Annotated in this window: 51 protein-coding genes (2 of these 51 cut by a window edge); 12 read left to right on the top strand and 39 right to left on the bottom strand. The window is 40.3% G+C overall.

Annotated elements, in window-relative coordinates; genetic code table 11:
- The 6 genes from hfq to ACMZOO_RS12010 form a co-directional block, all read right to left on the bottom strand.
- Window positions 1–201 carry the 5' portion of an RNA chaperone Hfq gene (gene hfq / locus ACMZOO_RS12035; protein ID WP_016955279.1) on the bottom strand. It extends 54 nt beyond the left edge of the window, so 201 of the gene's 255 nt are visible here — the first part of the coding sequence; it begins with the start codon at window positions 199–201; its stop codon lies off the left edge, out of view.
- 70 nt (window positions 202–271) lie between these two features.
- Window positions 272–1,195: a tRNA (adenosine(37)-N6)-dimethylallyltransferase MiaA gene (gene miaA / locus ACMZOO_RS12030; protein WP_440903576.1), complete on the bottom strand. Its 924-nt coding sequence runs from the start codon at window positions 1,193–1,195 to the stop codon at window positions 272–274.
- Between the two features lie 8 nt (window positions 1,196–1,203).
- Entirely contained in the window at window positions 1,204–3,111 is a 1,908-nt protein-coding gene (gene mutL / locus ACMZOO_RS12025) for a DNA mismatch repair endonuclease MutL (protein ID WP_440903575.1), read from the bottom strand.
- Entirely contained in the window at window positions 3,111–4,442 is a 1,332-nt protein-coding gene (locus ACMZOO_RS12020) for an N-acetylmuramoyl-L-alanine amidase (protein WP_440903574.1), read from the bottom strand. The genes mutL and ACMZOO_RS12020 overlap by 1 nt, the downstream gene beginning before the upstream one ends.
- 17 nt (window positions 4,443–4,459) lie before the next feature.
- Window positions 4,460–4,918, bottom strand: a complete 459-nt coding sequence (gene tsaE, locus ACMZOO_RS12015) for a tRNA (adenosine(37)-N6)-threonylcarbamoyltransferase complex ATPase subunit type 1 TsaE (protein WP_440903573.1) — start codon at window positions 4,916–4,918, stop codon at window positions 4,460–4,462.
- A 23-nt stretch (window positions 4,919–4,941) separates the two neighbouring features.
- Complete coding sequence (locus ACMZOO_RS12010; protein ID WP_440903572.1) at window positions 4,942–6,462, bottom strand: NAD(P)H-hydrate dehydratase; 1,521 nt, start codon at window positions 6,460–6,462, stop codon at window positions 4,942–4,944.
- A gap of 103 nt (window positions 6,463–6,565) precedes the next feature.
- Between ACMZOO_RS12010 and queG the strand changes: the two genes are divergently transcribed.
- Entirely contained in the window at window positions 6,566–7,717 is a 1,152-nt protein-coding gene (gene queG / locus ACMZOO_RS12005; RefSeq protein ID WP_440903571.1) for a tRNA epoxyqueuosine(34) reductase QueG, read from the top strand.
- Between the two features lie 60 nt (window positions 7,718–7,777).
- Here the strand turns inward: queG and ACMZOO_RS12000 are convergent, their stop codons facing one another.
- The 4 genes from ACMZOO_RS12000 to ACMZOO_RS11985 all read right to left on the bottom strand — a co-directional run bounded on the left by ACMZOO_RS12000 (window position 7,778) and on the right by ACMZOO_RS11985 (window position 13,433).
- Window positions 7,778–10,528: a CHASE domain-containing protein gene (locus ACMZOO_RS12000; RefSeq protein ID WP_440903570.1), complete on the bottom strand. Its 2,751-nt coding sequence runs from the start codon at window positions 10,526–10,528 to the stop codon at window positions 7,778–7,780.
- Window positions 10,529–10,934: 406 nt separating this feature from the next.
- Window positions 10,935–11,432, bottom strand: coding sequence for an acetolactate synthase small subunit (ilvN, locus tag ACMZOO_RS11995; protein WP_016955287.1), 498 nt, complete (start codon window positions 11,430–11,432; stop codon window positions 10,935–10,937).
- A complete protein-coding gene (locus ACMZOO_RS11990) occupies window positions 11,432–13,150 on the bottom strand; it encodes an acetolactate synthase 3 large subunit (protein ID WP_440903569.1) in 1,719 nt (572 codons plus the stop codon). The genes ilvN and ACMZOO_RS11990 overlap by 1 nt, the downstream gene beginning before the upstream one ends.
- Before the next feature lie 76 nt (window positions 13,151–13,226).
- Window positions 13,227–13,433: a DUF1289 domain-containing protein gene (locus ACMZOO_RS11985; protein ID WP_440903568.1), complete on the bottom strand. Its 207-nt coding sequence runs from the start codon at window positions 13,431–13,433 to the stop codon at window positions 13,227–13,229.
- A gap of 122 nt (window positions 13,434–13,555) precedes the next feature.
- Between ACMZOO_RS11985 and ACMZOO_RS11980 the strand changes: the two genes are divergently transcribed.
- Window positions 13,556–14,380: an EAL domain-containing protein gene (locus tag ACMZOO_RS11980; RefSeq protein ID WP_440903567.1), complete on the top strand. Its 825-nt coding sequence runs from the start codon at window positions 13,556–13,558 to the stop codon at window positions 14,378–14,380.
- Here the strand turns inward: ACMZOO_RS11980 and hrpB are convergent.
- The 14 genes from hrpB to gspC all read right to left on the bottom strand — a co-directional run bounded on the left by hrpB (window position 14,377) and on the right by gspC (window position 30,535).
- Window positions 14,377–16,893: an ATP-dependent helicase HrpB gene (gene hrpB, locus ACMZOO_RS11975; protein WP_440903566.1), complete on the bottom strand. Its 2,517-nt coding sequence runs from the start codon at window positions 16,891–16,893 to the stop codon at window positions 14,377–14,379. The genes ACMZOO_RS11980 and hrpB overlap by 4 nt on opposite strands.
- A gap of 1,738 nt (window positions 16,894–18,631) precedes the next feature.
- A complete protein-coding gene (locus ACMZOO_RS11970) occupies window positions 18,632–18,862 on the bottom strand; it encodes a hypothetical protein (RefSeq protein WP_440903565.1) in 231 nt (76 codons plus the stop codon).
- 92 nt (window positions 18,863–18,954) lie between these two features.
- Window positions 18,955–19,710 (bottom strand): type II secretion system protein N, encoded by a 756-nt coding sequence (locus tag ACMZOO_RS11965; protein ID WP_016957158.1) that lies wholly within the window; start codon window positions 19,708–19,710, stop codon window positions 18,955–18,957.
- Window positions 19,710–20,174, bottom strand: coding sequence for a type II secretion system protein GspM (gene gspM / locus ACMZOO_RS11960; RefSeq protein ID WP_440903564.1), 465 nt, complete (start codon window positions 20,172–20,174; stop codon window positions 19,710–19,712). The genes ACMZOO_RS11965 and gspM overlap by 1 nt, the downstream gene beginning before the upstream one ends.
- The gene (gene gspL / locus ACMZOO_RS11955) at window positions 20,171–21,421 is read right to left on the bottom strand and encodes a type II secretion system protein GspL (protein ID WP_440903563.1); all 1,251 of its coding nucleotides are present in this window, start codon (window positions 21,419–21,421) and stop codon (window positions 20,171–20,173) included. The genes gspM and gspL overlap by 4 nt, the downstream gene beginning before the upstream one ends.
- 2 nt (window positions 21,422–21,423) lie before the next feature.
- Entirely contained in the window at window positions 21,424–22,539 is a 1,116-nt protein-coding gene (gene gspK / locus ACMZOO_RS11950; RefSeq protein ID WP_440903562.1) for a type II secretion system minor pseudopilin GspK, read from the bottom strand.
- Window positions 22,539–23,153: a type II secretion system minor pseudopilin GspJ gene (gspJ, locus tag ACMZOO_RS11945; RefSeq protein ID WP_440903561.1), complete on the bottom strand. Its 615-nt coding sequence runs from the start codon at window positions 23,151–23,153 to the stop codon at window positions 22,539–22,541. The genes gspK and gspJ overlap by 1 nt, the downstream gene beginning before the upstream one ends.
- Window positions 23,153–23,524 carry a type II secretion system minor pseudopilin GspI gene (gene gspI, locus ACMZOO_RS11940; protein ID WP_440903560.1) on the bottom strand — a complete coding sequence of 124 codons (372 nt, stop codon included), beginning with the start codon at window positions 23,522–23,524 and terminating at the stop codon, window positions 23,153–23,155. The genes gspJ and gspI overlap by 1 nt, the downstream gene beginning before the upstream one ends.
- Window positions 23,524–24,132 (bottom strand): type II secretion system minor pseudopilin GspH, encoded by a 609-nt coding sequence (gene gspH, locus ACMZOO_RS11935; RefSeq protein WP_016957152.1) that lies wholly within the window; start codon window positions 24,130–24,132, stop codon window positions 23,524–23,526. Before gspH ends, gspI begins: the two co-directional genes overlap by 1 nt.
- Window positions 24,133–24,167: 35 nt before the next feature.
- Entirely contained in the window at window positions 24,168–24,602 is a 435-nt protein-coding gene (gspG, locus tag ACMZOO_RS11930; RefSeq protein ID WP_440903559.1) for a type II secretion system major pseudopilin GspG, read from the bottom strand.
- A 2-nt stretch (window positions 24,603–24,604) separates the two neighbouring features.
- Window positions 24,605–25,831, bottom strand: a complete 1,227-nt coding sequence (gene gspF, locus ACMZOO_RS11925) for a type II secretion system inner membrane protein GspF (RefSeq protein ID WP_440903558.1) — start codon at window positions 25,829–25,831, stop codon at window positions 24,605–24,607.
- A 5-nt stretch (window positions 25,832–25,836) separates the two neighbouring features.
- Window positions 25,837–27,336, bottom strand: coding sequence for a type II secretion system ATPase GspE (gene gspE / locus ACMZOO_RS11920; protein ID WP_440906302.1), 1,500 nt, complete (start codon window positions 27,334–27,336; stop codon window positions 25,837–25,839).
- Window positions 27,337–27,434: 98 nt separating this feature from the next.
- Window positions 27,435–29,564, bottom strand: coding sequence for a type II secretion system secretin GspD (gene gspD / locus ACMZOO_RS11915; RefSeq protein WP_440903557.1), 2,130 nt, complete (start codon window positions 29,562–29,564; stop codon window positions 27,435–27,437).
- A gap of 35 nt (window positions 29,565–29,599) precedes the next feature.
- Window positions 29,600–30,535 (bottom strand): type II secretion system protein GspC, encoded by a 936-nt coding sequence (gspC, locus tag ACMZOO_RS11910; protein WP_440903556.1) that lies wholly within the window; start codon window positions 30,533–30,535, stop codon window positions 29,600–29,602.
- A 220-nt stretch (window positions 30,536–30,755) separates the two neighbouring features.
- On the opposite strand from gspC, the gene ACMZOO_RS11905 reads away from it, so the two are divergent.
- Window positions 30,756–31,178: an RNA-binding S4 domain-containing protein gene (locus ACMZOO_RS11905; protein WP_440903555.1), complete on the top strand. Its 423-nt coding sequence runs from the start codon at window positions 30,756–30,758 to the stop codon at window positions 31,176–31,178.
- Between the two features lie 2 nt (window positions 31,179–31,180).
- Window positions 31,181–32,041 carry an Hsp33 family molecular chaperone HslO gene (gene hslO / locus ACMZOO_RS11900; RefSeq protein ID WP_440903554.1) on the top strand — a complete coding sequence of 287 codons (861 nt, stop codon included), beginning with the start codon at window positions 31,181–31,183 and terminating at the stop codon, window positions 32,039–32,041.
- Window positions 32,042–32,191: 150 nt separating this feature from the next.
- On the opposite strand, the gene ACMZOO_RS11895 is transcribed toward hslO, so the two are convergent.
- The 8 genes from ACMZOO_RS11895 to ectA all read right to left on the bottom strand — a co-directional run bounded on the left by ACMZOO_RS11895 (window position 32,192) and on the right by ectA (window position 39,166).
- Window positions 32,192–32,386, bottom strand: coding sequence for a hypothetical protein (locus tag ACMZOO_RS11895; RefSeq protein WP_016957144.1), 195 nt, complete (start codon window positions 32,384–32,386; stop codon window positions 32,192–32,194).
- A 104-nt stretch (window positions 32,387–32,490) separates the two neighbouring features.
- The gene (locus ACMZOO_RS11890) at window positions 32,491–33,369 is read right to left on the bottom strand and encodes a TPR end-of-group domain-containing protein (protein WP_440903553.1); all 879 of its coding nucleotides are present in this window, start codon (window positions 33,367–33,369) and stop codon (window positions 32,491–32,493) included.
- On the bottom strand, window positions 33,356–34,777 hold the full coding sequence (locus ACMZOO_RS11885) for a sodium/proline symporter (RefSeq protein WP_440903552.1): 1,422 nt from the start codon (window positions 34,775–34,777) through the stop codon (window positions 33,356–33,358). The genes ACMZOO_RS11890 and ACMZOO_RS11885 overlap by 14 nt, the downstream gene beginning before the upstream one ends.
- The gene (locus ACMZOO_RS11880; RefSeq protein WP_440903551.1) at window positions 34,771–35,448 is read right to left on the bottom strand and encodes a class I SAM-dependent methyltransferase; all 678 of its coding nucleotides are present in this window, start codon (window positions 35,446–35,448) and stop codon (window positions 34,771–34,773) included. The genes ACMZOO_RS11885 and ACMZOO_RS11880 overlap by 7 nt, the downstream gene beginning before the upstream one ends.
- Window positions 35,426–36,853 carry an aspartate kinase gene (locus tag ACMZOO_RS11875; RefSeq protein WP_440903550.1) on the bottom strand — a complete coding sequence of 476 codons (1,428 nt, stop codon included), beginning with the start codon at window positions 36,851–36,853 and terminating at the stop codon, window positions 35,426–35,428. Before ACMZOO_RS11875 ends, ACMZOO_RS11880 begins: the two co-directional genes overlap by 23 nt.
- Before the next feature lie 77 nt (window positions 36,854–36,930).
- The gene (locus ACMZOO_RS11870) at window positions 36,931–37,329 is read right to left on the bottom strand and encodes an ectoine synthase (protein ID WP_016957139.1); all 399 of its coding nucleotides are present in this window, start codon (window positions 37,327–37,329) and stop codon (window positions 36,931–36,933) included.
- Window positions 37,330–37,349: 20 nt separating this feature from the next.
- Complete coding sequence (gene ectB / locus ACMZOO_RS11865; protein ID WP_440903549.1) at window positions 37,350–38,621, bottom strand: diaminobutyrate--2-oxoglutarate transaminase; 1,272 nt, start codon at window positions 38,619–38,621, stop codon at window positions 37,350–37,352.
- Complete coding sequence (gene ectA, locus ACMZOO_RS11860) at window positions 38,618–39,166, bottom strand: diaminobutyrate acetyltransferase (RefSeq protein WP_440903548.1); 549 nt, start codon at window positions 39,164–39,166, stop codon at window positions 38,618–38,620. Before ectA ends, ectB begins: the two co-directional genes overlap by 4 nt.
- Window positions 39,167–39,283: 117 nt before the next feature.
- On the opposite strand from ectA, the gene ACMZOO_RS11855 reads away from it, so the two are divergent.
- The 4 genes from ACMZOO_RS11855 (at window position 39,284) to ACMZOO_RS11840 (ending at window position 43,836) form a co-directional block, all read left to right on the top strand.
- The gene (locus ACMZOO_RS11855; protein WP_440903547.1) at window positions 39,284–39,718 is read left to right on the top strand and encodes a chemotaxis protein CheW; all 435 of its coding nucleotides are present in this window, start codon (window positions 39,284–39,286) and stop codon (window positions 39,716–39,718) included.
- 10 nt (window positions 39,719–39,728) lie between these two features.
- Window positions 39,729–40,274 carry a MarR family winged helix-turn-helix transcriptional regulator gene (locus ACMZOO_RS11850; protein ID WP_440903546.1) on the top strand — a complete coding sequence of 182 codons (546 nt, stop codon included), beginning with the start codon at window positions 39,729–39,731 and terminating at the stop codon, window positions 40,272–40,274.
- A gap of 137 nt (window positions 40,275–40,411) precedes the next feature.
- Window positions 40,412–41,350 carry a malate dehydrogenase gene (mdh, locus tag ACMZOO_RS11845; protein ID WP_016957134.1) on the top strand — a complete coding sequence of 313 codons (939 nt, stop codon included), beginning with the start codon at window positions 40,412–40,414 and terminating at the stop codon, window positions 41,348–41,350.
- A gap of 236 nt (window positions 41,351–41,586) precedes the next feature.
- The gene (locus ACMZOO_RS11840; RefSeq protein ID WP_440903545.1) at window positions 41,587–43,836 is read left to right on the top strand and encodes an EAL domain-containing protein; all 2,250 of its coding nucleotides are present in this window, start codon (window positions 41,587–41,589) and stop codon (window positions 43,834–43,836) included.
- Here ACMZOO_RS11840 and ACMZOO_RS11835 read toward each other — a convergent pair.
- Window positions 43,780–44,682, bottom strand: coding sequence for a LysR family transcriptional regulator (locus ACMZOO_RS11835; protein ID WP_440903544.1), 903 nt, complete (start codon window positions 44,680–44,682; stop codon window positions 43,780–43,782). The two genes, ACMZOO_RS11840 and ACMZOO_RS11835, sit on opposite strands and share 57 nt — an antisense overlap.
- Window positions 44,683–44,784: 102 nt before the next feature.
- On the opposite strand from ACMZOO_RS11835, the gene ACMZOO_RS11830 reads away from it, so the two are divergent.
- The 3 genes from ACMZOO_RS11830 to ACMZOO_RS11820 all read left to right on the top strand — a co-directional run bounded on the left by ACMZOO_RS11830 (window position 44,785) and on the right by ACMZOO_RS11820 (window position 47,320).
- Window positions 44,785–45,798, top strand: coding sequence for an aldo/keto reductase (locus tag ACMZOO_RS11830; RefSeq protein ID WP_440903543.1), 1,014 nt, complete (start codon window positions 44,785–44,787; stop codon window positions 45,796–45,798).
- Window positions 45,799–45,886: 88 nt separating this feature from the next.
- Window positions 45,887–46,510, top strand: coding sequence for a 2OG-Fe(II) oxygenase (locus ACMZOO_RS11825; RefSeq protein WP_440903542.1), 624 nt, complete (start codon window positions 45,887–45,889; stop codon window positions 46,508–46,510).
- 78 nt (window positions 46,511–46,588) lie between these two features.
- A complete protein-coding gene (locus ACMZOO_RS11820; RefSeq protein WP_440903541.1) occupies window positions 46,589–47,320 on the top strand; it encodes a 16S rRNA (uracil(1498)-N(3))-methyltransferase in 732 nt (243 codons plus the stop codon).
- On the opposite strand, the gene ACMZOO_RS11815 is transcribed toward ACMZOO_RS11820, so the two are convergent.
- Complete coding sequence (locus ACMZOO_RS11815; RefSeq protein WP_440903540.1) at window positions 47,317–48,237, bottom strand: hypothetical protein; 921 nt, start codon at window positions 48,235–48,237, stop codon at window positions 47,317–47,319. The genes ACMZOO_RS11820 and ACMZOO_RS11815 overlap by 4 nt on opposite strands.
- 254 nt (window positions 48,238–48,491) lie before the next feature.
- Between ACMZOO_RS11815 and ACMZOO_RS11810 the strand changes: the two genes are divergently transcribed.
- Window positions 48,492–50,918: a glycoside hydrolase family 31 protein gene (locus ACMZOO_RS11810; protein WP_440903539.1), complete on the top strand. Its 2,427-nt coding sequence runs from the start codon at window positions 48,492–48,494 to the stop codon at window positions 50,916–50,918.
- A gap of 946 nt (window positions 50,919–51,864) precedes the next feature.
- Here ACMZOO_RS11810 and ACMZOO_RS11805 read toward each other — a convergent pair.
- The 5 genes from ACMZOO_RS11805 to secA all read right to left on the bottom strand — a co-directional run.
- Window positions 51,865–53,628: a TIGR03545 family protein gene (locus ACMZOO_RS11805; protein ID WP_440903538.1), complete on the bottom strand. Its 1,764-nt coding sequence runs from the start codon at window positions 53,626–53,628 to the stop codon at window positions 51,865–51,867.
- Window positions 53,625–54,140: a TIGR03546 family protein gene (locus ACMZOO_RS11800; RefSeq protein WP_440903537.1), complete on the bottom strand. Its 516-nt coding sequence runs from the start codon at window positions 54,138–54,140 to the stop codon at window positions 53,625–53,627. Before ACMZOO_RS11800 ends, ACMZOO_RS11805 begins: the two co-directional genes overlap by 4 nt.
- 59 nt (window positions 54,141–54,199) lie before the next feature.
- Window positions 54,200–55,297, bottom strand: coding sequence for a diguanylate cyclase (locus ACMZOO_RS11795; RefSeq protein ID WP_440903536.1), 1,098 nt, complete (start codon window positions 55,295–55,297; stop codon window positions 54,200–54,202).
- 154 nt (window positions 55,298–55,451) lie between these two features.
- Window positions 55,452–55,859, bottom strand: a complete 408-nt coding sequence (gene mutT / locus ACMZOO_RS11790; RefSeq protein ID WP_440903535.1) for an 8-oxo-dGTP diphosphatase MutT — start codon at window positions 55,857–55,859, stop codon at window positions 55,452–55,454.
- Window positions 55,859–57,671: the 3' portion of a preprotein translocase subunit SecA gene (secA, locus tag ACMZOO_RS11785; RefSeq protein WP_440903534.1), read on the bottom strand. Its footprint extends 887 nt past the window's final position; 1,813 of the gene's 2,700 nt are visible here — the last part of the coding sequence; its start codon lies off the right edge, out of view; the stop codon is at window positions 55,859–55,861. Before secA ends, mutT begins: the two co-directional genes overlap by 1 nt.

The raw sequence follows: 57,671 nt of genomic DNA, 5'->3' as shown, positions 1-57,671 counted from the left end.
TGGACGCGCAGGCACCACAGTCGAGATCGCATGTTTATAAACCATCTGGCTAACTGTATTTTTTAGCAAGATAACAAACTGATCAAATGATTCGACTTGCCCCTGTAATTTGATCCCATTTACCAAATAAATTGATACAGGAATTCTTTCTCTTCTTAACGCATTTAAAAACGGGTCTTGTAATGATTGTCCTTTGGCCATGTTCGGCTCCTTATTATTTTATTATTAATAAGTATTTTAGTGTTTAACTTAGTACTAAACTAGCGCTATTTCAATTAATTAACGAAATAGTTTTTTCTATCAACCCTGATTGTTCACTGTCTAACCAGTTTATTTGTGGCCAATTACGCAACCACGTCATCTGCCGTTTTGCTAATTGACGTGTAGCAACTGTGCCACGGAACACCATTTCATCATATTCTATTTTTTTTGCAAGGTAATCCCACATTTGTCTGTAGCCCACACAGCGTATAGAAGGCAAATCTTCGTGCAAATCACCTCTTTCAAACATTTTTATAACTTCTTGTTCAAAACCTTGTTGTAACATTAACTTAAATCTATGTTCAATTCGTTGGTGCAAAACCTCTCGACTATTAGGGGCAATTGCGAACTGAGTCACTTTATACGGGAATGCTTGGCCTTTGTCTTCAGTTAATTCTGTCATGGTTTTACCACTAATGCGATAAACCTCTAAAGCGCGATTAATCCTTTGTGGATCGTTCGGATGAATTCGCTCAGCCGCCACAGGATCTATTTCAGCAAGTTGCTGATGCATCACTTGCCAACCGACCTTGTCAGCTTCGGCGGCCAGCTCAGCTCGAACTTTCTCATCCGCCGCTGGTAACTCAGATAAACCTTCCAATAAAGCTTTAAAATACAGCATAGTACCGCCAACTAAAACTGGCAATTTATTACGACCGTGAATTTGCTCAATTAGTTTCAATGCATCTTTGCGAAAATCAGCAGCTGAGTAACTTTCTGCAGGATCTAAAAAATCAATTAAATGATGCGGTGCAACCGCTTGTTCTTCTGCAGTAGGTTTGGCACTACCAATATCCATACCTTTGTACACCAAAGCTGAATCGACACTGATAATCTCAATTGGAAAATGTTTGGCAAGTTCGAGTGCCAAGGCTGTTTTGCCAGAAGCCGTTGGCCCCATTATAAAAATAGCTTGTGTTTCAAGCTGCTGCATTTGTACTCTCAAAATAATTTATTTAAATCTATTTGTTGGCAATGATTAGCCATCCAACTATTAAACTCGACTGGCGCTTGATTTTGCCAACTGCTAAGCCAAGTTTTATTTAAATCAGCTTTATGCTGAATTTGTTTAACCACAGCTCGAATAAAACTTTGCTGAATGGCTACATCTTCAATATTCGATGCTTTACCGACTATTTCAACCCAAGTTGCAAATAAATTGGCTAAATCTATGTTGCTCAGTATAGAAGGGATTTGGGTGATCACCAATGTGCTCTCTTTTAACCAGCGCCAAGCAAAACCTAAATGCTTTAGCCAATCAGCTTGGCTATCAAATAGATTTTTGTCGCTATTGGTTAACTTAAGCGACACTGGCACAAGTAAAGGTTTAGTCACAGCACTTTGCCCTTGTGGGAACAATTTATAACAAACAGCTTGCTGTAAAACGGCTTGATAATTCGCTGCATATAAAGATTGCTGATTGGTAAATACCAACCAATTCTGCTGAATACAGTCGACCAACTTCCACTCAGTTGTCGTCTGAGTTGTTGCTTCATTTGTATCTGTGAATGTTTGATTCTCTGTCACACTCACTGGCGCAACTAACTGCGCGTAATTTTCCATCATGCGCTCTTGTACTTTGGCAGCTGGCACAGAATAACTATTATTGTGTTTTTGCTGAAACGAAGTTGGCCGCTGTTGGCCTGGAAATAGCTGAGTTGCTAGACCGGATAATTCAACGCCAGTACTTGTTTGACTGTTTGGGTAATTGCTGTGCTTGTCTGCTAGAGGTTCTGTGATTGGCGACTGTGCGCGTTCAAAATCAGTGCTTGATGCAAAAACATCATCACTGTTGTTTTGTTCTGCCGTTGGCACGCTAGCCAATGGCTGCGCTTGTTCTTGCCAAATTTGCTGCTGACTCTCATGCAAAGCTTTATGCAAAGTTTGATAAACAAAATCATGCACAAGGCGCGCTTGGTGAAAACGCACTTCGTGTTTAGCCGGATGCACATTTACATCAACCTGTTTTGGATCTATCGTCAAATACAAGACATAAGCTGGGTACATATCACTTGGCAGCGAGTCTTCATAGGCTTGGCGAATTGCGTGATTAATCAGCTTGTCACGCATCATGCGACCATTGATATAACAATACTGCATATCGTTTTGGTTACGTGCAGCTTGCGGCAAACCTAACCAGCCTGACACTTTTATGTCTTGGTAATCACTCTGAATATACACAGAGCCTTCAGTAAAGTTTCGCCCACAAATAGCTTGAATACGTGCATCGGCATTATTTTGATTAGCCACTCTATAACTGCGCTGCAAAGCACCGTTGTGAGTTAATTTAATTTGCACATCAAATCGACTCAATGCAATCCGTCTCACCACTTCGTCTATATGCTGGTATTCGGTTTTATCTGAGCGTAAAAAGCGTCGTCTTGCGGGTGTATTAAAAAATAAATCAGCCACTTCAACACAAGTGCCGTCGGGATGCGCAGCGGGTTGCAAACTCACTTGCATGTCGCGCCCTTCCGCAATGGCCGCCCAAGCTTCAGCTTGGTCGGCAGGTTTAGAAGTTAAAGTTAACCTTGATACTGAGCTAATACTCGCGAGCGCTTCACCACGAAAACCTAAACTTAAAATTTGCTCTAAATCTTCTAAACTCGTCACTTTTGATGTTGCATGGCGACTGAGCGCTAACATCAGCTCTTCTTTAGCTATGCCTTTGCCATTGTCACGAATGCGCATTAATTGGCTGCCACCACGTTCGATATCTATGTCTATTTTTGTTGCGCCCGCATCTAAGCTATTTTCAACTAGCTCTTTAATTACCGATGCAGGCCGCTCGACTACTTCACCGGCAGCAATTTGGTTAGCCAACTGGGGCGATAAAATTTGAATGGGCATTATGATTGTGGAATTTTTAGCGTTTGACCGATACGTAACATATCAGATTTAAGTTGATTCACTTGTCTAAGCGCTGACACTGAAGTTGAATATCTTTTGGCGATTACAGATAAAGATTCACCTTTCGCCACTATATGATCTGTGCTGCGATACATAGACGCATATAAAGTGCCTTCTGGTGGATACTTTCTAAAATGGTTCTTAATTGCTTTAGCAATAGCTGCAGACAACTTCTGTTGATGATCTCTTTGATTAAGTTTGCGCTCTTCAGTTGGATTAGAAATAAAACCTGTTTCTATCAATAAAGATGGGATATCTGGTGACTTCAACACACCCAAACTGGCTGTTTGTGGCGTTTTTTTATGCATATAAGTGACTTTACTTAGCTGATTGACCATTTCTTGGCTGAGTGCGTAGCTTGTTGTGATTGAATGATCCATCGACATATCTAATAAAGCTTTGGCTAAATATTTCTCGTTTTGTGTATCAACAATTATTTCGCCAGCGCCACCTAACAATTCACCATGTTGTTCTGTTTGTTCTATCCAGCGACCAATTTCAGTATTTGCACGGCGTAATGACAACATCCATACAGAGGCCCCTTTAGGCTGCGGGCTAGTAAATGCATCGGCGTGAATAGAAATTAATAAATCGGCTTTATGTTTACGCGCTATCACTGAACGTTTATTTACATCAACATAATAATCGCCGGTACGCACCATGTAAGCGGCTAATCCCTTTTCGGCATTAATTAAGTTGGTGACTTTTTGTGAAATTTGATAAGTAACTTTCTTTTCGTACAAACCTGAAGGGCCAATAGACCCCGGATCTTCACCACCGTGCCCTGCATCGACCGCAATTATTATATCTCTATCACCAATAGACAAAGCCTCTTTTTTAGCCGTTTGTTCGGTTTTTTGGCTATTGTCGGTTAAATCAACCACTAAACGATTGCCATAATTACCGATTGGCTTGAGTGAAAAAATGCCAGCTTGCAAAGCTTTGGTTAAATCTAATACGACACGTTGTGAGTTGGCATATTCGGGTTTGCTATAACGCACACGTTTGATTAAATCACCTTTGATAAAGGTTTTGCCTAAATCAAACTTCTTATTAGTATCGCGTAAATCAATAACTAATCTATGCGGGTTTTGCAGGAAAAAATAACTGTACTGAGGTTTGTCGGCTAAGTCGAATACCACACGAGTACTATCGGGGGAAGGCCAAATACGCACACTTTCAATTTGGTTGGCGGCAAAACTCTTAGGCGTAAATATAAACACCAAGAGTAACACCAGCAAACTAGATATTTTTTTATTGAATGTATGCATACTTGTATCTAATTAGATTAAGCTAATTGCTCAACAATTTTTTGCCCAATTGCGGTTAAACCAACAATCTCTGCCGAACGCTGTTCATTTTTATGTTCAATATTAATCTGAATATCAGCAGATGCCAACCAACCTTGACCTTTATCTGGCCATTCAACTAAACAAATGCTTGATTGAGTAAAATACTCTTCAATACCGATAAATTCTAGCTCTTGTGGATCAGCCAAACGGTACAAATCAAAATGATAAATTGAGACATCGGCCAATTCATAAGGTTCAACTAAGGTATAAGTGGGCGATTTAACATTGCCCGTATAACCAAAACCTTGAATTAATCCACGCGAAAACGTGGTTTTACCTGCGCCTAAATCACCAATTAAATAAACCACACAAGGTGCGGAAATTAGCGCCGCAAGTTGTTTGCCAAGCGCAACGGTTGCATCAGCGTCGGCTAAATCAATTTGATAACTTTGCATATTCTAAATCTTACTAACTTAAATCAAGGTTTACTTGGATTAATAACTTCACGCACATATGGCAATAAATCGCTGGCGATCATACCACGTTCACCTTGTTTTGCCGCTAAATCTCCGGCTTTTGCATGAATATTTACCGCAAGTTCTGCGGCTAAGTCAGTTGCATAACCTTGCGCTAACATGGCTGCACATATGCCTGCGAGTAAATCGCCCATGCCTGCAGTTGCCATACCAGGGTTACCGGCGCGGCAAACTTTTATGCCTTGTTGATTTGCAATTAAGCTGCCGCAACCTTTGAGTATTACAGCGCCCGAAAATTGTGCTTGTAATTCAGTTGCAGCTGCGTATCTATTATGCTGAATATGATTGGTACTTTGTTTAAGTAAACGTGCAGCTTCTGTTGGATGTGGCGTTAAAATCCAATTTTTCTTTTTGTATTTATGCTCGGCCAACCAATTTAAACCATCAGCATCGACCACAGTTGGTTTGTCACTCTCCACAACTAACTGCATCAAGCCATTTGCCCAACCTGTTTTGCCAAGGCCAGGGCCAATTAAAATAACCTCGGCTTGTTCAAGTAAAGTTTTAACCTCTGAGCTAACACCATTAACACCGCGTACCATAAGCTCAGGGCGGCCATTTGCAACCAGCATCACATTTTCAGGATGAGTTAACACTGTTACTTTACCCGCACCACAGCGCAAAGCAGCTTCGCCAGCTAAACGAATAGCGCCGGCCATACCTTTGTCGCCACCTATACACAAGACATGGCCAAAACTGCCTTTATGGCTGTTGCGTTTACGCGCTGGTAGTGCAGTTTTTAATTGATTCCAATCACTTAATTGATAATAAGCTTGGTTTAACTGCTCAATTTGTTGCTGGCAGCCAAGTGATGCGTAGTGAATAAGCCCACAATAATCCGCTGCATCATGAGTAAATAAACCGGGTTTTAATGCCAAAAAGGTTACTGTGTGCTGCGCTTGAATCGCATTTATATCTGCCTCACCAGTTAAGCCATTTAAGCCACTTGGAATATCGGCACTAATAATTAACCGGCTAGTTTGATTGGCTTGTTGAAAAATACCCGCCCACTCTGCCGATAAACTGCCGCTAAAACCTGTGCCTAATACACAATCAACCAGTAGATCAAATTCGCTAAAATCAGCCTCACTTGCGTTTAACTGGTTTAAGCTATTGAGTTTACTTTTATCTAAGGCAAATAATTCAGCCTGTGCTTGCGCTGCTTCGCCTTTATATTCGGAGCAGTTCGGCATGCTGATTAGCGTTACCCGCCAGCCAGCTTCAAGGGCAAGTGTAGCTACAACTAAACCATCACCGGCGTTATTGCCTTTGCCTAACAAAATGCCGATATGCGCTGACTGCTCAAACGTGGTTTCGACCAATTCAAATATGGCACGCCCAGCTTTTTGCATAAGTTGAAATAAGGATAAATTATTTAGTTCAGCGGCTTTAGCTTCAGTGCTGCGAACTTGTTCAGGCGTATATAAATTTGATGGCCAATGGCGAATGCTAGATAGCTTCATAAAGATAGCTTCGTAAAAATGGGTTATTTATAATTGTTGCTGTCTATTCTATGCCAATTTAACGTAAAATAACCAGCTATCAAGTTTTGTTAACTAGCGAATTATGCCTTTATCTGATCAACAACTCGTAGAGCTTGCACAAAATATCAAACAATGGGCAACCGAGTTGGGTTTTACCTATGTGGGCATAAGTGATTTAGATCTTACCGAGCACGAACAACCGCTATTAGATTGGCTAGACAAAAACTACCATGGTGAAATGGATTATATGCACAACCATGGTTTATTGCGTGCCCGCCCTACCGAGTTACACCCAGGTTCTGTGCGCTCCATTTGTATCGGCATGGATTATTTACCACAATCAGCCAAGTTTGCTAAAACTCTAAAAGATAACAATAAAGGTTATATCAGCCGTTACTCACTTGGTCGTGACTACCACAAACTGATTCGCAATAAACTCAAACAACTTGGACAAAAAATTGAACAACAAACCGAGTTGAATACAGGTTTTCGCCCTTTTGTGGATTCGGCACCTATTTTAGAAAGACCACTTGCAGAGAAAGCAGGTATTGGCTGGACAGGCAAACACACATTAATACTGAATGAAACTGGCGGCAGTTGGTTCTTTTTAGGTGAATTATTAATTAATTTACCATTACCAACAGATAAACCGGTTGAAGATAAATGTGGAAATTGTGTGGCTTGCATGACCATATGCCCAACCCAAGCGATAGTCGCCCCATATGAAGTAGACGCCAGGCGCTGCATTTCCTATTTAACCATTGAGAAAAAAGGCTCAATTCCTGAAGAATTCCGCCAAGCCATAGGTAACCGCATTTATGGCTGTGACGATTGCCAACTTGTCTGCCCGTGGAACCGCTTTGCTAGTTTAACAGCTGAAGATGATTTTCAGGCCAGACACAATTTAGACTCAAGTGATTTAATTGAATTATGGAACTGGCAAGAACATGACTTTTTAACTAAGTTACAAGGCAGTGCCATCAGACGTATAGGTTACGAATATTGGCTAAGAAATATAGCCATAGCCCTTGGTAACGCGCCAGCAAGTATAGAGATTATTCAGCAACTACAACATAAACTAGGCACAGTTTCTGAGTTAGTTGATGAACATATTAGTTGGGCACTCGAACAACAGCAGCAGAAAATGACTGATGTGACGTTAGATGCAGGCTTAGATAAAAAAACACAAAGGTTAGTGCGTGTGGTTGAGAAAGGCTTGATGAGAGATGCATAGAACTCTGCACGCCTTCTCTCATCAAAGAAAAATCATACGAAAACAGCGTGTTTGGCTAGTTTAACTCGACTTTTTTAAACAGTATTGCCGCAAACACTCAGCTAATTTTTCCATATCTAATGGCTTAGCTAAATGAGCACTAAACCCGACTTCAGCTGCTCTAGCTTTGTCTGCCGGCATCACATCTGCGGTTAACGCAATAATAGGTAAATCTTGATAATTTTTCATTTGCCGAATTGTCGCCGTAGCTTCATAACCATCCATTACTGGCATTTGGCAATCCATCAACACCAAATCAAAATCCTGTTGTTGAATAGCTGCTATAGCTTGTTCACCGTCAGCAACTATAGTGACATTACAAGCAAAAGTTTTCAGCATTTCTTCAATTACCAATTGGTTTATCTGATTGTCTTCTGCGACCAATATCTGCGCATCCGACAAATCTAACGCTTTAGGTTTAGCGATTGATTCTGGCGCACTTGTACTTGTTTCGACCGCGATTTGCACCTTAAAAGTTGAACCTTTACCTTTGACACTAGTGACTTGAATGTCTCCGCCCATCAATTGGGCTAGTTCTTTAGAAATGGCTAAGCCCAAACCTGTACCACCAAATTTGCGTGAAGTAGAAACATCCGCTTGGACAAAAGCATCAAAAATGGCGCTTTGCTCTTGCACTGACATACCTATGCCACTGTCTATCAGATCAATAAGTAAAAACGCCTGTTGGCTGTCGCTGGTTTGCAGATTAACCTGCAAGTTAACTTCACCACTTTGGGTGAACTTAAACGCATTGCCACACAGATTAATCAATATTTGTTCAATGCGCACACTATCACCGACATACCAGAGTTTTTCCGGCAATTGATTATCTATTTTCCAAGTTAACTGTTTTGCATGTGCACTTGACTCAAACATAATTTGAATGCGCTCTAGCAGCAAGTTCATATCAAACAAAGTGTGCTCAATAACAAGTTTGTTCGATTCAATTTTAGCGATATCTAAAATATCGTTGACCAAACTCAACAAGGTTTTTGATGACTGCTCAATTTTGTCGATATAACCGCTGATTTCTTGGTAACTATTAGTTTGTTGCGCCAATTGCGACAAACCAATAACCGCATTCAGTGGCGTACGGATTTCATGACTCATATTTGCTAAAAAACGGCTTTTAGCTAAGTTGGCTTGATCGGATTGCTCTTTAGCTTGTTTAAGCGACTCGGTACGTTCATTAACTAATCGATTCAACAAATGGGTTCGACTATGCATGCTTAATACTAATGTCATAACAAACGCGACAATCACCAGTTGTGCAACCAATAAAATCAGGGAGATTTGATTAAAATAGTGATTGATAAATTCAGGTTTAACTTGCAAATACAATAACCAAGTTTGCCCGGCTTGAGTAAATTTCTGCACAACAACTTGTGGCTGGGCAGCTAAACTAACTTGCCTGTGGCCACTGTTACCATAAATGACTGCATTGTTATCCCCTGCAGTTAGCTCAAAAGTGAACATAGCTAAATGTTCGGCGCTAATTGCATGCTCCACCACTTGTTCGACAGTAAACACCCCAGTAGCGTAACCTAACAGGCGCTTTTGATAAAAGGTATCACTACTTTGCTCGGCAATCAGTTTATACACAGGGGCAAATAACAAGTATGCGGGTTGCTGCTCAGTTGATTGTACCAATTGAATAATAGGTGTTGCTCTAGCGCTAGAGCTTTGTGCACTGGCTGCTAAAGTTAATTTACGTTCTTGATTCGAATTAACGTTAAAGCCTAACGCTTGTTTATTGTCGGCAATTGGCACCACGTATTTTACCACTACAAGTGGATCTGTTGGTTTTAGTGGTGCACCTTTTATCTCTACGGGAAATTCATATTCATTGCGCCACAAGCCAACAAACCGAGTAAGCAACTCTTGCGATACGACTGGGTTCCACGACAATGCCTTTATTGAAGGGTTTTCAGCTAAGATAGGTTGGACATATTGCTCAAACTGCTCTCTATCTAACATAGGCGTTTGTTCAATAAAATTAGCAATAGCTTGGATGTTAACTAGGCTTTTATTGATTTGCCGATGCAAACTATTTTCGATAACTTGCAGTTCTTTTTCGACAATAAATTCAGCGCTATTTTTATTGTTAAAAGAAAAAATCATAGTAATAGCCAACACAGCGACAAACAGCGCCATGGCGGTAATAACTACAAAAGATGCTTGGTTAGACTGGCCATTATTAACAGAGGGTTTGCGCAACAAGGCTAATACAAAAGGCGTTGCCAGCAGCACACCAATTGAATCACCAACCCACCAAAATAATACATTCGACCAGTGATTATCAACACTATAGTTGGGATTAAACAAACTGAGTGAGTAGACACCTATATTGGCTGATATTAAACAGATGACGATGCCGATGACAAATACAAACATTAGTGCGTATCTATCAGATTTAAGCGCTAAAATATCACCGACACATTTGCGCAATACAAAAGCGCCTACCGCCGCCTGCAAGGTAGACCCAGCACCTATCATAACAAGCTGTTTTAGCAAATCGCCGTGAAATAAAGACCAATCTAAATTGCCCTGCGAAAACAAATTAAAACAAACAGAACTAATGAAAACTGCCGGAAAAAAGCGCCACCACCATAAATAACAACCGACTAACGCAAAACCTGCTGGCAACCATATAGGGACAACTTGCGTTTGCGCAGAAATGTTGGATAAAAGCTCACCACTAAAATAATAGGCTGCGGCTAGTGCGAAATAGATCCAATTTGCTCTGTTATATTGGGGTAAACAGTTGTGCAAGCAGATGTCCTTTTAAACTTTATTGTTTTTTAAAGCTTTACGTATACAACAGAGTTTAGCTGGGAATTGTGAAAATGGCAGGAATTTAGCAGCTAGGGCCTGTTGATCTTTCGAGTACAATTTTGCAGCAGTTTGTTTGGTATTTGTACAAGGCATAGCGATTGAAGTGTAGTGGGCTACATAAATGAGCTATAACGCAGTAGAAATGCCAAACAAACGCTGCCTTTCAGGCTCGTCCTAAATGCTTTTTACTCTTTGTTGCAGCATTTCGACTTAATCCATTAGGCCTTCAATGCTGCGCCTCGATAAAAAAGCATTTAGTTAGAACAAAATTTGTCCACGAAAGATCAACAGGCCCTAGTAATCGAGGAAATGATTTTCCTCGATTACTCGACAATCAGAGATATTAGCTGCGTAGTGATTTTTCACCACGAGATAAGCCAGTTACCCCAGTGCGTGATACTTCTAATATTTCAGATTCTGTACGAATAGCTTCGATAAAAGCATCTAACTTAGCGGTTGTCCCGGCAAGTTGAATAACAAAAGTTGATGAGGTGACATCTACAATTTGTGCACGGAAAATGTCGCTTAAGCCTTTCATTTCGATACGGTCTTCGCTGCTTTCCGCTTTTACTTTAATCAACATAAGTTCGCGCTCAATATGTTCACCTTCGGTGATATCTTGAACCTTTAACACATCAACAAGCTTATTTACTTGTTTGGTAATTTGTTCAATAACTCGGTTATCACCAGTAGTGGTCACAGTTAAACGCGATAAGGTTTCATCATCAGTTGGTGCAACGGTTAAATTTTCAATGTTGTAACCACGCTGTGAAAACAAACCTACAATACGTGATAAAGCACCCGGTTCATTTTCTAATAAGACGGATAAAATTCTGCGCATTATTTAGACTCCGGTTTGCTTAATAACATATCATCCATAGCACCATATTTAACTTGCATTGGATATACGTGTTCGTTTTGGTCAACTAAAATGTCCATAAAGACTAACTTGTCTTTCATCGCAAAACATTTTTCCATCGCTTCGTCTAATTCTGCAGGATCGGATACGCGAATACCCACATGGCCGTATGCTTCTACCAACTTAACAAAATCAGGTAGAGATTCCATATATGAATGGCTATGACGACCACCATAAATTAAATCTTGCCATTGGCGCACCATACCTAATGCTTGGTTGTTCAATGAAATAATTTTCACTGGAATGCCATATTGCATACAAGTAGATAGCTCTTGAATATTCATTTGAATACTACCGTCACCAGTAATACACACAGAAACCGAATCAGGTAGCGCGACTTTAACACCCATAGCAGCTGGGAAACCAAAGCCCATAGTGCCTAAACCACCAGAGTTGATCCAACGGCGCGGTTTAGCAAATGGATAATACAAAGCGCCAAACATTTGGTGCTGACCTACGTCAGATGAAACATAAGCTTCACCTTTAGTTGCTTTGTATAAACTTTCAATAACTTGTTGTGGTTTGATGACTTTGTCTGATTTTGCATAAGCCAAACAGTTTTGACCACGCCATTCTTCAATTTGCTTCCACCATGCAGCAAGTGCTTGAGCGTCTGTACTTTCGCCAGAAGCATCTAACATTTCAGTCATATCAGCTAATACTTGATCAACAGAACCAACAATTGGCACATGCGCTGAAACAGTTTTAGAAATTGAAGTAGGGTCGATATCAACATGTAAAATAGTCGCGTTTGGACAGAATTTTTGCACATTGTTAGTTACACGGTCATCAAAACGCGCACCCAGGGCAAAAATAACATCTGAATTGTGCATGGTTTTGTTGGCTTCAACCGTGCCATGCATACCTAACATACCAACACATTGTTTATGTGTGCCTGGGAATGCACCTAAACCCATTAATGTATTAGTTACAGGTAAGTTTAAACGCTCGGCAAACGCAGTAATTAAGTCGCTACAGTTAGCTGCGATTGCACCACCACCTATGTATAACACAGGCTGTTTAGCTTCTAATAAAGTTTGTAAGGCTTTTTTGATTTGACCTTTATGCCCTTTTACATTTGGGTTGTAAGAGCGCATTTGCACTGAATCAGGAAAAACATATGGGTGTTTTTCTTTTGGATTAACTATGTCTTTTGGCAAATCAACAACCACTGGGCCTGGACGGCCAGTCGCTGCTATGTGGTAGGCTTTAGCTATAGTTGCAGGAATGTCTTCGGCTTTTTTCACTAAAAAGCTGTGTTTAACCACAGGGCGAGAGCAACCAACCATGTCACATTCTTGGAACGCATCTTCACCAATGACACTAGTAGGCACCTGACCAGACAAAATCACCATAGGGATAGAGTCCATGTACGCAGTTGCAATACCTGTAATTGTATTAGTTGCACCTGGGCCAGAAGTTACTAACACAGTACCAACTTCACCGGTTGCACGCGCATAACCGTCAGCCATATGTGCTGCAGCCTGTTCGTGACGTACCAAAAGATGCTCTATGCCTTCAGCTTCAAACAAAGCATCGTAAATATCTAGCACCGCACCACCTGGATAACCAAAAATGTGTTTAACCCCTAATTGGGTAAGTGCGCGAACAACCATTTCCGCACCAGACATCATTTCCACGATAGTTTTCCCCTAATTCAAAAAATTGCCGCAAGGATACCAATTTAATTGGTTTTTAAAAAGTATAACGCCTTGCTTAAACTAAATTATTCGCAAGTTTCTGCAGACGTTGCTCAGCTATAGCTAAGGTTTGTAATTTTTGTTGCTCTGATTGTTGTGTCCAACTGGTAATTTCTTTGATTGAACGACCACAACCTAAACATATGTCGTGTTGGTCTAAACAACAGTTTCGAACACAAGGCGAGCGGATTAACAGTGGATTATTTTGTTCAACTGAATGCATGTCATTAACTTTTCATAAAACTTGGCTAAAGTAACCCAAGATTGATTCCTTAGTAAAACATCTAGTTCTTTAAATAAAGCAGGTTTTACCGTAATTGCCAATTTGACTTGAGCGTCGTATTTATGCAACCAGCCGTTTATTGTGAAATATCCGAAATAATTAATAGTGCTAACGTCAGCAGCCAACTGCAACCTATATACAACTTAGCAACAAACAGTGTATTGGGTTACGAAGCTTTGGTTAGAGGACCTGAGAATAGCCTATTACACAGCCCATATCATTTATTTAAAGCAGCAGACGCATATAAGCTAACAACAGCACTAGAAACGCTTTGCATAAAAAAAGCGATCGAAAAATTTAGTTTATTGGATTTACCCGGCAAATTATTTATTAATGTAACACCTAATTATGTAGCAACTCAGCTGAATAATGCCAACTGGTTGATGCACTTGCTAAAAAAACAAGGCATTTCCCCCAATAGACTTGTAATTGAGTTAACTGAACAATCTCGTGCTGACGATATTGATCAGTTAAAAACTGCACTAAAACGCCTTAAAACCTTTGATATTCAATTTGCGATCGACGATTTAGGCGCTGGTTACTCAGGCTTGATTCAATGGAGCGAAATGCAACCTGACATAATAAAATTAGACCGACATTTTGTGCATAATTGCCACCAACAAACACATAAACAACACTTTTTGCGAGCATTATTGGAACTTGCAAATAGTACCAATGCGCTAACTATTGTTGAAGGCATAGAAAACCAAGCTGAGCTTGAGTGCATCTACAATTTAGGTTTTAATTTTGCGCAAGGTTTTTACCTTGGTAAACCGACTGCAACACCCACTATTGCCACACCAAATGTAATTAAAAGTTTGATCAGCGATGCTATTTCTCAACTTATTCAACAAGCTGAACAAAGCAGCCAACGACTGTTAAATTAATTCTGCTTATGCTTAATTGAACGTCCCGGCTTTTCTTCCAATGGCTTCTCTGGCCAGCGATGTTTTGGATAGCGCCCGCGCATCTCTTTAGCCACATCAAAATAAGAACTGCGCCAAAAATTAGCCAGATCACTGGTAGTTTGAATCGGTCTGCGCGCAGGTGACAACAATTCAAACCTCAGTGGCACTTGACCATTAGCGAGTTTGGGCGATTCAAGCTGACCAAACATTTCTTGCAAAATAACCGACACGGTTGGCCCTTGCGCCTCGTCATAGATAATCGGTACAGTTTTTCCGCTCGGCGTTTGATAACTCTCAGGCGCGTGTTGTTGTAATAATTGCTGTTGCTCCCAAGTTAAATTCGCCACCAGCAAATCAAAAATATCAAACTGTTTGAGCTGCTTGATACTGGTTATTTTGTTGATATACGGCAGCAGCCAATTGTCTATTTGCTCAATTAAATATTCAGACGATATTGGCGGAAACTCATCTGACAATCCGGCTAACCACTGTGCTCTTTGCAACCAAGCTTGGCAGCGATTTGTCCAGTTTAAAAAAGTTAAGCCTTGGGTTTGCACTATGTCTTTTACACAGCTACTAAACTCATCCGCTGGTATTTGACTTAAATTTTGTTCAGATAAAACAATCGCGCCATAACGCTTAGTGCGTCGGCCAATTACCGCTTCTTTTTTATCATCTAATCGGTAATGGCTTTGTTCAACCAACTTATCTGTTAGCACGCTGTCAATTTGAGCTTGTGATATTTGCCCACAAACAAAAATTACCCCATCTTTATTTTTACCATCACAGTCACATACAACCAACCAAGTTTGCCCTAACATGGCATCTGATTCACGCAAACTAACACCACGGCCATTGGCTAATAAATATGTATTTGCGCTATTAGTTGTACCGCGTAATTTGGCTAATCTGTCTGGGTAAGCGTGCAACAATAATAAACCTGCGTATTGCTGGATTTCCGCTAAGGTCAACTTACTTACATCCAACTTCGTCGAGAGTTTTTGTGCAAAAGCACGCGCTAAGGTTAATACCTGACTAACGGTATTTTGGTTAAACCTCACACTCGCTCGTGCTGCTTGTTTATCTTGCGCATAATCAATTAACAATAACAACCTTTGGCTAATATCAGACGAATCAGCATTGATTAAAATATCGCGTTCCGACAACAGCGCTGCCAATAAACAACCTATGTTTTTTTCAATATCCGACTGACATCGTAATAACATACTGGCTAATCTTGGCTCTAAGCCAAAAGTTAACGCTTGCCGGCCTTGCGCGGTGATTTTGTTGTTTTTATCAAGCAAATTTAGCTGTTGATTTAGCTCGCAGGCTAATTGATAGTGCAATTTAGGTGGTGGTGTTAACCAGTTTACATCGGCAAAATCAGTTATGCCCCAAGCAGCCAATTCTAAAACTAGGTTGGCTAAATCTGTACAAGCGACTTCTTCACTTTGAAATTCAGCTAATGCATGTTGCTCAGCTTCGCTCCACAAACGAATACACCTACCCGCCTGTACACGCCCTGCCCGGCCAGCTCTTTGTTTAGCCGACGCTTTGGAGATATGCCCAGTATCTAAACGAGATAAACCACTTTTAGCATCATAAGTTAAAACTTTTTCTAAACCAGAATCGATAACAGCGGTTATACCTTCAATCGTTAAACTAGTTTCAGCAATATTAGTTGCAAAAATAACTCGCCGCGCTTTGGATGTTGTTGGCTTTCTAAGGACTAATTCTTGCTGTGCGAGTGGCAATGCGCCGTACAAAGGTAGTAACTCAACTGCTTGCTCTAACTTTTCTGTGGCTAACTGGATGCAGCGTTTAATGTCAGCTTGGCCTGGTAAAAAGACCAAAACATCACCAGTAGAATCTGTTAAAACATATTGTAGTTGTTTGACCACATGCTCAGCCAAGTAGCCACTTGCTTTACCAGCATATGCCAGCTCAACCGGAAAAATTCGTCCTGCCACTTGCATAACAGGTGCATCACCTAAATAAGCAGAAATTTGCGCAGTATCTATGGTTGCTGACATAACCAAGAGTTTTAAATCATCGCGATAAGCTTCTTGTACTTCAAGCGCCAACATTAACGCTAAATCAGCATGTATTGAGCGCTCGTGAAACTCGTCAAAAATAATTAATCCTATGTCGGCAAGCTCAGGATCGTTTTGCAATCTTCTGGTTAATACACCTTCGGTGACAATTTCTAAACGAGTGTGCTGTGAAATTTTGTGCTCGTTACGCACCTGATAACCAACCGTCTGCCCAACCTTTTCGCCCAATTGGCTCGATAGGTAATACGCAATAGATTTAGCAGCAACTCTGCGAGGCTCCAACATAACTATTTTTTTGTCCACCAGCCAAGGCGCTTGCAATAAAGCCAGCGGTACAGCAGTCGATTTACCCGCACCAGGCTCTGCTTGTAATACCAAACTCTTGTGGTTGGCTAATAATCTTTGTAGTTCAGTTAAATGTTGTTGGATGGGTAACAAGTTAAAACTTTCTCGACAATGTGTTTTATTGAGATGCGAGTCTACCGAATGAGATGAAAAAGTCTAAATTATCTTTGTAAGAGATCGCCCATTTTTTCGTAAGAAAAACGTCAAAATAAGTCTAGTTAATTTTACAACAATCGATAAATATCCATTTAAAAACAATCAATTAAACCCAATTCCATTCACAGACAAAACATCTAGAAATTTAAACAAAGGTTTAATAAGTTATACAAGCTACTGGTATTCAATTTAAAGTCGACTAGACTGAAAGCTATCAACAACGGCAAATGTGTGAGGCTGTTGCTTGGTAAACCCTATGTATGTTTGTAGTGCAAAATGTGTGTTAGTGCGCCTACCTCGAATGAAGCTATACGGAATTGGCCTGTATACATTCTAAATGGACGATCCCAAAAGCAGTGTCAATGTGTGTGATGACGCTGCTTTTCTTTTTTCTCATCGAAATATTTTACTTTTCGCAAAAATGTTATTCGGTATTAAGTGATTTCACAGGCAGTGCAATCAAGCCCACTCGTTACATAATTTTCAAAAATCGCTGTGAATCCATCCTTGGACGCTCCCAAACGTCGTCCAAGACGTTTGAAGTTTTAGAAAATTAGTAATCGAGTAGACTTTTATCAAACTTATTTATCGCGGCAAGAAAGCGATCAGCGACTCAAATATCAAATTTGGGGGATTAGGAGTTGGAGACAATGAACCGAACAGCACAACTCTAAGAAAAATTAATAGAACAATAACTTAGAGCAAAATTTCTTTTTCAGGGATGAAAAAGCGAAGCGTACATGGACTGTATTCACAGCGGTTTTGCGAAAGTTATGTTCTAGTAATTTTGGGCATATTGCGCCCGGCTTGAGCTTTTGGTGAATTGACTGCAACTGCTAAGCCCCTAAAGACTCGAACTTGCAGCTCGTACAATCAATTCGTCCAAGACGTTTGAAGTTTTAGAAAATCACTAATCGAGTAGACTTTTATCAAACTAATTTATCGCGGCAAGAGACAACCAGCGACACCAATGTTATAAAGATGAATGGAAGTGTTGGGAGCAAAACTTCACAAAACATGGATGTTTTGTGCGAGCGGCTCAGGGATTGAGTTTAAAGCGATTTTGCGAGCAATATTCCATTTGGCTTTCGAATTATTTACTACAAAGTCTAAGCGCAGATTGCTTAATTATGGGGTTAGCAGCGGGAGGCTATGAACCGAACAGCAAAACTATAAGAAAAATTAATAGAACAATAACTTAGAGCAAAATTTCTTTTTCAGGGATGAAAAAGCGAAGCGTACATGGACTGTATTCACAGCGGTTTTGCGAAAGCTATGTTCTAGTAATTTTGGGCATATTGCGCCCTGCTTGAAGCGTTTGGTGAATTGACAACTGCTAAGCCCCTAAAGACTCGAACTTGCAGCTCGTACAATCAATTCGTCCAAGACGTTTGAAGTTTTAGAAAATCAGTAATCGAGTAGACTTTTATCAAACTAATTTATCGCGGCAAGAGACAACCAGCGACACCAATGTTATAAAGATGAATGGAAGTATTGGGAGCAAAACTTCACAAAACATGGATGTTTTGTGCGAGCGACTCAGGGATTGAGTTTAAAGCGATTTTGCGAGCAATATTCCATTTAGCTTTCGAGTTTTTTACCACAAAGTCTAAGCGCTAGTTGCTTAACGCTCAATTTGAGAATTAGCAGTTGGCAGCAATGAACTAACCTATGACTATTCACGCTCGCCCTGCATCACAGCCTCACGCTGCTTTTTATAAGTATCATAATCCTTATCAAAATTTTGCTCGCATTTGGCGCGCTCAGCTTCATCGATAATATCGCGGCAGTGTTGCTGCTTACCAGCGTCTTGCATTCCATGATAAGCTTGCTGATAACTACAACCGGTCGCAGACAAGAGCAATACAACCAGCAACAACTTTTGACTAAATTTAATACTTAGCATACAAACACTCCTTTCTTGCAGGCTACTCAAGTCATCGCAGCCAAGCACACACAAATATATGCTTGAGGCTGCTAACTAAAGCTAAAGTTCAGTTACTGACTAAATTTAATTTGATAACGACCTTCAGAATCTGGGTTACCCAAAAACTGAATTGCTCCTTGTAAAGCTTTATCCGCTTTAGGCCCAAGCGCCACATAACCACCTATCGCATAGTTTTTCATAGTGTTTAAACGGCCCTTCAAATCGATTTCTAAAATATCTTTATTGCCCGAAACCAACGCCTGAGCAGCACCATTATCACAGCTTAATTTAGCCGTGATATCACCATAATTAAAACGGTTGTTCATAGCTTCAACCGACGCCATACGCCAATTAATAGTGCCGTCAAGCTGACCACAAACAGGTTTGCCCGCTTCAACTACAGGCAAGTTTGCTTCCACCAAACCACTGGCAACTACAGGAAAAGGAATATTCACTTGTTGGGCAATCAAATCAGCCGGTAATTTAACCTTAATGTCTTTTAACACGGCGCTTGAAAAACCAGCTTGAGCAACCAAACTCCCTTGCGGCTCTAACAGTTTACGCGGGTGACCAAATTCAATATCCGCCGATACTTTACCAGTCAATAACGACAGAAAACTAATTTGCCATTTAACGTCTTTCAACAATACTTTGTCGTACTGCAACATATCCATCTGACCTTGCCAAATGGTGCCAGAAACATTGCCTAGCTGTAAGTTTTTAACTTTTGGCAGTTGTGGAGTAATTAAATGAGCAGGAATAGTAGCAATTAAAAATACCAAGTACGCCAACAAAGCCCATGTAATTCGACCTATCCATTGTTTCATTATTTAGTTACCTGCAATCTTCTAACCCGTACAGCACCATTTCTGTCTGTCGCTGTAACGTCTAAACTTTCAATGGTTAAACCTTTATTCTGTACCAAAGAAGCTATCCAGCGCACGAATGCATTAAATTCCACTTCATCAATTTGTACTTGTAAAGATTCACCTTGTGGTTGCATACGCGCAATTGAAATACCCGCTTGGCGAGCTGCGGTATTTACAATTTGGTTTAACGAACCAGATGCTGAAGCTTTGTTATTGCCTTTTAACTGTTGATATTCAGAGGTTTTTTCACTCACCCATTGTAATAAAGCCTGCTTATTTTTTATATTCTGCTGCGCTTTATCTAATGAGCTATTAAGTGGACCCCAAATGAGTTGAAAAAACAGGCCGATTGCAAAAACAACCGTTGCGCCAATCACTAAACGTTGTTCACGTTCGGCTAAACTTTCAAACCACTGTTTCATGACATCCCCTTAATACTAATAGAGCCAACAACCTGGTCGCCTTGGTTATTCAACGAACCTTGTTCAATAGATAAGGAATTCTTTTCTGCTGCCGCTTTAAATCGTTCAAAACTTTGGAAGTTACTGCCACTGGCATTTAAACGAATTTCGCCTCGCTTGGCATCAAAGCGAATATTATCTGGTTTTAAATCTGGCACTTCTGCAAACGCCGCGGCACTTGCTTCAATTAAAGGTAAAAACGCTGCTTGTTGTTGGCTGCCACCCAATTGTTTAAGTTTACGCCCCAACTCTTTTTTCATAATAGCGACAGATAAATTTTTACCTGAAGGGAAAGTTGCAACATAAGTTTGTTTTATTTTTTGTTCAAGAACATCTGCTTGTTGGTTTAATTGATGTACAGTCAAACCTTTATCAACTAGGTTAATAACCAAAGCAACACCAGCAACTATTGCGGCACTTCGCCAAATCTTAAAGTTTTTACTGCTGTCTTTTTTAAACTGATAACGGCCTTGGCGTAAATTTATGCTGACATTTTCAGCTTGCTGCCCTAACAGTTGCAGTGCAGGTAAACATTCAGCTTCAATGCGCTCATATGCTGGATTACTAGATAATTCTTGTGGTAGCGCAGAGTAATAATAAAGTTTAGTATTAGTTTGCTCTTCGTCGCTTTCTATCTGCGGCGCTAATAACTCTAACCACAACAACAACTCTTGCTTTTCACAGGCAATACCAGCAAATTCGCCACTACGAATAAGCCACTGCTCACCTAACTGCATTACAGATAAAGCTTGTTCATGGTACGGCAGTGCTAAAACGTCCGGTAATACTTTTTGACAACGAATACCCGCTTCAGTTAACCAAGCTAACCAGTTTTGAATTTTTTGCTCACTAATAACTGCAACTTGTAAATAATGGCAGTCGTTTTCTTCATCAAAACTTTTATTGCCAGTTGCAAAAAAACATTCATCCACATCTGCGGCAATATCTTCTTCCAACATATATGGAATTGCCTGAATAAATTGACGGTTGGTTTTAGCTGGCACTTCAACGTTTTGTAATTTGATATCGCTCGCAGGCACAAATACGGTTGCACTGCGGCCACCAGCTCTTTGTTGTAAGCTGGCCAAATCGTCTTTGTTGGCAAGTTCACCCGAGGCGATAATTTCTTGCTCTTGCTCAGACCAAACTAACCAATGAATGGTATCGTCTGCTTGACTACCGAGCCGAATAAATAATTGTTCAGACACTTCTAAACTCCAATTTTGCGGGCGATGACGTTAAATTTGCCCTGCTTATCTAATGCAATGACCGAGCTTAAATTAAAAAAACTTTGGTTATATTCAGTTTTTGTTTGTAGTTGAAAATACTCACTGGTCACGACAAATTGTTGTTTCAAATTTTGTGAAATTTTACCAACAGCTTTGATTTCTGACTGCTGCCAAAAATCATTGATATCGCGAAAACCGTCATCCGGACGATTTTCAATAATCTGTTTTGCCGCCGCTTCTGTTAACTTGTTATCAAACATAGCGGCCATAACAATAGCGTCTTCGACTTTGATTGTATTGACATTCAGCTTCATGTCGTTAACTTTAGGCACAATACAAATATGCTCAATTACCTTATCTAATCTTTGCATACCTTCAGGCATAGTATCAAAACCTTGAATTAACCTAAGTTCAGATCTATCAACAAACCAGCTATTTGCCGGTAAGTATGGGCTTACTTTGGCTTCGTACATATAATCTTCAGCGCCATAACCTCGGGTATTTGAATCTTCATCTAACCAGTCTGCGACACTATCTCTAATAGTTTCAGCATCGTAACTATCGATACCCGCAAGCTCTAACAAAGCTTTAAATTGTTGTTCTGGATCTGGATCTAACGCTTGTTTGTTAGTTGTGTTGCCAGTGTTTTGCTCGTCTTGATTTTGCTCTTCAGCTGCTTGCTCATCTTCTTGATTAGCAATTTCTTCGTCAGTCAATTGTTGTTGCTGATTTTGCATAGTCGCGGTAACTCGCGTAACCGCATTAATATTAAAACAGCTGGATAAATCTTTTATCGAGCCAGTAATAACAGCACCACCTTCTAATGGATAAGTCATTTCTTCAACTGCCCACGGCTGTTGTAAATGCAACCTGCCGTTATCTTCTTTGTATGCCTCATCCAACACAAGTTTTGCTAAAGATTCACCACCAACCGCATACCAATAGGCTTGTTGGTTGTTACCTATATTACTGACACGTTTAATTTGCATTTGTAAACGCACCGCCATTTCAGCAGCGATTATGGTGATTAACGCAATAATCAACAACACAGTGATCAAGGCAATGCCACGTTGCTGTTTAGCGGCTGTAAAAGTCATTAAACTTCACCTCCAGCTATAGCAAATATCCGCGTGATCTCACCAAAATCTAAAGTTTTTAGCGTAATACTAATGCCAGAAGGTAGATCTGGCTGTTGCCATTTATCCACCCAGGATTTGTTTTTACGGTTGTAAAACTCAAATGAAATTTGTTCAACCCCTTCCAACAATACTCGCACTTGTGGGTCTTCACCTTTAACTGGATCTGGATGCAAAAAATGCAAACGCTCTAACTTTTCATCGACAATGCGATAAGCAACAGATTGAATTTCACTGCGTGGCAATAAGTTATTTGGGTTGACCCAACCGTTACGCCTAAAAGCTAAAACTTGCGAGTCACTATCTAAAATTAGTTCACCATGCGATATATAAGTATGCTGTGGCCCTTCACCCATAATGCGCACGCTGCGTCGACTCAATTGGCTAAAATCACGCTCTATCATTATCATAGCGCGCTGCAATTGCGCGAGCTTTTCGCCATGTTGCATAGACACATCATTCGCAGTGGTAGTGCTGGATAAAATGTTAAAACCCGCAACACCTAATAACGCAAAGATGGTGATAGCTAACAACATTTCTATCAGGGTAAAACCTTTATTAAGTCTGCGTCGCATTAATTTGGTTTCCCCATATAGGTCATTTGTTCTGTGACAAACTGTTTATAACTGTCATCACTAAAAACCTCTATGCGTACAGCAACCATTTCATCACCAAACGCGGTTTTAACCACTTTTTGTTGCCAATACCAAGTATGGCCTGCTAGTTCAATATCCCCTTTCTGGCCATTTTTTACCGGCCATTCTTTGTCGAGCTGTAACTGATTTAGCCGGTTAGACGCAACCCAAGTTGCAAATATATGATTTTTTAATCTGTCTTGGCTATTAATGTGCACAGCCGATGACTGCACCACAGCAACACCTGCTGTCGCTAATAATGCTAATGCCACTATGACTTCTAAAATTGTGAAACCACGCTGCTTATGCATTAGCTGGCCTCTTCAGGGTCAATCAATTTACTGGGTAAATAGTCTTGCGCTTCTACTTTTAATACAACTCGGTCGGCAAAACTTGCATAAGGGGGTGTATAACTAAATTGCACAGTGAAAGGCGTTAGCTCGCCACTGGAAAATAAATAAATTTGTGGGATGAGTTTTTTCTTTTTATCGTCGTCATCATCCTCTTCATCTGTAGATGAAAACAAACCTTCTTCAGCATCATAGTCTTCCATCCAACTGAGCTCACCTAAAGTTAACTCAAGTTCAAATCCCTCTTCCAATTCATATGGTGCAAAGGTTTTGTCTTCGCTAATAGTTTGCCAGTCTTCGCCATTATGAATTAAAAACTGATACTGATTTTTTTTAACGATAACACCCAATTGAACATTGTTTAACAAACCATAATCAGCAGCTAACTGGAGTGCGGCTTGAAAACGTCGCGCTTCTTCTTTGGTTTTGTCGTAGTCACTGCGGATATCAAACGACAAACTAACACTACTTAAAATAACCGCCATTAATACCATAACCAGCATAACCTCAAGCAGGGTAAAACCTGCTTGACGTTTGTGACTGTATTTTTGGCTAGGGCGTAATGGCATACACAACTAATCTTGCAAACAATATTAACTAAGACTTATAGAAACTCGTTTACGTTCCAGTTGCCGATATCATCTTCGGTATCAGCTTGACCATCTGGGCCAACTGAAAAAATATCAATTTTACCTTGTTCACCTGGGCTTAATAATTGATATTCGTTGCCCCAAGGATCTTGTGGTAAACGTTTGATATAACCGCCGTCAGGATAATTACGTGGTGCAGGTTCAATTGTTGGTTCATTCACCAATGCATCTAAACCTTGTTCTGTTGTTGGATATACGTTGTTGTTGAGCTTATACATATCTAAAGATTGCTCAAGCGTTATAATATCTGTTGCCGCTTTTTTAACTTTAGCTTTGTCACTTTCACCAATAAAGTTTGGCGCTATCATGCCCGCCAAAATACCAATGATAACCAACACCACCATAATTTCTAATATGGTAAAACCTTGTTGTTTTTTGTTCACTCTCATTTTTAACCTACCATTGAATTAAGCGCCATTATTGGCTGTAAAATTGAAATAACGATAAAAAAGACTACACCAGCCATAGATAAAACCATAGCTGGACCTATGACACTCAGCGTCATGTTAACTAAAGCTTCAAACTCACGGTCTTGATTGTCTGCAGCCCTTGCTAACATGCCTTCTAACTCACCACTTTTTTCACCACTGGCTATCATGTGCAACATCATAGGTGGGAATAACTTAGTTTGTTCTAATGCCGCACGCAAACTAGCACCTTCACGCACACGTAAACGTGCATCAGCAATAGATGCGCGAATATGGTCGTTGGTTAATACGTCAGAGGCTATTTTCATACTCTCAAGCAAAGGTACTGCACTGGCAGTTAATATGCTTAAAGTACGGGCAAAACGCGCGGTATTTAACCCACGGGCCACTTTGCCAATCAGCGGCATTTTTAATAGGGTTTGATGGTATTTATACCTAAATTTTTCTTGTTTAACTAAACGCTGAAAAGCTACAGCCGACAATAAGATCAGCACTAACATGGGCAAACCGAAATCGGATAAAAAGTCACTGACAGCTATCATAAATTGTGTTGAAGCGGGTAAATCACCACCTAAACGGTCAAACTGACTAACGATTTTAGGTACAACCGAAGTTAATAAGAAATAAACCACAGTAAAAGCCACCACCATCAACATAATAGGGTAAACAGAGGCTTGTTGGATTTTTGATTTAGTTTGTTGGCGCTGTTCAGTGTAATCAGCTAGACGCTCTAATACAGTATCTAAATGACCTGATTTTTCACCGGCTGCAACCATAGCGCAGAAAAGTTCGTCAAAAATATGAGGGTATTCAGCCATACTATCAGCAAGGTTGTAACCTTCAGTAACTTTAGAGCGCACCGCCATTATCATGCGTTCAACTCTGGGTGTTTCGGTTTGTTGGGCAACCGCCAATAAAGCTTCTTCAATTGGTAAACCAGAAGCCGATAAAGTTGAAAGTTGACGAGTTAATAATGCAAGTTCAGCGGCAGAAATTTTCCTTTCTATCGAAAATAAACTTTGACTACTCCCAGCCGATTTTTTTTCTTGCTCAGACGCTGTGGTGACTTCAACCGGAATTAATCCTTTTTCGCGCAAAGCACTGCGTGCAGCTTTGGCCGTATCCGCTTCAATAACCCCTTTTTTATTGCGCCCTTTATTATCCAGCGCCTTATATTCAAATGCAGGCACTGTAATTAATCCTCACGTGTAACACGGATAACTTCTTCTAACGAAGTTACACCAGCTAAAACTTTGCTACAGCCGTCTTGACGAATACTTGGAGTTGATTGACGAACTAATTTTTCAATTGCTTGTTCACCATCACCATTGTGGATCATTTCACGAATTTGTTCGTTAACAACCAAGAGTTCATGAATACCCGAACGGCCACGATAACCTGTGCCATTACATTCAGGGCAGCCTTTGGCTCGGTAAATAGTTGTACTGGTTATTTGCGCTGCAGATAAACCTAAAATTTCAGCTTCACGAGCATCTGCTTGATGTGGCTCTTTACAATCATGACATAAAGTCCGCACCAAGCGCTGCGCCAATACACCTAATAAAGACGAAGATAATAAGAAAGGTTCAACGCCCATATCTTCTAATCGGGTAATAGCACCAGCGGCTGTATTAGTATGGAGTGTCGACATTACTAAGTGACCAGTTAAACTCGCTTGCACAGCTATATGCGCAGTTTCTAAATCACGAATTTCACCAACCATAACCACATCTGGATCTTGACGTAAAATTGCACGTAAACCACGGGCAAAAGTCATATCCACTTTGGTATTCACTTGCGTTTGCCCTATGCCTTCTAATGCATATTCAATCGGGTCTTCAACCGTTAGGATGTTTCTATCATCAGAATTCAGTTCAGATAAACCCGCATACAAGGTGGTTGATTTACCCGAACCAGTAGGACCTGTAACCAAAATAATCCCATGCGGTTTGTGGATAAGTCCACTAAACAAATCACGATTAGCTTGGGTCATGCCCAAATCTTTTAAATCTAGTTTGGCGTTGTTTTTGTCCAGTAGACGCAGTACCGCGCGTTCGCCATGGCTCGATGGCATAGTACTAACACGTACGTCAACGGCACGGCCGGCAATTCTTAATGAAATACGACCATCCTGCGGTACACGTTTTTCCGCTATGTCGAGTTTCGCCATAACTTTAATCCGCGAAATTAACACAGAAGCTAATTTACGATTTGGTTTTAACACCTCACGTAAAATGCCATCCACACGGAAGCGCACTTTTAGTTCTTTTTCAAACGTTTCAACGTGAATATCCGATGCACCTTCTTTAATCGCTTCACTTAACATAGCGTTAATCAGCTTGATAATAGGTGCATCATCTTCATTTTCGAGCAAATCTTCTGTTTCAGGTAACTCGTCAACTAACGAGAATAAATCAGCTTCGTTGCCTATATCTTCCATCAACTGACGAGCTTCGGATGAGTCACGTTGATAAGCCGTCGTTAACCTCAGTTCAAATGCATCTTTCGCTACTTTTTCAATGCTAAAAGGTTGAGCTAAAAAGCGACGAATTTCTAATAAAGTAGCGGTTTCGACATCTGGACGACAAATAGCTAACCATGAAGCATCGTCTTGTTTTTCTAACAATACTCCGTGGCGATTAGCAAAACTAAATGGTACACGCGAAGCACCAATTGGCAGCTCATCGTCTGCCATGTCAGCGTCTTCAGCTAGCGTTTGGTTTTCTGCAAATGGCGCTTGTTCTAAAGCTTCATCAGCCAATTCATCTGCAAACTTAGAATCTGTCATCAGCTTTACTCTCGTTCAGCTTTGTCTTTTTTCAGATACTCGTCTAACGCACCTTTTTCAATTAGGTAGTCTTCAAACGAAGGTGGTAATGCCATTGCTTCATCCCAATCTGGTAAAATTGAAATGTCGTCACTGTAAGATAAGAAGTTACCATTTGCTTGACGATCTAATTGTTGCGCACGCATAAAGTTATATTTGCGATGGCTAATTTTGTTTTGGCTCATACCATCACGAATAATGGTTGGACGAATAAATACCATTAAGTTACGTTTACGCTTGGTATTACTGGTTGATTTAAACAAGTTACCAATAATTGGAATATCACCTAACAAAGGCACTTTAGAAACACTTTCTTGAATGTCTTCGTCAATTAAACCACCTAATACAATAGTGCCACCATCTTCGGCCATAACTGTGGTTTTAATTTCACGTTTATTGAAACTAACGTCTATACCTGTTGCACCAGCAACACTCGATACTTCTTGCTCAATAGCAAGCATTACAGCATCACCTTCGTTAATTTGTGGGGTTACTTTTAACTTGATACCCACTTCTTTACGCTCAACTGTTTGGAAGGGGTTAGTATTTGAACTAGAAGCGGTTGCACCTGTGATAGTTGGTACTTCTTGACCAACAATAAACGAAGCTTCTTGGTTATCTAAGGTAGTTAAACTTGGTGTCGCCAGAATATTTGAGTTAGTAGCTGTGGTTACAGCTTGTAATACCGCGCCCCAACCATCTTTAATAACACCAACCATAGTACCGTTAATGCCACCTAATAAAGAAGCTAGAGTGCTGAAATCACCTCGAATTTCTTTACCTTGTTCAATACTTTCAATAACACGAACTAAGTTACCATTGCTGTCTGTTTCATACACTGGGTTACCAGCAGCATCAGTTTGATAAAAAATAGTGTCTGGATCACGTTGTGTTCTTGCTTGCTCTGCACCTACAGCTAACGCACCAATTGGTGTTGAGTTACTAAACTGCACCATGCCGCCTTCTTCGCTGATCCATTGCACACCTAAGTTAAAACCATCACCTTCAAATACTTCAACAATAATGGCTTCTACTTGTACTTGTGCACGGCGAATATCTAGTTGGCGAATAACAGCTTCAAGTGAGCGCATCATATCTGGTTCAGCAGTAATCACTAATGCGTTGCTGTCTGGGTGAGCATCAATACTGACGTCACGATTGCTGCTTGAACTACGTTTGTTGGTGCCACCCGCTTTGTCTTCGGCAATACTGGTACTAACACCTTGTAAAACTTTAACTAAATCTTCTGCTTTGGCATATTTTAAGTAATAAACTTTGGTATTACCATTTGTCTCTAACTCGCTGTCTAAACGTTTAATCATGTCGATTGTACGTTGACGCGCTTTACCTTCACCACTAACGATTACGCTATTAGTCCTATCATCCGCAACTACTTTAGGGATCAAGTTATCTGGTGTTCTATCTTTAGCTGAGTTTTTAGTCAACGTATCAATAATACGCACCATTTCGCTGGCTGAAGCGAATTTTAATTTAATAATTTCAACTTCTTGGTCACCGGCTTGGTCAACACGACGAATAATTTCAGCCAGGCGATTAACCACAGCTGCACGACCAGTTAACATAATGACGTTTGATGGATCGTAATGCACCACGTTACCACCACCAGCTTGGTCATTTAACTGACGCAACAATGGTGATAATTCTTTTACCGATACGTTGTACACTTGCACAACCCGAGTCACCATAGCATCGCCATCACCCGACTCGTCTGTTTCAACAACTGGAATAGCAGATGTTTTAGCGTCTTTATCACGAATAACTTTTAATACACCATTAGACATTTCGACTACGGCATAATCGTAAACTTCTAAGACGTTTAAAAAGAATTGGTAGTACTGCTCTTCATTAAGCAAATCATAACTACGCACATTTATTTTGCCGCGCACATTCGGGTCAACAATAATGGTTTTCTTTAAGTTTTTACCAACTATGTTGATAAATTCGTTAATGTCAGTGCCTTTAAAATTCGGTGAATACTCTGCGGCAACTGCGCTAGGTGCAGAAAAAGCTAAAAAAGCTGATAAAGTCAGCGCAGACAATTTGTTAGTTAGTGCTGGGCGCTTATTAATGCTCATGCCCTTTTGCTCCGTTATCATTTTTGAGTTCATTTTTAATACAACGAGATATAAATTTGACGGACTGAACCATCACGTTCGACCATAATGCTAGCTTCTTGCGCGTCCTTTAATTGCGCCATAGCCTGCATTGCTTGTGATAGATTGGTTAGATCAAAGCCATTAATTTCAATAGCTATGTCCCCTGCGTTTAAGCCAACCGATTGAAATAGTTTAGGATCTTTACCTGGATACAATCTATAGCCGACCAATTCACCATCGCGGCGTACTGGCGACACTTTAATGTAATCAACTAATTTACCCGGATCAGCAAACGCGTCTTCACGTAAACTTTCTAATGCTTCTTTTTCTTCGCCAGAAATATTCGCTTGCTCAGTTTCATCTGGCTCGACCGGCGTATCAACTATATCTGCTTCGTCTTGCGCAAGGTCATTTATCTCGCTCGCCTCTTCAGCTGCTAACGCACTATATTCTTGGCCTTCAAGCATTAGAGTTTCACGACGGCTAGATTGTTCAATAATTATTCTGTCTGGGTAAATTTCGCGAACTATCGCACGGGTACCATCAATTTTTTCATCTAACCCATAAACATCTTGCGAGCCACTTTTTTCAATGATAGCTGCAGCTAAACTAGGCTCTGAGCTAGGCACAACACCGGTTAATTTTAAATTAAGAGTTGTCACGGGCGCATCTTCGACTGGACGAGTTTGCACCACAGGTGCGGCAGAAAAGTCACCAAATAGGTTTAACTTAGTGATGCGATTGATATCTGCAACCACAGTATTGGCAGCTACAGTGCTCGCTGAGCGTAAATTGATTGAAGCCGCATTCGGCTGTGGAAACAACTTCCAAGTAATGTTCGCGAGCAACCAAGCAATATAAATCAGCAATAAAATGCTGACCATTAAACTAAGCTTTTGTTGTGGTAGTTTTTTGGTTAACTCTAAACCCTGTTGAATTTTTTCTTGCAAAGTATTTAAACCAAATTTGTTAATGCCTGTAGCGGGCTAACATTGTGAAATTTATAAGGTAGCCCGTAATTATCGCAACAGAATGTTACGTTTTTAATAAATTTGCAACCTGAATTCATTAGCTAAACTAACTTTCCATGCTGCTAATTACTTTTGTGCACGCAGTTTAACAGATACAATAGCACTTTTTAACGCTGAATTTGTGGTAGTTAGTACTTAGATGAGTAACAAAAGTTCCAAACAAAACACAACCAGCCAAGCAATGCGGCTAGATAAATGGTTATGGGCGGCACGCTTTTTTAAAACGCGCGCGCTGGCACGTGGCATGATTGAAAATGGCAAAATTAAATTTAATGGCCAAAGATGCAAAGCCAGCCGCACAGTTGAGATTGGTGCGCAGTTAACCATTCAACAAGGTTTTGATGAGAAACAAATTAACGTGCTGGCACTGTCAGAAAATCGTTTAAGTGCGCCACTTGCGCAACAACTTTATCAAGAAACCGAAGAAAGCGTTAAAAAACGAACAGAACAGGCGGAAGTGCGCAAACAGCAGCACTCGGTTAACCCTAGACCTGATACCAAACCAGACAAGAAACAACGTCGCCAACTTATTGAAGCTAAACAGCACAAACTTGGACAATAGAGATGAAAACGCCAGATCAACTAAATCGATATATTTTTGACGAAATGAATGTACGTGGTGAGTTAGTGCAGCTTGCCGATAGTTATCAGCAAATGTTGCAGAATCACAACTACCCAGACAGCATCAAACAGATTATTGGTGAACTATTTGCGGCAACCAGTTTATTAACTGCAACGTTAAAATTTACCGGTGATATCGCGGTACAAATTCAAGGCAATGGGCCTGTTTCTTACGTTGCAATTAACGGCACAGACAAACAAGCTTTACGTGGTGTTGCACGATACTCACAAGCGCCAACTGACAATAAATTGTCCAGTGCTTTTGGTGACAAAGGCTTTATGGTGATCACCATTACCCCAGAAAAAGGCGAACGCTATCAAGGCATAGTAGCATTAGAAAAAGAAAGCATTTCAGCTTGTTTAGAAGATTATTTCCAACAATCGGAACAGTTAGACACGCATATTTGGTTATATACAGACACACAACAAGCTTTAGCTGCTGGTATGTTATTACAAAGATTACCAGGCGAAGAAAAAGAGTTAGACGATGCTAATATGGAGCACCTAGCCCAATTGACCGCTACGGTTAAAGCGGAAGAAATTTTCAGCTTAGCTGCCAATGATTTGTTATACCGCTTATACCACCAAGAACAAGTTAAAGTATTTGAGCCACAGGCTGTAACCTTTCACTGCGGTTGTTCAAAAGACAAAACTTATAATGCGTTAGCCAGTATTCAACCAAGCGAACTGACTGCTATCTTGCTGGAAGAAGGTAAAATTGAAGTGAAATGTGAATATTGTTTAACTAACTATAGCTTTGTTGAAGCTGATTTAGCTGAGTTATTAGATAAACCTCAGCATTAACAAATAGCACTTAAAACAAAGGGCGCTGACGCGCCCTCTTAAAACTAGTGATTATATTTTTAGATAACTTTTTGCATTTTATTGCATCCAGTTAATTCAACAACTTCTACTCAATCTGAGTTTTAAAAGTCGCTTCCCTAGCTACCTCGGTTAATGTTGAGAAGAAGGTTGAGGATGTTTAATGCAACGTTTAATCATGCATACTACTGCCATTGCCAACCCAGCTGCTACCGGTGCTGCAAGCCAATCAAAATAAGCCGCTTTAACAAATACAAGTTGATACATCAACACTAGAACAAAGACTACAAAACCTGTTCTTACTATATCTTGCCAACTAATCTGCATTTTAAACTCCTTCTTATCTGTAGCCTAAAAGGTCTATATAACCCAGCTCACTTTTTGAGCAGGGTTAATAATTAAGACTAGTCGCTAAGAACAGTTTACGCAAATTAACTTAACAAATTTTTAAAGCTTTCTTCACCCTGTAAACTTTCAAACATTTTTTCATGGGCTAATTCAACCGACAATGCCGGGGATTTATCTAATGCAGTGCGGATGTCGTCAACCGCCACCTCTAACTGGCCTAAAGCAGCAAACGCACAAGCTCGCTGCCAATATGCCAATGCATAATCCTCATCTAGCTCAATCGCTTTGGTCGATAAGTTAAGCGCCCATTCACATTCACCTAATTCTAAAACAGCATCGGCTTTATAGGTAATAGCTTCGACATCTTCACTATTTAATTCAAGGATTTCATCGTACAACTTAACTTTTTGTTGTGGATTATTTTCTAGCCCTGCGCGCATCCATAAAGCATGCAACTGGTTTGCTCTGGCGATTTCTTCTTGGGTTGAAATAATTTGTTCTGAGCGGCGTTTAAGTTTGTCTTCAACATCAGCCAAACGTTTTTCGTACTCTAAACTAACTGCGCTGACCTTGCTGCTGACATGCTCTTCAATTTGCGTTTTAATGTCGCGCAATGAACGCCAGCCCATTAATACCAATACAGAAGCCGCAGCTGTGATAATAAAAAATACGTTATTAACTGTATCTGCCGTATAACGAATTGCTCTATCAGACGATTCTAATTTCGCAGCGGCGAGTTTCTCTGCCAATTTAGATTCCAAAGCAATTTGTTGCTGTCGTATGGTTTTAACTTCGTCTAACAAATAGCGTTCAATAAAAGGCGTGTATAAAGGTTGCTCTAACCCTTCAATTTTATCCGCTAATTGCTGTTGTTCAGCTTTAGAGTCGCCGTTATTTTGCTCTGCCCTAACATCGGCAGCAATCAGGAGTAACAGCATAAATAAAGCTTTAATTGCTTTCATTGGCGACCCCAGACGATTTTACGGCTTTCAACGCACTTAGGTAAAAAACAGCGACACCAACCACAATGCCGGCAAAACCTTCATAAATTTGATTGTGCCAATCTAATTGACGCCAAAGCATAGCTGTTGCCACCGAAGCAATGACAACAATGAGCGCCTGTAGCTGGCTAATGCGCCAACCCAAAATAAGTCCTATTAACATAGGCGCTAATGCACAACCTAACGTTGCCCAAGCAAATACCACTAAACTGAAAACACTTTGTTTGGCAAACATAGCAACAAATAAAGTTAATAAGGTAATAGATAAAGTGATAATTTTGATAACTTTGGTATTAGTGACTGGTTTAGCTAAACAGTCTTGCGAAAATGCCGCTGAGCTACTCAACACCAAAGAATCAGCGGTTGATAAAGTTGCAGCAAATATACCGGCCAAAATCAAGCCAACTAACCAGCCGGGTAATAATTCTAGTGCCATCATAGGTAAAGCGAGTTCGGCATCAAAGCTTGCTTGGTTGTCTAATAGAATGCGACTTAATAAACCAACACAAGTGGCCATAGCGTAAAATATGCTAAACCACAGGTAGTACCACATCCGCATAGTGCGCATATTTTGTTTACTATCAAGTGCAATAAAACGCACCATAATATGCGGTTGACCAACCACAGAAAAACCAGCAAACATCCAACCAATTGCAAAGGCGATAACACCGAGTTGATTATCAAATATCAAACCGTCTGGGGTTAAATCAAAAAAGCCGTCCACCAGCCTAAGTTCAGTGATAACTTGATTAATACCACCAATATGTTGCACTGCAGCAAAAAGTAAAATACTCATAGCCGCAACCATAACAAATGACTGTGCCGCATCTGTCCAAATAGATGCGCGAATACCACCAGCAAAACAATAAGCAGCAACCATAACTGCAACTAAAATTGCGCCCATCCAAATTGGCCAATCAAGCAATACATGCAAAGCTTTGCTACCAGCGATAAATTGTGCAGCGGCATAAGCTGTCATCAGCAATAATGCCGTCCAAGCTAATAATCGGCGTAATAATTGAAAGTTTTCACCTTGCCATAAGCTGACTAGTGACATAACCGACACAGCGCCGGTCTTTTTTGCTTGTTGTTGGACTTTTTTGTGGATATAAAATGAGGCGATAAGATCACCGGCAATCCAACCTATCATCAACCAAATAGCAGATAAACCCGCATAATAGGTGTAACCAATTACCCCAATAAACATATAGCCACTGTTGTTGGTTGCTACAGCAGATAAGCCAGCTAACCAAGCTGAAACACTGCGGCCAGCAAGGTAATAATCTTCTTTGTTTTTACTGGCGAATTTTGCCGAGCTCAAACCGATAATGGCAAAACAGCTGAGAAAAACAATAAAACTGATTAACATAATACGCCCTCAAGCGAATTAACACTTAATACGTAACCATCCATTTCAATTGGCTGCGCTATGCTGTGGTTATGCAACTCCACATCGGTAAAGTTTTGATTATCGTCACTTAACTGCATAAAAGCTTTACGGCCAATATCCGCCAACAACATCACCACATCGTTGCGGCATGCAACTGATTCAACTAATGATTGCAAAGCTTGTTTGGTGTCTTGGTTGTAACAAATATCAGAGGCGACAATTAAGTCTGTGTCTTCGAGCAAAGTATCATCAATATCTTCAATCGCAATCGTTTGACTGTCGATTTCAGTATCATTGTGCTCAGCTAAAGATTGCTGATAAGGTTTTAGATTGGCGTCTAAATCGCTCGCAGTCACATCCGCGTCGTAATGTTTATTCATAAACACGCTGAGCGCGCCCCAACCCGCACCTATTTCTAGTACTTTGAGTTTGCGTTTAAATGGAATGTCTTTGAGGATATTCATTAGCAGAAAATTCGATTGCCAAACTTTCGATGCATAATGTTGCGGCACAAAACCATCTTCCACCAGTGCTTGCACATCGGGATGATTTGGTTTAAAAATATTTACACCGAACGCCCAAAAGTTATTTGAGCGTCCGCGTACTTGGGTTGTTTTATACTTAATGTTAAACCTCTGGTTGTATTTCAACCAAGTGTTGATGCAAAGCAATAATCGCTTGTTCAAAGTGCGATTCATCTAATACAAATTGAATATCAACTTGGCGCATCGACTGATGTAAAGCCTGAATGCTAATGCCTTGTTCAGCGATTGCTTTAACCGCTTTAGCTAACATACCGGCTTCTTGCATATCACTGCCTATTGCAGAAACAATACACACCTTGCGCAAGTTAATTTCAGCTTCTGGAAATTGCTTTTCTAGTAAAACCAATAAACGTTTAGCTTTTTTCAAGTTACAGCTTAAATAGTGGGTAATACTATTAGCGGTAACGTCTTTGCTAACCATTTCAATTTTGAGTTCGTTGATCAAAGCTAGGGTTTCAATATCAAATTTATTGACTTGGCCCATCATATCTTGATCAAACAATTCGAATGCGTAAACCTGCTGACGGCCAGCAACTATCTCCACTTTTGGTTTGTCACTGACATAAGTAGATGTGATCAATGTACCTTTGTGTTCTGGCTCAAAAGTATTTTTCACTCGCAGCGAAATTTCCGACTGACGCAAGCCTTTTGCTGCTCTAGGGTGAATAGCTTCCATCCCTAAATTAGCAAGTTGGTCAGCTACATCATAGTTGGTCATACCGATTGGCACAACCTTGTCTTCACCAACCAGCTTAGGATCTGCGCTGCTTAAATGATATTCTTTATGAATAATCGCTTCTTGCGCTTTAGTTAACACAGCAATACGGCTGAAAGTCATTTCGCTATAACCACGATCAAAAGTTGCCATTAAACCTTTTTCGCTATGACAATAACCGGTTGCGATTGGCAAACATTCGCGTAAATCTAGCGAGAAAAAAGCATCTTTAATCAGCTCATCCATGTCTACCGCTTTGTCGATATTCCAACCCGTTAGGTCAACAAAAACCGCGTTGACACCTTCTTTTTGTAAAAGATGTGCCATATTCCACGCACTGTGTGCTTCACCAATACTGGCTAACATTTCACGTACTTTCGCCAAATGATCATCTAATTCAAAGTGACCGTGCTGACACAAGCTATTTAAGTCTGCTAACGCGCGCTCAGCATCATCTAAACGGCGTAAAATAAACTTATCTGCTTTGTCTTTTAACTGACCATCACCAAACAACTCTTGGTTGATATCAAGCATTTTTTGTCTAACCAAAGCAAAAGCTTCAATCCAACTTTGATCTTCTTCCGCTTGAGCAAAGCGACCAAACACGCCTGGCTCGGCGGTTTTTTTATGTTCTAATAATAAATTAGTAATACCTGCGTAAGCAGATACAACAAAAACTCTCTGATACGGATTTTTCAGCGCCGGATTAAAGATAATATTATCGCGCACCGCATCGTACTGACTCATTGACGTGCCGCCAATTTTTTCCACTGTATGGTTATTTGAAACCTGCATTATTGATTCTCTATTCAAATTAATTAATCGAAAGGGATAAGGTGCTGGCCTGGCAGCCAGCACAACAGAGAGGAAAATTAATCGCTAACAGTTTCAGCTTCTAACGGGTAAGCACCCGTTTCGTCATGTACTTCTTTACCATTTAATGGTGGATTAAACACACACGCCATTTTCATCTCAGTAGTGGCACGTAAGATGTGTTTGTCGTGTTTGTCTAAAATATAAATCACCCCAGGTTTAATTGGATGAACTTCACCTGTTGCTAAATCTTCAACTGAGCCAGTACCAGAAACACAATAAACCGACTCTAAGTGATTTTGATAATGCAAATGTAACTCTGCATCTTTAAAAATAGTCGTGATATGGAAAGAAAAACCCATATTGTCATCTTTCAAAATCAACCGGGTACTATCCCAGCCTTCACTGACAATTTTGCGTTCTGATTGTTCAGCTTTAGCCAAATCTCTTACTATCATTTTTAATCCTCTAAATCAGCTTAGCTAGCTGCTTTTAAGCTAGTGTTAAACTCTGCCGCAATGGCTTCAACTACAATTTGCAAACCTTTTTCTAAGTCTTGCATTTCAATAGTTAATGGACAAAAACACTTAACTACCTGGCCTTGATTACCAGCAGTTTCGATAATTAAACCATTTTCGAATGCGCGTGATGTAATGCTATCAGCAATTTCACCCGTTCTAAATTCGATGCCTTGCATCAAACCACGGCCTTTCAAACGCGCATGAGTCACACCCAGTTCATCGACTACAGATTGAAAGTAACTACGGACTAATTCAGCTTTTTGTTGAATTTCTTTTTCAAATTCTTGGTCAGCCCAATAAGTCTCTAACGCAGTTTTTGCAGTAATAAATGCATGGTTGTTACCACGGAATGTACCGTTGTGCTCACCCGGCGCCCATTCATCTAGCTCTGGTTTAAATAAAACAATTGCTAGCGGCAAACCAAAACCACTTAGAGATTTAGACAATGTAACAATGTCTGGTTTTAAACCTGCTTCTTCGAAACTAAAGAATTTACCGGTACGACCACAGCCAGCTTGAATGTCATCAACAATCAACAATGCACCGTGTTTTTTCGCTAGCTTTTGTAAACCTAACAACCACTCAGGTGTCGCGATATTTAAACCACCTTCACCTTGCACTGTTTCTACAATAAATGCCGCAGGCGCATCGATACCACTTGATGGATCAGACAATTGCTTGTCGATCATCTTCAAAGTATCTGCGTTGTAACCATAATAACCACAGAAAGGCATACGGGTTACGCCAGATAGTGGAATTGACGCACCACCTCTGTGGTGTTGATTACCTGTAGCACTTACCGCACCTAAAGTCACACCATGGAAACCATTGGTAAAACTAATTACGTTTGTGCGGCCAGTTACTTTGCGCGCTAATTTAAGTGCAGCTTCAACTGCATTGGCACCAGTAGGTCCAGTAAATTGAACTTTATAGTCCAAACCACGCGGTTTTAAGATGACGTCTTGCAAAGTTTGCATAAATGCCGCTTTGGCATTGGTATGCATATCTAAACCATGTGCAACACCATCTTGCATAATATAATCAACTAACGCCTGCTTAAGCTCATCCTGATTGTGACCGTAATTTAATGAGCCAGCACCAGCAAGAAAGTCTAAGTAAGCATTGCCTTCTTCGTCGTATAAATACGCACCTTTTGCGCGGTTAAAAGTAACCGGAAAAGAATTGGCATAACACTGTACGTTAGATTCCATCTGTTGAAAGATACTCATAAGTTTTCCTCTTTAATTTTAATCATGCGTTTAGCATTGGAAGAAATTGGCCCAATTTTGAATAAATACTCGTCTGCGTGTTTGCCGCCTAAATGGATATCACGAACAAAATAACTAGACTCAGCACAGCCTGTATTTAATTGACTCGCCAATTTACGAAATACCGAACGTGAAGCTTGATTATCTTTAGTAATAGTGGTCTCAACGTGAGTTACTTCACTGCATACCACTCGTGACAATAAATGATTTAACATTTTGTACGCTAAAGATTGACCTCTGGCTTTTTCAGAAACAGCCATTTGCCAAATAAAAATCGTGCTTGTTTTCTGCGGATTGATATAAGCAGACATCCAGCCCACAATCTCACCGTCAAGCTCTGCTACCACGCAGGTTTCATTGAAGTGTGTACACTGCAGCAAATTGCAATATACAGAATTAGTGTCTAATGGCGGGCAAGCCGCAATTAGCTGGTTTACAGCATAGCCATCGTTGGCTGTTGGACAACGAAACGTCAGTTGCCCCAAATTTTGATTAACTCGATCCATATCGAAAGTTTTATCTCAAATTATTTACAATTAAAATATTTAGATGTCTAAATATTGTTTTATATAGTACACTAAACATTCTTATAAGATCCAGCGTTAATTTTTATTTGAGGTTTTATGTTGAACAAATGGGTAGCCTTTCTAATAAATGAAACTCGATATTGCTGTAACATCCAACAAATAAAGGAAGTTATACCATATGAAGCGTGCAATCCGTTTCCCGGCTCAAATCAATTCGCGGAGGGCATATTAAGTATCAGGGGTGAAGTTATTACCATATTAAGCGGTGAGAAATTACTTTGTGATAAAAATATTACACAACAAAACAATATTCTAATTATAGAAAACACTGGTCAAGAGCGCATTGGTGTAACTGTCGATCAGGTTGATAGCATTATTGAGTTTGACCCTGAGTCAATAGATACAAGCATTGAAGCTAGAGATAAACAAACTTCAAATTGGGTAACAGGCACAATAAACGAAGGCAATAACCTAACTATAGTTGTCGACTTCGCAAACCTTGTCGCACAACAGTTACCAGAAGTCGAATAAGCTGTAATTTATGTTTATAATACATGACAACTCAAAATCACTGATGGAAGATGCTTTGGCGCAAGTTGAACCTATTGAAGAAGTGCTTATTACATTACGTAGACTGATACGAGCAACTGACTTACACTCAAAACAGCTGGTTAAAACCTCTGGCATTACTGCACCACAACTTTTGCTATTGAGAGCGATTCAAGAAAAAGGTGAAGTGACAATTGGCGAAATAGCCAATGAAATTAGCCTGTCACAAGCGACAGTTACTAGTATTCTTGATCGTTTAGAAAAACGCGAGCTGGTTTACCGAGTGCGTTCAAACCAAGATAAACGTAAAGTACATGCGTATTTAACCGATGCTGGTATAGAATTATTAAGCGAAGCACCATTACCTTTGCAAGAACATTTTGTTCGTCAATTTAGAGACTTAAAAGATTGGGAGCAGCATATGATGCTGTCATCTTTGCAGCGTGTTGTGCAAATGATGGATGCTCAGCACTTAGATGCAGCACCTATGTTAGAAATTGGCGATTTAACTGCCCACCTGAGCCAAAATAAATCATAATAAAACAGGCATTGCTATAGTCACTATACAAACGATTGATAGATTTAATTCCCGACAGCAATTGTCATTTGTCTATCAATCTTTTATCTTTGTTGGCAAATTTTGACGTCTTCTCACTCAAATAAATGGAGAACATTATGAAAGTTGCAGTTATTGGTGCGGCTGGTGGTATCGGCCAAGCATTAGGTCTATTGTTAAAGTTAAACTTACCAGCGGGTTCAGCGTTAAGTTTGTATGATATTGCCCCTGTAACTCCAGGTGTTGCAAAAGATTTAAGCCACATCCCAACTGATGTTGAAGTAACAGGTTTTGCTGGTGAAGACTGTTCACCTGCATTAGAAGGTGCTGATGTTGTATTAATTTCTGCTGGTGTTGCACGTAAACCAGGTATGGATCGCGCTGACTTATTTAACATCAACGCAGGTATTATCAAATCATTAGCACAAAAAGTTGCTGATGTTTGCCCTAAAGCTTTAGTTGGTATTATTACTAACCCAGTAAATACTACTGTGCCGATTGCAGCAGAAGTATTGAAAAAAGCAGGTGTTTACGATCCTAAGCGTTTATTCGGTGTAACTACTCTTGACGTTATCCGCGCTGAAACTTTCATCGCTGAAGCAAAAGGCAAATCAACACAAGACGTTAAAGTTGATGTAATTGGTGGTCACTCTGGCGTAACTATTTTACCTTTATTGTCACAAGTTGAAGGTGTTTCTTTCACTGACGAAGAAATCGCAAGCTTAACAACTCGTATCCAAAATGCAGGTACTGAAGTTGTTGAAGCTAAAGCGGGTGGCGGTTCTGCAACTCTATCTATGGGTCAAGCTGCAGCTCGTTTCGGTTTATCTTTAATTAAAGGTTTACAAGGTGAAGAAGTGATTGAATGTGCATACGTTCAAGGCAATGGTGAAAATGCACCTTTCTTCGCACAACCGGTTAAATTAGGTAAAGACGGTGTAGAAGCTATTTTAGACTTCGGTTCTATCAGTGCATTTGAACAAAAAGCATTTGATGACATGTTACCAACTTTAAAAGGTGACATTGAAAAAGGTGTTGAGTTCGGCCAAGCTGAATAATCCCTGACATAATCCAAATCTGCAAAAACCGAAACTTGAGTCACTCAGTTTCGGTTTTTTTGTTTAAACAGCCTAAATTCTGCATAACTAGCGCAAAAACGTCACAAATGTTATAAACTTGTTTTATTTGCTGAATTGGGTGGGGCTGTATGCAGTGGTTGTTAGGCTTATTATTGAGCCTGCTGGTAATATATATGCCTTTGGCACATGCCAACACGAACCCTCCGCACATACTAATGGTCCATTCGTACAGTCAAGATTTTGATTGGACAGTCAAACAGCAACAAGCTTTTACCAAACAACTACAAAAGTTAAACGGCCAACAAACTTTACGTTTTTCGAGTGAGTATTTAGACACCAAACGTATAGAGCCTAGCAGCCAATACATCACATTGTTTCAAAACTATCTGGTTGCTAAGTATCAAAAATTCCAACCTGACTTAATTTACGTCACAGATGATAATGCAGCCAAATTTGTTTTGGGTCTTAAACCTAGAATTTTCTCCAATACACCTATAGTGTTTTCAGGCGTTAGTAATACAGAGCTGTTAAAAACTTACCCATTTCAGCAAGTCAGTGGCGTTTATGAAAAACCCTATTTTGCTGAATATGTGAAAATTCTGTCCGAACTCTACCCAAATATCAGCACAATTTATTATGTTGGCGATGGCAGTGTTACCGATCAATACGTCGGTGAGCAAATTGACCAATTAAAGCTAGATAAGTCGATAACCATTAAACATGTGCAAAAACAATATTTAGCCCAGATAGTCGACTTTTTTGTACAAGCGCAGCCAGGGCCAATTATTTTAGGCACAGCTGGCTCACTGAAGAATGTTGCAGGCGAAATACTCCACGTAAATGATACAATACGTGCACTAAGCAATCAGCTTAATCGACCAATATTAGTTTCAATGAATTATGTCGATGGTGCTTTAGGCGGTTTTTTATTTGCTGAACAATTTGGTTTTGAAGCAGCCCACCTTGCTCACCAGTATCTCAGTGGCGCCCCCACAGTTAGCACTATTGATAATTTACAGCCGCAATTGCATATGGATTACAACCAAATTAAACGTTTTGGGCTAAATGTGTCTCACCCAGTAATAGCTCGGGCAATTGTGCATAACAAACCAAAGTCCATATTTGAAACACATCAAAACCTACTGTTTTGGTTAGGGCAAATATCTATTGTTTTAACTATTTTTATTACGGTTTTTTCTTATTTAATGGTAAGACAACGCAATCAATTAATAGTGCAACAAAGCATAGACCCCCTTACCCAATTGTCCAACCGCTTAGCATTGAGCAAAGATGTAGTTAGCACAGGTGAAACTTTTGCATTAATCAATATCAATGCCTTTTCGTCTCTCAACCATTTTTATGGTACAGCTATAGGTAACCGTTTATTGGTTGCCACTGGTGATTTATTAATGAGTAAGAGCAGCCAACGAATCAAAGCTTACCGCTTAAATGCGGATCAATTTGGTTTGTTGTTTTCGCATACTTATACTCAACAACAAGTTACCCGCTATTTAACCCATTTGATTGAACAGTTTGAATCAACCGAGTTGTTGCCCGAAGTCGGCGGTGTTACTTTAACTGTATCTGTAGGTGCAACAATAATTAATGATGATCGATATATTGAACAAGCACGAGAGGCTATGGCAAGAGGCCGTAGACAACAGCAAAGCTTTGCTTGGTATCAATTAGATGAACAGAAAGTTCAACAGCAAGCGCATAATGCCAAATGGGTCAATAAACTAAAATCTGCGTTAAATGAACATAGGTTAGTCGCTTATTATCAACCGATTGTCGATATTAGCAGTGGTCAAATAAAAAGTTATGAAATGTTAGCGCGAATACACGAAGAAGACGGTGGTGTTATCACGCCAAATTTATTTATCGACATAGCTAAACGTACGCAGCAATATCATAGATTAACGCGACAGATGATAGATCACGCACTCCTATGTATTAAACAATACAAAGTTCTAGTTTCAATAAACTTTACCATGCAAGATATAGGTCATGCACCAACGGTAGAGTATTTAGTCGCGCAACTTGAAAGCTCACTTGCCGGGCATTTTTTAACCTTAGAAATCACTGAAACCGAAGGCATAGAAAACTACGCGCTAGTTAAACAATTCGTGCAACAAGTGAAAACTTTAGGTTGCAGTTTAGCCATAGACGACTTTGGCACAGGTTATTCAAATTTTAGTCACTTGTTAGATTTAAATGCCGACGTAATAAAGCTTGATGGCAGCTTGATTCAACGTTTATTAAAGGATGAAAAAACCGAACAAATCGTCAAACTATTGGTCGCTTTTGCCCACAGTAATAATATGGCAGTAACAGCCGAATTTGTTGATTCTCAAGAACTGCTCGACAAGCTAGCCGAGTTAGCGGTCGATAGCGCCCAAGGTTTCCATTTAGGCAAACCGGCTGCCACTATCGTCAGCCAGTTCAGCGCACAGGTAGTCAATTAAACATTCAATTCGAGCAGGCTTAAATTTAGCTTTGGCGTACACTAAACTAACTTGGCTACCTTTAGCATTCCAACCCTCAACCATGTTAACTAACCGCCCTGCTTGAATATCTTGCGCTACGTAATAACTTGGCAAGCGCACCATAGCCACGCCCGCCATTGCCGCTTGATAGGCGACATAACCATTTGCACACTGCAAAGTACCAGTTGGTTGAAAATCATAACTTTGTGTCGTTGCTTGGCTATTTTGACTGAATTGCCATTTTTTCATGCTACCCAAGAGACAAGGGTAATTTTTTAGTTGTTTTGGATGCTCTACTACAGGGTAGTTTTTAATATAATCGGGAGAAGCACAAACATAAGACGGATAAAAGGTCAGTGGCCGAGCGATTAAATTTGAATCAGGCAAATCGCCCATGCGCACAGCTAAGTCGTATCTATCTGCAATTAAATCGACATGGCTACTGGCAAAATCTAGTTCAATTTTAACTTGTGGGTATTTGTGCATAAATTGGATTAACAAGGGTGCCAAGATACGCTCACCAAACCAGCCACCAACTGAATTAATTCGAATTAACCCAGACAACTGAGTTTGACTCGATTTAACTTGCTCAATCGAATCTTGCAAAATTGACCAGCCGTTGCGGCAATTCTGATAAAAACGCTCACCACTGGCAGTCAGCTGCATACTGCGAGTTGAGCGCACTATCAGTTGCACAGCTAATTCTTGCTCAAGCTCAGCAATCACTTGGCTGACACGCGCACGAGTTGTACCTAGTTGTTCTGCTGCTAAAGTAAAGTTGCCTTGTTCAACCACAGTAATAAATTCTAATAAACCTTTTAACATGCTATTGATAAACCATACTTAACAATGTGTAAAATTGTTAAGTATATATCCAAACCAATGTGCCGAGTAAAATAACTAGCAAATTATTGTATGAGGTACAGAATGAAATTACGCACACTCGGCCACAGCGGCCTACAAGTATCAGAAATTGGTTTAGGGTGTTGGCAACTCGGTGACGATTTTGGGCCAATTTCACAAGACACAGCCAATGAAATTTTAGCGGCAGCACAACAGCAGCAAGTTAACTTCTTAGACACGGCTGACGTTTATGGCGCAGGTTTAAGTGAAAACCGCATAGGTCAATGGCTTGCAAACAACCAGCATAATTCAACGCAAACCATTGTTGCGACTAAAGTGGGGCGCGATGCTAAATTATTCCCCAATCAATACACTAAACAAACAATGCAAAACAATATTGAAGGTTCGCTGCAACGTTTAGGGGTCGATGCAATTGACCTCATTCAATTACACTGTGTTCCACGTGAAGTATTGTTTGCCGGTGAAGTGTTTAATTGGTTAGAAGACTTTCAGCAACAAGGTTTAATTCGTTTTTACGGTGCCAGTGTCGAAATGTTAGACGAAGCTGAATTTTGTTTAAATTACAGTAAAGTGACTAGCTTACAAATGCTGTTAAACATATTCCGCCAAGACGCTTTAGACAAAGTATTGCCGTTAGCCACCAGCAAAAATGTTGGCATTATCGCCCGCCTGCCGCTGGCATCGGGTTTGTTGTCTGGAAAAATGTCTGCAGATCGCCAATTTTCAGCACAAGATCATAGAAACTACAATAAAGATGGCGCACACTTCCACGTAGGTGAAACTTTTAATGGCATTGCATTTGAACAAGGTTTAGCTCTGGTTGAACAACTTCAACAGCTATTGATTGAGCATAGTGAATTAGATTTCCCAACACAGCTCAACTTACAACAAATTGCCATTCGTTGGTTGTTAGACTTACCTGCGGTAAGCAGTGTGATTGCTGGTGTGAGCAAAAGTCAGCAGCTGATTAACAATGCGGCGGTTAGCCAGTTAGATAAGTTACCCACTGAGATCACACAATTATTAGCTGATTTTTACCAACAAAAAGTGCGACAACACATTCGTGGAGGCATTTAAGTTAACCTCAGGTCAATTTAACATTGGCAAATTCAAATAATCCCCTACAATGCCCCAAGCCACATCTGGCGTGTCTTGGGGTTTATTCATGTTATTCGACAACATCATCACAGCTTTAGTTGAACAAGGTTATGCCGTTATTGAGCATGCATTTGCGCCTGAGTTTGAAAACCACTTGTATACCCATGCCAAACAACTACAACAAAGCCAGCTGAAACAAGCCGCCATCGGCCGTGAAAGTGATGAAAACATCAACAACACAGTGCGTCGCGATAAAATAAAATGGATGGATCAGCAACAAGCAACTGAAGCCTTGTGGTTAGATAAAATGGAGCAATTGCGCATTGAGTTAAATCGCAGTTTATATTTAGGTTTGTTTAGTTACGAAGCGCATTTTGCCCAATATCAAGTTGGTGATTTTTACAAAAAACATCTAGATTCGTTCAAAGGTCAAGCCAATCGGATATTATCAACTGTCTATTATTTAAACCCAGACTGGCAGGCGAATAATGGTGGTGAATTAGTTATTTACCACCCAGATAATCATCAACAAGAAATCATCCGGGTGCAACCAAACTGCGGTACTTTGGTGATATTTTTAAGTGAAGAATTTCCACATGAGGTCTTGCCAGCCAAACAAGCGCGCTACAGTATTGCCGGTTGGTTTAGACTGAATACCAGCATGGGTAAGCAAATAGATCCACCTAGCTAATTTGTTATCCAGAGTTCAGCTTAATCAGGTTATACTACAGCCCTATCTAGCTATATAACAACAAGCGACAGTTTAAACATGCGAATTAGCCGAATTTATCATGCAAGTCCACTCAAGGTAGGCGACAATGTGCAGCTTTCAGATGAAGCAGCCAATCATGTTGGCCGAGTTTTACGCCAACAAGCGGGTCATCCTGTTGTGTTATTTAATGGCGATGGATTTGACTATGCTGGTGTCATTAGCGAAAGTTCACGCAAGCGGGTATGTGTGGATATTCAATCGGCGGAAAAAAACAACTCAGAGTCGCCGCTAAATATAGAACTACTACAGGTTATTTCACGTGGTGACAAAATGGATTTAACCATTCAAAAAGCAGTCGAACTTGGGGTTAGCCGCATTACCCCTATTATCAGTGAGCGCTGCGGGGTTAAGCTCAATGCAGAGCGCTTTGCTAAAAAAGTCGAACAATGGCAAAAAATTGTCCACTCAGCTTGTGAACAATCTGGTCGCGCGGTTGTGCCAAGCATTGGTGATATTCAAGATATTAACCAAGTATTAGCTGAAACATTCGATGGTTTACGCTTAAATTTGCACCCACAAGCCGAAATTGGCATTAGCCGCTTAGATAAAAATTCTAGCAATATTCAGTTGTTAATTGGCCCCGAAGGCGGCTTAAGTGACGAAGAAATCACGCTTGCTCGCCAACATGGTTTTACCGATATTTTAATGGGGCCTAGAGTACTTAGAACTGAAACCGCCGGACTTGCTGCCATTAGTATGCTGCAATGTGTCCTAGGCGATATGGGTTAAACATTTAGGTTAGGCAATACAAAAGATTTTGTATTCGGGTGGAGTCGGATCCACAAACCCGGGTTTTCATTAAGCTGTTGTAATGCTTGCTGTTTATCATCACTGAGTTTGCTATTGAGTACCTTGGCATAAGTTTGCACTTTTGCTGGCGCAGAGTCAGCATCAACAACCGACTGGACTACTTTTTTCGCCTGTAATATTGCTGCTGGCCCTAAAGTTAAGATGTATTGAGCACTGCGACATTCAGCTTCGTCACTTTCGCTAACCACAGTGCCACCGGCTTTAAATTTGCTGATGTGGTGTTCTAAAATACTGCTAGAAATTGGAATGAGTCCAGCTACATGGTTTGATTGTGCACCAGAAAAAGGCTTGATATAAGCCAAATGTGACGCTTGATTTTGCTCTGGGCCATGGCCAATAAAAAAGATATCTAAACCACCCAATGATTCAAGCTTGTTTAAATATGCAATTAACCCAGCTTCTAAATCATCCAAGTCAGTTTGCATTGGGGTAAAACTTTTAATTTTTTTGAAAAAAGCTTCACCTAAAATGCGTTCAAAATCGCGTACAAAACTCAACCCATTATTCATGCCCATAGGTGCTAACGCATCTTGCGTAAATACATTCAAGCGCGCTAACAAAGCATCTTGCTCTGAGGTTTTGGCGAGTTCACCCAACAGTCTATGTAACTCTTGGGCACCACGGCCACCTAACAAGGCGATATTAATATCACCGCTTTTCTCTGCAGCTGTTGCATATAACTCTTGCAACATAGCTTGGCCAACCTCAGCTTCTGATTGTAAAACGCTAGGTTGCACACCATAGTCAGTAAAAGCAGCGTCGCCTGCGGTTTGTTGTGCCAGCCACACGTTATTATTCTCTTGCTGGCGGGTAAATAATGAATTTTCAGTCGTCATAGTAATACCTAATTTGATGTATAGCTCGAGCGAGTAAAGCTTAAGTATAAGTGCAACCAAGCCAAAATGCCACCGGTAGACAAAAGTCTGCTTAGCACTTAATCATCATGCTTTGTCAACGTAATCATAGTTTTTAGACCAAAGCCTATGTTTGTTCAAATACTATAGTTCGAATCGGGTATTTAATTTTACCGCTATTACGGCATAATTCTCCGCTACTGATTTGGCATTTTAGATATTGGATGTTTAGGGTTATGAGTTTGATGCGTTGGGTAATATTATCTTTAGCTGTAGTGTTGAATAGTGCTTGGGCAAATCAAGCCGTTCAAGTTACACAACTGGATGACGGCTATTTAGTTAGCGCTCCACAATTAAACTTGCAGCGAAAAATACGAGCTTATGGCGACGATATCATTCGTATTCAAAGCATAACCACTGCACAATCGTTTTTTGCTGATGACCACTATTTAATGGTCGAACAACATAATTGGCCGGCCGAATTAAGCTTTAAACAAACCAAGCAGCAGCTCATATTTGCAACAGCTAATATTCAAGTTAGCTTAGATCCACTGACATTACAGGCGCAATTTCAGCAAATAAATAATATAGATAACAGCAGTGTTTTTTTACAAGAGATAACCCCGTTAACCCAAGCTAACCAAAGTATTTCCACACAATTTAAGTTTGATAAAAACGAAAAATTTACAGGTTTAGGTCACGGCTTTTATGCGCGAAATTCTGGGTTAAATTTGGCCGGGCAAATTATCGAACGTAATTATGGTAGTGAGCCAATTGAACAAGCCCCTTTGATAGTGCCATTTTATTTATCGAGCAAAAATTATGCTATGTTTGTAAATAGCATGCAGCAAAACCGCTTTAATTTTGGTGCTAATCAAACCTATAGCATTGAATTAAACGGCTATGGCAGTGAATCACAAATGGATATATTTGTGATTGTCGGTGATGATTTAAAAGCTGTATTAAACCAATACGTTAAGTTAACCGGCAAACCTAGATTACCGGCAAAATCCATGTTTGGTTTACAGCTATCCGATAAAGGCCATGATCATAATAGTCCAACACCTTCAGATCAAAACTGGTGGCAACAACAAATTACTCAACATAGGAAAGCTGGTTTACCACTAGATCATGTGGTTAATGACAACCGCTGGCGCGCGGCAGGCGGCAAACGCTGCGAGTCCAAACTTGCTTGGGATAAAGATCGCTACCCAAACCCAAGCGAATATAAAGATTGGTTAGAACAAAACGGTTTAACCCTGACGCTTGATTTTAACCGCTGCATAGCCCAATACAGCGAGGGTTGGCAAAAGTCGTTTAATTTGCCTTTTATTGAAGAAATTGAATTTAGAAACAGCGCACCAGATTTAACCAATGCCGATTTTAGACAATGGTTTTGGCAGATATTTTTTACCCAAGCACTCGATCCAAAACTTAATTATCCGGGTGATGCATTGTGGATAGATGAATTTGACGAGCAAGGCGCCGCGCCACTAACGACTAAATTAGCCAACGGTCATTTGTCAGCTGAAATGCGTAATTATTGGTTCTTTTTAATCGCCCAAGCGCTGGTTAAAGATGGTTGGGATAACGCCAATTTAAACAAACGTCCATTTGTGTGGGTACGCGGTATGACAGCGGGAGCACAAAGATATGCAACGCTATGGAGTGGTGATATTTACCCTAACTATTACGACATGCAACACAGTATTCGAGGCATGCAGTTAGCTGGTTTATCTGCCTTCCCATATTGGGGACATGACGCTGGCGGTTTTTACGATTGGCAAAACAATAAAGGGCCAGATGATGTGTTGTATCAGCAATGGGCACTTGCTATGGGCGCATTTTCGCCTATTTGGAAACCGCATGGTATGGGTGAATCACGCTGGCCACTAGACCGCAACCAACAGGTTTTAGCGCCATTTAAACATTACGCTAAATTGCGCTATCAACTTATGCCGTATTTGTACTCAGCGGCACATCAAGCACATCACACAGGTGTACCAATCGCCCGCGCTATGTTGCTCGAATACCCAGAATATGCACAAGCTTGGCAGTATGATTTACAGTATATGTGGGGTGATAATTTATTGGTTGTACCTAACAGCCAACCAGCCGACAAGATGGGCATGAGCACAGTTAATTTTTGGCTACCACCGGGTTTGTGGTATGACATCAACACGGATAGCTCGGCAGCAAAAACAATTGAAGGCGATAAGGTGTTACAGCGAAAATTGTTACCAGCACAAATGCCTATTTTTGCCAAAGCTGGCTCTATTGTTCCAAAACGCCCATATGCTGTAAGTACACTATTTATTGATAAAAGTCAGTTAATTTTAGATGTATACACAGGTGAAGATGGCCAGTTTGTTTTATACGAAGATGACGATAAAACCCCAGCCTATCGTTTAGACAATCAATACGCGACTAGCTTTATTCTTTATCAAGAAGCTTTACAGCGTTTAACTATACATCCAAGCCAAGGCATGTATTCGAATATGCCTGCACAAAGACATATAAGTGTTAATTTTGTTGGCATCAATCAACCGCCTATTGAGCAAATTAAGTTAACTGTGAATGGCAAAGCAGCGCCGTTAAAAATTGAAGATAATGGCGTCAGTTTTGTTGCAGGAGTTAATGAAAAAGCGGTATTGCGGTGGTAATCAACTCACCAAACGCTTGGAGTATCTCTCGCATAAGGCATATGGGGTATTCCGAGCAATATGTATAAGGTCGCATGGAAATTCCGAACAACTCACCAAACGCTATACACCGTCCTTGGTCGCTCCGGAATTATATCCCTATAATTCAAGGTTGGTTCGTGTGTTCGCAATTCCCATACTCCCGCGACATCTGTGCCGCGGCTAGTAAACACAGCAATAACAATGCCCAGTAAAAATCCGTTGGAAAGATAATTTTCTAAAACTTCAAAAGGCATGGGCGAATGAGGACCGAAGCGCAGCTTCGCAGCCGAGAGAGGTGGAGTCATGGATGACGACAGGGCCTTACCTTCAAGGATGAACAACCGACTCACAGCTAAGCGTTTTTAGAAAATTATGCTTCCGATGGGCTTTGCCACCACCAAACTAGCGGCGACAAATCCCACAGCGATAAAAATGCTCTATAAAAGTCCGTTGGAATGCTAGTTTTCTAAAACTTCAAAAGGCATGGATGCCTTTTGTGAGCGGCCAGGGACTGGCGAAAAGCGTTTTTAGAAAATTATGCTTCCAATGGGCTTTGCCACCACCAAACTAGCAGCGCCGAAGCCCACAGCAATAGCAATGCTCAATAAAAGCCCGTTGGAATGCTAGTTTTCTAAAACTTCAAAAGGCATGGATGCCTTTTGCGAGCGGCCAGGGACTGGCGAAAAGCGTTTTTAGAAAATTATGCTTCCAATGGGCTTTGCCAGCACCAAACTAGCAGCGATAAATCGAACAACACTAGTAATGTTCGATACAAGTCTATTTGAATGCTGGTTTTCAAAAACTTCTTTATCAGGGATGATAAAGCGGAGCGCCCGCGGACGGGTTCACAGCGTTTTTTGAAAACCATGCTTCAAATGGGCTTGATTGCCACAACATCTGCAGCAACAAAGCCCATTATTCAAACCTAGAAAAACTTACTTAATTTATCTTTAACTTTATCTTTTAACTTATCTTTTTGTTTTTCTTTAAACGAATCCACTTTAGCATCCAACAACTTTTGCAAACTACCTTCAGTATCATCAATCCAAGCCGATAAATCGCCAATTTGCGCAAGCTCCTGCTCAGACATATCCAGCTTATCAGCCATTTTGGCATTGAGTTTCGTTTGATACTCAGCTTTAAGTTTATCCAACTCAGCATTGGCTGACGCTTTAACACTGTCTTTAACAATATTGTCCAGAGCAGAATTAATCTTCCAGCTAGGAGAGGTCGCTTTACCGGACAATAAAATTTCCGCAGGGATCTTCTGTTGCTGATTTAACGCTTCGATAACCTGTTTCATCCAACGAGATGACGAGGTAGAGCTAAACTGAGGTTTAACTAAGTCTAACGCCGTATTGGCGTCTAACAGGCCTTGTTGGTAAGAAAGTTCACCCACGCCCGTTAGCTGAGTTTGTTGTAAACTAAATTTAGCTTTTGAACTTTTATCTTTCGCCACTTTTAAATCATTAAACTGCCAGTTTGCTTGGCTTTTAATATTTGATTCTTGATCAACCCAATAATCTAACTGGCCTTTTAAATCACCTTGAGCAAACGCGTTAGAAAAAACATCTACGCGGCTTGCGGTTGTTTTTTTCCAATGCTGCACATGAATATCTTTAAGCTCAATCCAAATAGTGCCTTTTGGGTTGACTAGTTCAATTTTGCCTTTGGCTACCATCCAATCAGGAATGGGATTTTCTTCATCAAAATGAACAAAACGGCCGACACTGTGCTCAACCGCGTCATCCTGACCATCAGTTTCACCTTTTTTAATAAAAGGTTTTAACAAGTCATAGGCTTTTTCTGCGTACTGGTAATAACTGCGTGCTTCTTCGCCAAATAAAATATGCGCTAAATCTTCAGCTTCAAAAGTTTCCAATTGATAAGTTTGTTTCACTTGTTGCCAGTCTTGCTCTGGTGCAGCTTTGAGCTCTTTGGTTGCAAGTTTTAATTTAGCATTGCTGTCACTTAACTGCTCTTTAGCCTGTTTAAGCTGTGCTTTGTCTTGCTTAATTTCAGCTTTTAGTTCATCTAATTGTGTTTTTAGCTTGGCTAGGTCTTCTAAACTATCAACTTCAGAGTCGGTTAATTGTTTAATTTTAGCTTCGTATTCTTTTAGCTTAGATTTATCTGGCAAGTCAGCTTTTAGCTGTTTGATTTTCGCTTTTTCTTCCGCAAGCGTCGTTTGTAGCGCTTGTGCTTTTTCAACAGTAATCAAGTTACTGTCATTTAATAGCGTTTTTACATCCGGTATTTCTGCTTTAATTTCATCTAATTTCGATACTTGTTGCGCAGATTCTTCCGAAGCTTGCGACACTTCATATAGTTTACCCTGTGTTGCTCTTTGGCTATCTAATTGCAATTTAGCAACTTGTAAATCTGTAATTAAGGTTTTACCTAACAGATATTGCCATAAGTCGACAGCGGCAACAGCTGTATCAAACTCAACCAAGTTGTTAGCTGGGTTTTGTTTATCTGTTACTTGTAAGTGCACAAGTTCAATACTAACTGGCGACCAATTAACATTGACCTTTTCTACATTAATTTCAGCGCCATATACACGCTCACCCACTTGTTCAATTGCAAGTTTAATTAAACTACCAGCAAATAAATATACGCTCGCTGCCAACAATGCGATAACAGCTACAAACCCAGCAAAACCCTGCCATCTCAAATACTTTTTCATGCGCCACCTCCCTGCACTTTCAAATAAAATTGGTAAAAACGCGAGCCTTTAAGCATTTGCACTATTTTCATTTTCATCACAAAAGCCATTACATGATCTCTATATTTAACCACTAGATACTGGGCTAACAATGCAAAGGGCACAAACAATACAGAGGTTACCAATAACGCGCCTAATGTTACTGTATGATGTAAATGCGCCAATTTAAATAAGGTGATTTGATACAAAGCGTGCCAAGTAGATTCAAGCGCAGCTGATGTTAATAAAGCTTCACCTAAACTCGCAAATATAGGGGCAAACAGCAGCCCTAATAATGCAAATACACTCCAACTGACAAAAAAACTACCTAAGTGCACGCGTATTAAAAACGCCAATAATAAAATGAGCAAATTGTGTAAGCTGAACAATGGCGTTAAGCCAATAACCATACCCAGTGCCATTGCATAGGCTATTTGCCGCGGTGAGTTTTCGGAGTTAAGTGCAATAAACACTTTGATGATTTGCGTAAGCATGATTCAATTTTCCCTGAAATATCAGATATTACTTAAGAAGTATTATAACTAAATTACATTCAAGCCTGATTGGCTGTTGAAGCTGCAAAACTTGGTGTATAAGTTTGTTGTGCTAAGCAGACTTGATTGCGACCATTAGTTTTCGCATCGTACAAAGCTTGGTCGGCAATATCAATCCATTGAGAAAAATCTTTAATTTCTTTAGTTAACAAAGCAATACCTGCACTAACACTGAGTTTGATATTTAGCTGTTTGCAAGTTGCTAAGCTTTCTTTTTCTAAATAAACACGAAATGCATTGGCAATATGCTCTGCTGAATGTGGATCTGAATGTGGGATCAATACACCAAACTCTTCACCACCATAACGCCCGAGCGTTGCATTGCTACCTTGGAAAAATTTTTTGAGGGCATCAGCAAAAGCGATTAAAACTTTGTCGCCAACCAAGTGGCCGTGGGTATCATTAATTTTTTTAAAGTGGTCTATATCTATCATGACCAAAGCAGGAGTTTCATTATGTGTTTTCGCGTGCTGAAAAATATCTTGCACTCGAGCTTCCCAGTAACCTCTATTAGGTAGTTGTGACAAGGAATCCGTGCGGCTCAATTCCAATGCTAGTTTGCGCTCTTCAGAAAGTTTTTTCGATAAACGAAAAGTTACAAAACCAACTAATAGTGGATAAAACAGTGCCAAAGGAGCACATATCAACATAGTTAATTCACTACTAGCAAAACTAATATGTGGTGCAACCAGCAAAAAATTAGCCAGCATACCAAGCAACACAGCCAACCAGCCCATCATGTAGAAACGTACGCCGCCAGCTGAGATATTGTTTAAACCGCTAGCTGATAACAATAGGATGCTGGGCATAATATTAAAGCCCATAGCTGCAACCCAGAACCCGACTATAGTGGAATCAAAAAATAAACTTCTAAATTCAGACTTATAGTGATCTTTGGCACGCATGCCTAAAATGAAAGCGAGATGTGGCCAAACAAATGCAGAAAAAAAGATCCCGAACCAATACCAAGTCGCTAGATCATTTTGATAAACCACTAAACCAACAGGTAAGGCGCCTAAACCAAAGCCGATAACTCGGGGTAAATAGACACGTTTAACAAAACTTTTTCCGCGACCAGCTTGTTGTATTGGCTTCAAAAAATAGGTTTCCCAACAAAGTTGTAATGTGTTAGCTACAATATTAGAAGTTTAGGATAGGCTACACTATTTGCCAGTGTTGGTGTTTTTTTCTGAAGAAAAATCTAACCTAGTTATCAGAAATACTGAGGCTAGAACAGAAGTAAGATTATCGCTAGTTAAAATAACTTTCTATCGCACTGATAATGCTTTTATTGGCTTCAGGAAAGGTATATTGCTTGAGTGAGTTTACGTCAACCCAGCGAATTTCTTGGCCTTCATTGCCTTTTGCTGTGCCTGCGTGCTGCTCTACCACATATGTGTCTAACACAACTTTTTTGTCACCATAATCATGTTCAATCTTAATCAATGGTGCACTGCTTATCACTTGAACGTTACATTCTTCAAGCATTTCGCGAGCAAGTGCTTCTGTCACTTGTTCTTCCTGCTCGACTTTGCCGCCAGGGAATTCCCATTTGCCACCTTGATGTTGGTGTTGATTGCGTTTAGCAATCAACACCTCATTTCGTCCATTGTTTTGCTGAATAACCACAGCAACGGCAACATGAACAAGCTTAGCCATTAGTTTAATTTACCATGACAGTTTTTGTATTTTTCACCTGAACCACAAGGACAAGGATCGTTGCGGCCGACTTTAGCACCTTCACGAATAAAAGCTTTTGGCTTTTTGCCATCCGCCAATGCTTCTTCATTGTCGTGTTGATATTGTTTTGGTGCTGCTTCTGCTTGACGACGCTTTGCTTCTACAGCTTCAACGTCAGATTCTTCGCGAACTTTTACTTTAGACAATACACCAACTACTTCAACTTTGAGCGCTTCTAACATTTGTGAGAATAGTTCAAAAGATTCACGCTTATATTCTTGTTTAGGATTTTTCTGTGCATAACCACGTAAATGAATACCTTGGCGTAAGTGATCCATTGCGGCTAAATGCTCTTTCCAATGCGAATCTAAGCTTTGTAACATAATCGCTTTTTCGAAGTGGCGTAAAACTGGTGCGCCAACTTGTTTTTCTTTTTCCGCATAAGCTTCATCTAAAGCGGCGGCAATGCGTTCACGTAATTTTTCTTCGTCTAGTTTATTGTCTTCATCCAACCATTGTTGAATTGGCACATCTAGTGTGAAGTCTGCTTTTAAACGTTCAGTTAAACCAGCAACATCCCACATTTCTTCAACTGACTGTGGTGGGATATACGCATCAATTGTCGAACTTAATACATCGGTACGAATGACAGTGATAGTGTCACTAATATCACTTTCATTCATTAACTCGTTACGCTGTTGGTAAACCACTTTACGTTGGTCATTGGCGACATCATCGTACTCAAGCAACTGTTTACGAATATCAAAGTTACGAGCTTCAACTTTGCGCTGAGCATTTTCAATCGCTTTTGTTACCCATGGATGCTCAATAGCTTCGCCACGCTCCATACCAAGTTTTTTCATTAAACCAGATACACGATCGCTGGCAAATATGCGCATTAACGCATCTTCCATAGATAAGTAGAATCGTGAAGAACCTGGGTCACCTTGACGACCAGCACGGCCACGTAACTGGTTATCAATACGACGAGATTCGTGACGTTCAGTACCAATAATGTGTAAACCACCCGCTGCAACTACTGCATCATGACGCGATTGCCAATCAGCTTTAATTTTTGCAATTTGCTCGTCAGTTGGATTAGTTAATTGGTCGATTTCAATCTCTGAATTACCGCCCAATACGATATCCGTACCACGACCCGCCATATTAGTTGCGATAGTAACTGCACCAGGGCGACCGGCTAATGCGACAATTTCCGCTTCTTTCGCGTGATACTTAGCATTTAACACTTGGTGTTTAATTTTAGCTTTTTTCAGTACACGAGATAATAACTCAGAGTTTTCAATTGAAATTGTGCCCACTAGCACAGGACGACCATCTTCAACACATTGTTTAATATCTTCAACAATAGCTTCGTATTTTTCTTCAGCGGTTAAATAAACCAAATCAGCATGATCTTTACGGATCATAGGGCGATTGGTTGGCAAGATAATGGTTTCTAAGCCGTAGATATAGTTAAACTCGAACGCTTCAGTATCCGCAGTACCTGTCATACCCGCTAGCTTGTTGTATAAGCGGAAATAGTTCTGGAAGGTAATGGAAGCCAAAGTTTGGTTTTCGTTTTGAATTTGCACACCTTCTTTAGCTTCAATAGCTTGGTGCAAACCTTCAGACCAACGACGGCCCTCCATAGTACGGCCAGTGTGCTCGTCAACAATAACAATTTGTTGGTCTTTAACTAAGTAATCAACATCTTTGTGATAAAGCTTATGTGCGCGTAATGCAGCATTAACATGCGCCAATAAACCTATATTTGCTGCGCTATAGAGT

Origin of the sequence: Catenovulum sp. SX2 (assembly GCF_052056295.1) — a bacterium.
Classification (GTDB): domain Bacteria; phylum Pseudomonadota; class Gammaproteobacteria; order Enterobacterales; family Alteromonadaceae; genus Catenovulum.
This window is presented reverse-complemented; position numbering and strand designations above follow the sequence as displayed.

What these genes read in the sequence shown, in the direction of transcription:
- ACMZOO_RS11830 (WP_440903543.1), top strand. Translation starts at nt 44,785, where the DNA reads ATGAAATTACGCACACTCGGCCACAGCGGCCTACAAGTATCAGAAATT.
- ACMZOO_RS11855 (WP_440903547.1), top strand. Translation starts at nt 39,284, where the DNA reads ATGTTGAACAAATGGGTAGCCTTTCTAATAAATGAAACTCGATATTGC.
- gspI (WP_440903560.1), bottom strand. Translation starts at nt 23,524, where the DNA reads ATGCATAAGCAGCGTGGTTTCACAATTTTAGAAGTCATAGTGGCATTA.
- ACMZOO_RS11875 (WP_440903550.1), bottom strand. Translation starts at nt 36,853, where the DNA reads ATGCAGGTTTCAAATAACCATACAGTGGAAAAAATTGGCGGCACGTCA.
- gspH (WP_016957152.1), bottom strand. Translation starts at nt 24,132, where the DNA reads ATGCCATTACGCCCTAGCCAAAAATACAGTCACAAACGTCAAGCAGGT.
- ACMZOO_RS11825 (WP_440903542.1), top strand. Translation starts at nt 45,887, where the DNA reads ATGTTATTCGACAACATCATCACAGCTTTAGTTGAACAAGGTTATGCC.
- ACMZOO_RS11970 (WP_440903565.1), bottom strand. Translation starts at nt 18,862, where the DNA reads ATGCTAAGTATTAAATTTAGTCAAAAGTTGTTGCTGGTTGTATTGCTC.
- mutT (WP_440903535.1), bottom strand. Translation starts at nt 55,859, where the DNA reads ATGGCTAAGCTTGTTCATGTTGCCGTTGCTGTGGTTATTCAGCAAAAC.
- gspG (WP_440903559.1), bottom strand. Translation starts at nt 24,602, where the DNA reads ATGAGAGTGAACAAAAAACAACAAGGTTTTACCATATTAGAAATTATG.
- mutL (WP_440903575.1), bottom strand. Translation starts at nt 3,111, where the DNA reads ATGCCCATTCAAATTTTATCGCCCCAGTTGGCTAACCAAATTGCTGCC.
- ACMZOO_RS11800 (WP_440903537.1), bottom strand. Translation starts at nt 54,140, where the DNA reads ATGCTTACGCAAATCATCAAAGTGTTTATTGCACTTAACTCCGAAAAC.
- mdh (WP_016957134.1), top strand. Translation starts at nt 40,412, where the DNA reads ATGAAAGTTGCAGTTATTGGTGCGGCTGGTGGTATCGGCCAAGCATTA.
- ectA (WP_440903548.1), bottom strand. Translation starts at nt 39,166, where the DNA reads ATGGATCGAGTTAATCAAAATTTGGGGCAACTGACGTTTCGTTGTCCA.
- ACMZOO_RS11820 (WP_440903541.1), top strand. Translation starts at nt 46,589, where the DNA reads ATGCGAATTAGCCGAATTTATCATGCAAGTCCACTCAAGGTAGGCGAC.
- gspJ (WP_440903561.1), bottom strand. Translation starts at nt 23,153, where the DNA reads ATGCGACGCAGACTTAATAAAGGTTTTACCCTGATAGAAATGTTGTTA.
- ACMZOO_RS11805 (WP_440903538.1), bottom strand. Translation starts at nt 53,628, where the DNA reads ATGAAAAAGTATTTGAGATGGCAGGGTTTTGCTGGGTTTGTAGCTGTT.
- ACMZOO_RS11850 (WP_440903546.1), top strand. Translation starts at nt 39,729, where the DNA reads ATGTTTATAATACATGACAACTCAAAATCACTGATGGAAGATGCTTTG.
- ACMZOO_RS11870 (WP_016957139.1), bottom strand. Translation starts at nt 37,329, where the DNA reads ATGATAGTAAGAGATTTGGCTAAAGCTGAACAATCAGAACGCAAAATT.
- gspK (WP_440903562.1), bottom strand. Translation starts at nt 22,539, where the DNA reads ATGACTTTTACAGCCGCTAAACAGCAACGTGGCATTGCCTTGATCACT.
- ACMZOO_RS11905 (WP_440903555.1), top strand. Translation starts at nt 30,756, where the DNA reads ATGAGTAACAAAAGTTCCAAACAAAACACAACCAGCCAAGCAATGCGG.
- queG (WP_440903571.1), top strand. Translation starts at nt 6,566, where the DNA reads ATGCCTTTATCTGATCAACAACTCGTAGAGCTTGCACAAAATATCAAA.
- ACMZOO_RS11885 (WP_440903552.1), bottom strand. Translation starts at nt 34,777, where the DNA reads ATGTTAATCAGTTTTATTGTTTTTCTCAGCTGTTTTGCCATTATCGGT.
- ACMZOO_RS11835 (WP_440903544.1), bottom strand. Translation starts at nt 44,682, where the DNA reads ATGTTAAAAGGTTTATTAGAATTTATTACTGTGGTTGAACAAGGCAAC.
- tsaE (WP_440903573.1), bottom strand. Translation starts at nt 4,918, where the DNA reads ATGCAAAGTTATCAAATTGATTTAGCCGACGCTGATGCAACCGTTGCG.
- ACMZOO_RS11840 (WP_440903545.1), top strand. Translation starts at nt 41,587, where the DNA reads ATGGTCCATTCGTACAGTCAAGATTTTGATTGGACAGTCAAACAGCAA.
- ACMZOO_RS11890 (WP_440903553.1), bottom strand. Translation starts at nt 33,369, where the DNA reads ATGAAAGCAATTAAAGCTTTATTTATGCTGTTACTCCTGATTGCTGCC.
- gspE (WP_440906302.1), bottom strand. Translation starts at nt 27,336, where the DNA reads ATGGCAGACGATGAGCTGCCAATTGGTGCTTCGCGTGTACCATTTAGT.
- ACMZOO_RS11895 (WP_016957144.1), bottom strand. Translation starts at nt 32,386, where the DNA reads ATGCAGATTAGTTGGCAAGATATAGTAAGAACAGGTTTTGTAGTCTTT.
- ilvN (WP_016955287.1), bottom strand. Translation starts at nt 11,432, where the DNA reads ATGCGCAGAATTTTATCCGTCTTATTAGAAAATGAACCGGGTGCTTTA.
- ACMZOO_RS11965 (WP_016957158.1), bottom strand. Translation starts at nt 19,710, where the DNA reads ATGAAACAATGGATAGGTCGAATTACATGGGCTTTGTTGGCGTACTTG.
- ACMZOO_RS11815 (WP_440903540.1), bottom strand. Translation starts at nt 48,237, where the DNA reads ATGACGACTGAAAATTCATTATTTACCCGCCAGCAAGAGAATAATAAC.
- ACMZOO_RS11810 (WP_440903539.1), top strand. Translation starts at nt 48,492, where the DNA reads ATGAGTTTGATGCGTTGGGTAATATTATCTTTAGCTGTAGTGTTGAAT.
- ectB (WP_440903549.1), bottom strand. Translation starts at nt 38,621, where the DNA reads ATGAGTATCTTTCAACAGATGGAATCTAACGTACAGTGTTATGCCAAT.
- ACMZOO_RS11980 (WP_440903567.1), top strand. Translation starts at nt 13,556, where the DNA reads ATGCAACCAGCCGTTTATTGTGAAATATCCGAAATAATTAATAGTGCT.
- ACMZOO_RS12010 (WP_440903572.1), bottom strand. Translation starts at nt 6,462, where the DNA reads ATGAAGCTATCTAGCATTCGCCATTGGCCATCAAATTTATATACGCCT.
- miaA (WP_440903576.1), bottom strand. Translation starts at nt 1,195, where the DNA reads ATGCAGCAGCTTGAAACACAAGCTATTTTTATAATGGGGCCAACGGCT.
- ACMZOO_RS11985 (WP_440903568.1), bottom strand. Translation starts at nt 13,433, where the DNA reads ATGCATTCAGTTGAACAAAATAATCCACTGTTAATCCGCTCGCCTTGT.
- hslO (WP_440903554.1), top strand. Translation starts at nt 31,181, where the DNA reads ATGAAAACGCCAGATCAACTAAATCGATATATTTTTGACGAAATGAAT.
- ACMZOO_RS12020 (WP_440903574.1), bottom strand. Translation starts at nt 4,442, where the DNA reads ATGCATACATTCAATAAAAAAATATCTAGTTTGCTGGTGTTACTCTTG.
- gspD (WP_440903557.1), bottom strand. Translation starts at nt 29,564, where the DNA reads ATGAGCATTAATAAGCGCCCAGCACTAACTAACAAATTGTCTGCGCTG.
- gspM (WP_440903564.1), bottom strand. Translation starts at nt 20,174, where the DNA reads ATGAAACAGTGGTTTGAAAGTTTAGCCGAACGTGAACAACGTTTAGTG.